This is a genomic window from Pseudomonas sp. RIT411 (genome assembly GCF_003057735.2).
Lineage (GTDB): Bacteria > Pseudomonadota > Gammaproteobacteria > Pseudomonadales > Pseudomonadaceae > Chryseomonas > Chryseomonas oryzihabitans.
Map to the genome: position 1 here is coordinate 1 of NZ_QBIZ02000019.1, position 55,227 is coordinate 55,227.

54 protein-coding genes, 1 tRNA gene, 1 pseudogene and 1 riboswitch (1 of these 57 only partly in view) are annotated in these 55,227 nt (G+C 67.3%); of the genes and pseudogenes, 31 read left to right on the plus strand and 25 right to left on the minus strand.

Annotated features, from left to right (window positions below):
- From DBY63_RS20650 to DBY63_RS20675, 6 genes are all read left to right on the plus strand, one after another.
- Nucleotides 1–715: DUF3426 domain-containing protein (locus tag DBY63_RS20650; protein WP_177411484.1), on the plus strand; the 715-nt coding region annotated here is incomplete at its 5' end.
- Nucleotides 716–870: 155 nt separating this feature from the next.
- The gene (gene dusB, locus DBY63_RS20655) at nt 871–1,863 is read left to right on the plus strand and encodes a tRNA dihydrouridine synthase DusB (protein WP_027598939.1); all 993 of its coding nucleotides are present in this window, start codon (nt 871–873) and stop codon (nt 1,861–1,863) included.
- Entirely contained in the window at nt 1,860–2,177 is a 318-nt protein-coding gene (gene fis, locus DBY63_RS20660; protein WP_026083845.1) for a DNA-binding transcriptional regulator Fis, read from the plus strand. Before dusB ends, fis begins: the two co-directional genes overlap by 4 nt.
- 66 nt (nt 2,178–2,243) lie before the next feature.
- Complete coding sequence (purH, locus tag DBY63_RS20665; protein ID WP_027598940.1) at nt 2,244–3,836, plus strand: bifunctional phosphoribosylaminoimidazolecarboxamide formyltransferase/IMP cyclohydrolase; 1,593 nt, start codon at nt 2,244–2,246, stop codon at nt 3,834–3,836.
- Between the two features lie 90 nt (nt 3,837–3,926).
- Nucleotides 3,927–5,210, plus strand: a complete 1,284-nt coding sequence (gene purD, locus DBY63_RS20670) for a phosphoribosylamine--glycine ligase (RefSeq protein ID WP_108582776.1) — start codon at nt 3,927–3,929, stop codon at nt 5,208–5,210.
- Nucleotides 5,211–5,304: 94 nt separating this feature from the next.
- The gene (locus tag DBY63_RS20675) at nt 5,305–8,079 is read left to right on the plus strand and encodes a response regulator (protein WP_027602883.1); all 2,775 of its coding nucleotides are present in this window, start codon (nt 5,305–5,307) and stop codon (nt 8,077–8,079) included.
- Here DBY63_RS20675 and DBY63_RS20680 read toward each other — a convergent pair.
- Nucleotides 8,063–8,458 carry a hotdog domain-containing protein gene (locus tag DBY63_RS20680; RefSeq protein ID WP_007161577.1) on the minus strand — a complete coding sequence of 132 codons (396 nt, stop codon included), beginning with the start codon at nt 8,456–8,458 and terminating at the stop codon, nt 8,063–8,065. The two genes, DBY63_RS20675 and DBY63_RS20680, sit on opposite strands and share 17 nt — an antisense overlap.
- A 151-nt stretch (nt 8,459–8,609) precedes the next feature.
- A riboswitch (S-adenosyl-L-homocysteine riboswitch) is annotated at nt 8,610–8,752 on the plus strand.
- 22 nt (nt 8,753–8,774) lie between these two features.
- Here DBY63_RS20680 and ahcY point away from each other — a divergent pair.
- The 3 genes from ahcY (at nt 8,775) to DBY63_RS20695 (ending at nt 13,136) form a co-directional block, all read left to right on the plus strand.
- The gene (ahcY, locus tag DBY63_RS20685) at nt 8,775–10,181 is read left to right on the plus strand and encodes an adenosylhomocysteinase (protein WP_007161576.1); all 1,407 of its coding nucleotides are present in this window, start codon (nt 8,775–8,777) and stop codon (nt 10,179–10,181) included.
- Nucleotides 10,181–11,065, plus strand: coding sequence for a methylenetetrahydrofolate reductase [NAD(P)H] (gene metF, locus DBY63_RS20690; RefSeq protein ID WP_235389914.1), 885 nt, complete (start codon nt 10,181–10,183; stop codon nt 11,063–11,065). The genes ahcY and metF overlap by 1 nt, the downstream gene beginning before the upstream one ends.
- Nucleotides 11,066–11,249: 184 nt before the next feature.
- Nucleotides 11,250–13,136, plus strand: a complete 1,887-nt coding sequence (locus DBY63_RS20695; protein WP_177411485.1) for a DEAD/DEAH box helicase — start codon at nt 11,250–11,252, stop codon at nt 13,134–13,136.
- An 83-nt stretch (nt 13,137–13,219) separates the two neighbouring features.
- Here DBY63_RS20695 and DBY63_RS20700 read toward each other — a convergent pair whose 3' ends face one another.
- The 3 genes from DBY63_RS20700 to DBY63_RS20710 all read right to left on the minus strand — a co-directional run bounded on the left by DBY63_RS20700 (nt 13,220) and on the right by DBY63_RS20710 (nt 14,645).
- Nucleotides 13,220–13,507, minus strand: a complete 288-nt coding sequence (locus DBY63_RS20700) for a PA4642 family protein (RefSeq protein ID WP_007161573.1) — start codon at nt 13,505–13,507, stop codon at nt 13,220–13,222.
- 116 nt (nt 13,508–13,623) lie between these two features.
- Nucleotides 13,624–14,094: a WbuC family cupin fold metalloprotein gene (locus tag DBY63_RS20705; RefSeq protein ID WP_042136589.1), complete on the minus strand. Its 471-nt coding sequence runs from the start codon at nt 14,092–14,094 to the stop codon at nt 13,624–13,626.
- Nucleotides 14,091–14,645 carry a hypoxanthine-guanine phosphoribosyltransferase gene (locus DBY63_RS20710; protein ID WP_027602880.1) on the minus strand — a complete coding sequence of 185 codons (555 nt, stop codon included), beginning with the start codon at nt 14,643–14,645 and terminating at the stop codon, nt 14,091–14,093. Before DBY63_RS20710 ends, DBY63_RS20705 begins: the two co-directional genes overlap by 4 nt.
- Nucleotides 14,646–14,900: 255 nt before the next feature.
- Here DBY63_RS20710 and upp point away from each other — a divergent pair, with 255 nt between their 5' ends.
- Nucleotides 14,901–15,539 carry a uracil phosphoribosyltransferase gene (upp, locus tag DBY63_RS20715; RefSeq protein ID WP_027598946.1) on the plus strand — a complete coding sequence of 213 codons (639 nt, stop codon included), beginning with the start codon at nt 14,901–14,903 and terminating at the stop codon, nt 15,537–15,539.
- Nucleotides 15,536–16,807, plus strand: coding sequence for a uracil-xanthine permease family protein (locus tag DBY63_RS20720; RefSeq protein ID WP_027598947.1), 1,272 nt, complete (start codon nt 15,536–15,538; stop codon nt 16,805–16,807). The genes upp and DBY63_RS20720 overlap by 4 nt, the downstream gene beginning before the upstream one ends.
- Before the next feature lie 22 nt (nt 16,808–16,829).
- Here DBY63_RS20720 and DBY63_RS20725 read toward each other — a convergent pair whose 3' ends face one another.
- Nucleotides 16,830–17,885: a ferrochelatase gene (locus DBY63_RS20725; protein ID WP_027598948.1), complete on the minus strand. Its 1,056-nt coding sequence runs from the start codon at nt 17,883–17,885 to the stop codon at nt 16,830–16,832.
- The gene (locus DBY63_RS20730; protein WP_108582777.1) at nt 17,882–18,790 is read right to left on the minus strand and encodes a TIGR01777 family oxidoreductase; all 909 of its coding nucleotides are present in this window, start codon (nt 18,788–18,790) and stop codon (nt 17,882–17,884) included. Before DBY63_RS20730 ends, DBY63_RS20725 begins: the two co-directional genes overlap by 4 nt.
- A 65-nt stretch (nt 18,791–18,855) precedes the next feature.
- Here DBY63_RS20730 and DBY63_RS20735 point away from each other — a divergent pair, with 65 nt between their 5' ends.
- The 4 genes from DBY63_RS20735 to DBY63_RS20750 all read left to right on the plus strand — a co-directional run bounded on the left by DBY63_RS20735 (nt 18,856) and on the right by DBY63_RS20750 (nt 23,402).
- The gene (locus tag DBY63_RS20735) at nt 18,856–19,953 is read left to right on the plus strand and encodes an NAD(P)/FAD-dependent oxidoreductase (RefSeq protein ID WP_077173138.1); all 1,098 of its coding nucleotides are present in this window, start codon (nt 18,856–18,858) and stop codon (nt 19,951–19,953) included.
- A gap of 125 nt (nt 19,954–20,078) precedes the next feature.
- Nucleotides 20,079–21,050: a DUF523 and DUF1722 domain-containing protein gene (locus DBY63_RS20740; protein WP_027602876.1), complete on the plus strand. Its 972-nt coding sequence runs from the start codon at nt 20,079–20,081 to the stop codon at nt 21,048–21,050.
- Nucleotides 21,051–21,060: 10 nt separating this feature from the next.
- Complete coding sequence (locus DBY63_RS20745; protein ID WP_027602875.1) at nt 21,061–21,984, plus strand: MerR family transcriptional regulator; 924 nt, start codon at nt 21,061–21,063, stop codon at nt 21,982–21,984.
- Nucleotides 21,981–23,402, plus strand: coding sequence for a deoxyribodipyrimidine photo-lyase (locus tag DBY63_RS20750; protein ID WP_108582778.1), 1,422 nt, complete (start codon nt 21,981–21,983; stop codon nt 23,400–23,402). Before DBY63_RS20745 ends, DBY63_RS20750 begins: the two co-directional genes overlap by 4 nt.
- A gap of 28 nt (nt 23,403–23,430) precedes the next feature.
- Here DBY63_RS20750 and DBY63_RS20755 read toward each other — a convergent pair whose 3' ends face one another.
- From DBY63_RS20755 to hemA, 6 genes are all read right to left on the minus strand, one after another.
- Complete coding sequence (locus DBY63_RS20755; protein WP_027598954.1) at nt 23,431–23,955, minus strand: acyloxyacyl hydrolase; 525 nt, start codon at nt 23,953–23,955, stop codon at nt 23,431–23,433.
- Nucleotides 23,956–24,107: 152 nt separating this feature from the next.
- A complete protein-coding gene (gene murI / locus DBY63_RS20760; RefSeq protein WP_108582779.1) occupies nt 24,108–24,899 on the minus strand; it encodes a glutamate racemase in 792 nt (263 codons plus the stop codon).
- Nucleotides 24,892–25,647 (minus strand): molybdopterin-synthase adenylyltransferase MoeB, encoded by a 756-nt coding sequence (locus DBY63_RS20765; RefSeq protein WP_042136577.1) that lies wholly within the window; start codon nt 25,645–25,647, stop codon nt 24,892–24,894. The genes murI and DBY63_RS20765 overlap by 8 nt, the downstream gene beginning before the upstream one ends.
- The gene (gene prmC, locus DBY63_RS20770; RefSeq protein ID WP_027602870.1) at nt 25,641–26,471 is read right to left on the minus strand and encodes a peptide chain release factor N(5)-glutamine methyltransferase; all 831 of its coding nucleotides are present in this window, start codon (nt 26,469–26,471) and stop codon (nt 25,641–25,643) included. Before prmC ends, DBY63_RS20765 begins: the two co-directional genes overlap by 7 nt.
- Before the next feature lie 3 nt (nt 26,472–26,474).
- Nucleotides 26,475–27,557 (minus strand): peptide chain release factor 1, encoded by a 1,083-nt coding sequence (gene prfA, locus DBY63_RS20775; RefSeq protein WP_007161558.1) that lies wholly within the window; start codon nt 27,555–27,557, stop codon nt 26,475–26,477.
- A complete protein-coding gene (hemA, locus tag DBY63_RS20780; protein ID WP_108582780.1) occupies nt 27,554–28,822 on the minus strand; it encodes a glutamyl-tRNA reductase in 1,269 nt (422 codons plus the stop codon). Before hemA ends, prfA begins: the two co-directional genes overlap by 4 nt.
- Nucleotides 28,823–29,067: 245 nt before the next feature.
- Between hemA and DBY63_RS20785 the strand changes: the two genes are divergently transcribed.
- The 9 genes from DBY63_RS20785 (at nt 29,068) to DBY63_RS20825 (ending at nt 36,923) form a co-directional block, all read left to right on the plus strand.
- On the plus strand, nt 29,068–30,792 hold the full coding sequence (locus DBY63_RS20785) for a tetratricopeptide repeat protein (protein WP_027602869.1): 1,725 nt from the start codon (nt 29,068–29,070) through the stop codon (nt 30,790–30,792).
- Nucleotides 30,789–31,409: a lipoprotein insertase outer membrane protein LolB gene (gene lolB, locus DBY63_RS20790; RefSeq protein WP_037007293.1), complete on the plus strand. Its 621-nt coding sequence runs from the start codon at nt 30,789–30,791 to the stop codon at nt 31,407–31,409. Before DBY63_RS20785 ends, lolB begins: the two co-directional genes overlap by 4 nt.
- On the plus strand, nt 31,406–32,266 hold the full coding sequence (gene ispE, locus DBY63_RS20795) for a 4-(cytidine 5'-diphospho)-2-C-methyl-D-erythritol kinase (RefSeq protein WP_108582781.1): 861 nt from the start codon (nt 31,406–31,408) through the stop codon (nt 32,264–32,266). The genes lolB and ispE overlap by 4 nt, the downstream gene beginning before the upstream one ends.
- A gap of 25 nt (nt 32,267–32,291) precedes the next feature.
- Nucleotides 32,292–32,366: transfer RNA gene (locus DBY63_RS20800), tRNA-Gln, on the plus strand.
- A 41-nt stretch (nt 32,367–32,407) separates the two neighbouring features.
- Nucleotides 32,408–33,349, plus strand: a complete 942-nt coding sequence (locus tag DBY63_RS20805) for a ribose-phosphate pyrophosphokinase (protein ID WP_007161553.1) — start codon at nt 32,408–32,410, stop codon at nt 33,347–33,349.
- 122 nt (nt 33,350–33,471) lie between these two features.
- The gene (locus DBY63_RS20810) at nt 33,472–34,095 is read left to right on the plus strand and encodes a 50S ribosomal protein L25/general stress protein Ctc (RefSeq protein WP_027602867.1); all 624 of its coding nucleotides are present in this window, start codon (nt 33,472–33,474) and stop codon (nt 34,093–34,095) included.
- A gap of 34 nt (nt 34,096–34,129) precedes the next feature.
- The gene (gene pth, locus DBY63_RS20815) at nt 34,130–34,714 is read left to right on the plus strand and encodes an aminoacyl-tRNA hydrolase (protein ID WP_042136568.1); all 585 of its coding nucleotides are present in this window, start codon (nt 34,130–34,132) and stop codon (nt 34,712–34,714) included.
- Between the two features lie 37 nt (nt 34,715–34,751).
- On the plus strand, nt 34,752–35,852 hold the full coding sequence (ychF, locus tag DBY63_RS20820) for a redox-regulated ATPase YchF (RefSeq protein ID WP_007161550.1): 1,101 nt from the start codon (nt 34,752–34,754) through the stop codon (nt 35,850–35,852).
- Between the two features lie 159 nt (nt 35,853–36,011).
- Nucleotides 36,012–36,923, plus strand: a complete 912-nt coding sequence (locus tag DBY63_RS20825) for a LysR family transcriptional regulator (RefSeq protein WP_044343174.1) — start codon at nt 36,012–36,014, stop codon at nt 36,921–36,923.
- On the opposite strand, the gene DBY63_RS20830 is transcribed toward DBY63_RS20825, so the two are convergent.
- On the minus strand, nt 36,896–37,255 hold the full coding sequence (locus tag DBY63_RS20830; protein WP_044343175.1) for a hypothetical protein: 360 nt from the start codon (nt 37,253–37,255) through the stop codon (nt 36,896–36,898). The genes DBY63_RS20825 and DBY63_RS20830 overlap by 28 nt on opposite strands.
- 106 nt (nt 37,256–37,361) lie before the next feature.
- On the minus strand, nt 37,362–38,549 hold the full coding sequence (locus tag DBY63_RS20835) for an MFS transporter (protein WP_108582782.1): 1,188 nt from the start codon (nt 38,547–38,549) through the stop codon (nt 37,362–37,364).
- 103 nt (nt 38,550–38,652) lie between these two features.
- On the opposite strand from DBY63_RS20835, the gene DBY63_RS20840 reads away from it, so the two are divergent.
- Together DBY63_RS20840 and DBY63_RS20845 are read left to right on the plus strand one after the other, a co-directional pair.
- The gene (locus DBY63_RS20840; RefSeq protein WP_108582783.1) at nt 38,653–39,528 is read left to right on the plus strand and encodes a LysR substrate-binding domain-containing protein; all 876 of its coding nucleotides are present in this window, start codon (nt 38,653–38,655) and stop codon (nt 39,526–39,528) included.
- A 95-nt stretch (nt 39,529–39,623) separates the two neighbouring features.
- Nucleotides 39,624–39,974 carry a VOC family protein gene (locus tag DBY63_RS20845; protein ID WP_108582784.1) on the plus strand — a complete coding sequence of 117 codons (351 nt, stop codon included), beginning with the start codon at nt 39,624–39,626 and terminating at the stop codon, nt 39,972–39,974.
- 590 nt (nt 39,975–40,564) lie between these two features.
- Here DBY63_RS20845 and DBY63_RS20850 read toward each other — a convergent pair.
- The 8 genes from DBY63_RS20850 to DBY63_RS20885 all read right to left on the minus strand — a co-directional run bounded on the left by DBY63_RS20850 (nt 40,565) and on the right by DBY63_RS20885 (nt 48,034).
- Nucleotides 40,565–40,933, minus strand: coding sequence for a hypothetical protein (locus DBY63_RS20850; protein WP_074584048.1), 369 nt, complete (start codon nt 40,931–40,933; stop codon nt 40,565–40,567).
- Nucleotides 40,934–41,037: 104 nt separating this feature from the next.
- A complete protein-coding gene (locus tag DBY63_RS20855) occupies nt 41,038–41,946 on the minus strand; it encodes a LysR family transcriptional regulator (protein ID WP_027599161.1) in 909 nt (302 codons plus the stop codon).
- Nucleotides 41,947–42,000: 54 nt separating this feature from the next.
- Entirely contained in the window at nt 42,001–42,624 is a 624-nt protein-coding gene (gene ycaC / locus DBY63_RS20860) for an isochorismate family cysteine hydrolase YcaC (protein WP_042136560.1), read from the minus strand.
- 42 nt (nt 42,625–42,666) lie between these two features.
- Nucleotides 42,667–44,262, minus strand: a complete 1,596-nt coding sequence (locus DBY63_RS20865; RefSeq protein ID WP_037007292.1) for an MFS transporter — start codon at nt 44,260–44,262, stop codon at nt 42,667–42,669.
- An 11-nt stretch (nt 44,263–44,273) separates the two neighbouring features.
- Entirely contained in the window at nt 44,274–46,115 is a 1,842-nt protein-coding gene (locus tag DBY63_RS20870) for an amidohydrolase (RefSeq protein WP_108582785.1), read from the minus strand.
- 52 nt (nt 46,116–46,167) lie between these two features.
- Nucleotides 46,168–46,986: an alpha/beta hydrolase gene (locus DBY63_RS20875; protein WP_108582786.1), complete on the minus strand. Its 819-nt coding sequence runs from the start codon at nt 46,984–46,986 to the stop codon at nt 46,168–46,170.
- Nucleotides 46,983–47,612, minus strand: a complete 630-nt coding sequence (locus DBY63_RS20880) for an antibiotic biosynthesis monooxygenase (protein ID WP_108582787.1) — start codon at nt 47,610–47,612, stop codon at nt 46,983–46,985. Before DBY63_RS20880 ends, DBY63_RS20875 begins: the two co-directional genes overlap by 4 nt.
- On the minus strand, nt 47,609–48,034 hold the full coding sequence (locus DBY63_RS20885) for a DoxX family protein (RefSeq protein WP_027599156.1): 426 nt from the start codon (nt 48,032–48,034) through the stop codon (nt 47,609–47,611). The genes DBY63_RS20880 and DBY63_RS20885 overlap by 4 nt, the downstream gene beginning before the upstream one ends.
- A gap of 296 nt (nt 48,035–48,330) precedes the next feature.
- Here DBY63_RS20885 and DBY63_RS20890 point away from each other — a divergent pair, with 296 nt between their 5' ends.
- Complete coding sequence (locus DBY63_RS20890; RefSeq protein WP_042136548.1) at nt 48,331–48,741, plus strand: DoxX family protein; 411 nt, start codon at nt 48,331–48,333, stop codon at nt 48,739–48,741.
- A gap of 37 nt (nt 48,742–48,778) precedes the next feature.
- Here the strand turns inward: DBY63_RS20890 and DBY63_RS20895 are convergent, their stop codons facing one another.
- Entirely contained in the window at nt 48,779–49,699 is a 921-nt protein-coding gene (locus DBY63_RS20895; protein ID WP_108582788.1) for a LysR family transcriptional regulator, read from the minus strand.
- 97 nt (nt 49,700–49,796) lie between these two features.
- On the opposite strand from DBY63_RS20895, the gene DBY63_RS20900 reads away from it, so the two are divergent.
- The 4 genes from DBY63_RS20900 (at nt 49,797) to DBY63_RS20915 (ending at nt 53,228) form a co-directional block, all read left to right on the plus strand.
- Nucleotides 49,797–51,023: an MFS transporter gene (locus tag DBY63_RS20900; RefSeq protein ID WP_108582789.1), complete on the plus strand. Its 1,227-nt coding sequence runs from the start codon at nt 49,797–49,799 to the stop codon at nt 51,021–51,023.
- Nucleotides 51,024–51,182: 159 nt separating this feature from the next.
- A complete protein-coding gene (locus DBY63_RS20905) occupies nt 51,183–51,905 on the plus strand; it encodes a pirin family protein (RefSeq protein ID WP_027599152.1) in 723 nt (240 codons plus the stop codon).
- A gap of 179 nt (nt 51,906–52,084) precedes the next feature.
- The gene (locus DBY63_RS20910) at nt 52,085–52,672 is read left to right on the plus strand and encodes a VTT domain-containing protein (protein WP_007161531.1); all 588 of its coding nucleotides are present in this window, start codon (nt 52,085–52,087) and stop codon (nt 52,670–52,672) included.
- A gap of 115 nt (nt 52,673–52,787) precedes the next feature.
- On the plus strand, nt 52,788–53,228 hold the full coding sequence (locus DBY63_RS20915; RefSeq protein WP_044342902.1) for an AraC family transcriptional regulator: 441 nt from the start codon (nt 52,788–52,790) through the stop codon (nt 53,226–53,228).
- A gap of 621 nt (nt 53,229–53,849) precedes the next feature.
- On the opposite strand, the pseudogene DBY63_RS25385 reads toward DBY63_RS20915, so the two are convergent.
- Together DBY63_RS25385 and DBY63_RS20925 are read right to left on the minus strand one after the other, a co-directional pair.
- A pseudogene (locus DBY63_RS25385) lies at nt 53,850–54,635 on the minus strand (winged helix-turn-helix domain-containing protein); the annotation flags it as partial.
- 86 nt (nt 54,636–54,721) lie between these two features.
- A protein-coding gene (locus tag DBY63_RS20925; protein WP_177411486.1) for a GlxA family transcriptional regulator crosses the window boundary here: on the minus strand, nt 54,722–55,227 show its 3' portion. 448 nt of this gene lie beyond the right edge of the window; 506 of the gene's 954 nt are visible here — the last part of the coding sequence; its start codon lies beyond the right edge, outside the window; it ends in the stop codon at nt 54,722–54,724.

The following is a 55,227-nucleotide window of genomic DNA, read 5'->3' on the forward strand; positions in this document are numbered from 1 at the left end:
ACTCGGGCGGGTCGAAGCCGACGACGACGAACGCGCCGAGCCCGGCCTGGGTCGGCTCGACGACTGGCAGGAGCCCGTTGCCGAACCCCTCAGCGCCGCACGCGACGGCGACGACGAGCCGCTGCCGGCCAAGGCCACGACCGCCCTGCGCAGCGAACCGGAATGGCAGGACGATCCCCTGCTGGACCTGCACGACGATCCGCTGCAGCTGGACAGCCAACCAAGGCGCCCGCACTGGGGTCGCCGCCTGCTGTGGATCCTGCTCTGCCTGCTGGCGCTGCTCGGCCTGGCCGGCCAGTACGTCTATTACCACTTCGACGAACTGGCGCGGCAGGACAGCTATCGCCCGCTGTTCGTCCAGGCCTGCGCCAGCCTGGGCTGCAAGGTGCCGTCCAAGGTCGATGTCCAGCAGATCCGCAGCAGCAACCTGGTGGTGCGCAGCCATCCGCAGTTTTCCGGAGCCCTGCGCGTCGATGCCATTCTCTACAACCGGGCGCCCTTCTCGCAGCCCTTTCCGCTGCTGGAATTGCGCTTCGCCGACCTCAACGGCCAGTTGCTCGCCAGCCGCCGTTTCAAGCCCGGCGAGTACCTGAACGGCGAGCTCAAGGGCCAGGACGAGATGCCGCCGCAGACGCCGATCCACATCGCCCTGGACATTCTCGACCCCGGTCCGCGCGCGGTGAACTACAGCCTGAGCTTCTTCTCGCCGGAGTAGCGCCAGGGCGAATTGCTCATAAACTAGCCAACTCGCGCTTTATCCGGAGGCGGCGAGCGGGTATCATTCCCAACCCTTTTCAAGCACAGCAGCCCCTGTCCGCGGCCGGTTTCCGGCGCAGGCGGAACAGGCGCCTATTCGCCAGGGAAAAAGATATGTCGATGGTACGCATCGGCCCTTATACCTTGCCCAATCCGCTGATTCTCGCGCCCATGGCCGGGGTCACCGACCTGCCCTTCCGGCGCCTGTGCCTGGCACTCGGCGCCGGCATGGCCGTGTCGGAAATGGTGACCAGTGACGTGCGGCTCTATGACAGCCGCAAGTCGCGGCTGCGCCTGATCCACGCCAGCGAGCAGGAACCGCGCTCGGTGCAGATCGCCGGCGGCGATCCGGCAATGCTGGCCGAAGCAGCCCAGCGCAATGTCGAACTGGGTGCCCAGATCATCGACATCAACATGGGCTGCCCGGCGAAAAAGGTCTGCAACAAGGCCGCCGGCTCCGCGCTGATGAAGGACGAGGTCCTGGTGGCCGAGATCCTCGCCGCCGTGGTGGCCGCGGTAGACGTTCCGGTGACCCTGAAGATCCGCACCGGCTGGAATCCCGAGAATCGCAACGGCCTGCGCATCGCGCAGTTGGCCGAAGCCGCCGGCATCCAGGCACTGGCCGTGCACGGCCGCACCCGTGACGACAGGTTCCTGGGCGCCGCCGAGTACGACACCATCGCCGCCATCAAGCAGGCGGTCGGCATCCCGGTGTTCGCCAATGGTGACATCGACAGCCCGGAAAAGGCCCGGCGCGTGCTCGAGCACACCGGCTGCGACGGCCTGCTGATCGGCCGCGCTGCCCAAGGCCGCCCCTGGATCTTCCGCGAGATCGCCCACTACCTGGCGACCGGCGAGCACCTGGCGGCGCCGAGCGATGCCGAGGTGGAGGCCATCCTGCTGGAGCACCTCGACGCCCTGCACGCCTTCTACGGCCCGGAAATGGGCGTGCGCATCGCCCGCAAGCACGTCGGCTGGTACCTGGCCGACCGGCCGGGCGCCGCGGAATCGCGCGCCCAGTTCAACCGACTGCAAGACACCCAAGCCCAGCACGCCAGCATTCGCGCGTTCTTCGCGCAGCCCCCGATCGGGAAGCAGGTGGCATGAATTCGATGACCGAGACTTTGACTGGAACAGCGCCCGTGAGTGACAACGGCGACCTCAAGCAGCACCTGACCGCTCCCCTGCAGGAGGGCCAGACGCTGCGCGACAGCGTGGAAAAGGCGCTGCGCAACTATTTCGCCCACCTCGATGGGCAGCCGGTGACCGACGTCTACAACATGGTGCTCTGCGAAGTGGAAGCACCCCTGCTCGAAAGCGTGATGAATTACGTCAAGGGCAACCAGACCAAGGCATCGGAGATGCTCGGGCTCAATCGCGGCACCCTGCGCAAGAAGCTCAAGCAATACGACCTGCTCTGATCCGCCTCATCGCCGGCGGCCCAGGGGGCTTGACCGGCGGTCTCTCTCCTCCTGATGGACATGACCATGACCGACCAGACCTCTCGCCTCCCCGTCCGCCGTGCGCTGATCAGCGTGTCCGACAAGACGGGCGTCGTCGACTTCGCCCGTGAACTCGCGGCCATCGGCGTGGAAATCCTGTCCACCGGCGGGACCTACAAGCTGCTGCGCGACGAAGGCATCCCCGCTGTGGAAGTCGCCGACTACACCGGCTTCCCGGAAATGATGGACGGCCGCGTCAAGACCCTGCATCCGAAGATCCACGGCGGCATCCTCGGCCGCCGCGGCATCGACCACGAGGTAATGAGCGAGCACGGCATCCGCCCGATCGACCTGGTCGCGGTCAATCTCTACCCCTTCGCCGCCACCGTGGCCAAGCCCGGCTGCAGCCTGGCCGACGCCATCGAGAACATCGACATCGGCGGTCCGACCATGGTCCGCAGCGCGGCCAAGAACCACAAGGACGTCGCCATCGTGGTCAATGCCAGCGACTACGCGTCCATCCTCGACGACCTCAAGGCCGGCGGCCTGACCTATGCCCAGCGCTTCGACCTGGCGCTCAAGGCCTTCGAGCACACCGCCGCCTACGACGGCATGATCGCCAACTACCTGGGCAGTATCGACCAGCAGGCCGAGACCCTGTCCACCGAAGGCCGCGCCGCCTTCCCGCGTACCTTCAGCGCCCAGTTCATCAAGGCGCAGGACATGAGATACGGCGAGAACCCGCACCAGCAGGCGGCCTTCTATGTCGAGCACGCCAGCGAGGCCTGCGTGGCCACCGCCACCCAGCTGCAGGGCAAGGAACTGTCCTTCAACAACGTCGCCGACACCGACGCCGCCCTGGAAACCGTCAAGAGCTACGAGGAGCCGGCCTGCGTCATCGTCAAGCACGCCAACCCCTGCGGCGTGGCCGTGGCCGGCGACATCCGCCAGGCCTATGAACTGGCCTATGCCACCGACAGCGAGTCGGCCTTCGGCGGCATCATCGCCTTCAACCGCGAACTGGACGCCGAGACCGCCCGCGCCATCGTCGAACGCCAGTTCGTCGAGGTGATCATCGCCCCGCGCGTCAGCGCCGAGGCCCGCGACGTCGTCGCGGCCAAGGCCAACGTCCGACTGCTGGAATGCGGCGAGTGGCCCGCCGAGCGCAAGCCCGGCCTGGACCTCAAGCGCGTCAATGGCGGTCTGCTGGTGCAGAGCCGCGATATCGCCATGATCACCGCCGCCGACCTCAAGGTGGTGACCCAGCGCGCCCCCAGCGAGCAGGAACTGCAGGACCTGATCTTCGCCTGGAAGGTGGCCAAGTTCGTCAAGTCCAACGCCATCGTCTACGCCAAGGGCCAGCAGACCGTAGGTATCGGCGCCGGCCAGATGAGTCGCGTCAACTCGGCGCGCATCGCCGCCATCAAGGCCGAGCACGCAGGCCTGGCCGTGGCCGGCGCGGTCATGGCCTCGGACGCCTTCTTCCCCTTCCGTGACGGCATCGACAACGCCGCGGCCAACGGCATCACCGCGGTGATCCAGCCGGGCGGCTCCATGCGCGACGCCGAGGTCATCGCCGCCGCCGACGAAGCCGGCATCGCCATGGTCTTTACCGGCATGCGCCACTTCCGCCACTAAGGACCCGTCACGGCGAGGCCGCACGCGCCTCGCCGTCGCTCCAATTCAAAGTGCGGACGCCACCCTGCGGCCGCCCGAGAGGAACACTGCATGAACGTACTCATCATCGGCAGCGGCGGTCGCGAACACGCCCTGGCCTGGAAGGTCGCCCAGGACACCCGGGTCACCAAGGTCTATGTGGCCCCGGGCAACGCCGGCACCGCCACTGAAGCCAAGTGCGAGAACGTCGCCCTCGACGTCCTGGCCCTGGAACAACTGGCCGACTTCGCCGCCGCCAACGTCGAGCTGACCATCGTCGGCCCCGAGGCGCCGCTGGTGGCTGGGGTGGTCGACCTGTTCCGCAGCCGCGGCCTGCCCTGCTTCGGCCCCACCGCCGGTGCGGCCCAGCTGGAAGGCTCCAAGGCCTTCACCAAGGATTTCCTGGCGCGCCACCAGATCCCCACCGCCGCCTACGCCAACTTCACCGAGGTGGAGCCGGCCCTGGCCTATCTGCGCGAGCAGGGTGCGCCCATCGTGATCAAGGCCGACGGCCTGGCCGCCGGCAAGGGCGTGATCGTCGCCATGACTCTTGCCGAAGCCGAGGACGCCGTGCGTGACATGCTTTCCGGCAATGCCTTCGGCGACGCCGGGGCGCGGGTGGTGATCGAGGAATTCCTCGACGGCGAGGAAGCCAGCTTCATCGTCATGGTCGATGGCAAGAACGTCCTGCCGATGGCCACCAGCCAGGATCACAAGCGCGTCGGCGACGGCGACAGCGGTCCCAACACCGGCGGCATGGGCGCCTATTCCCCCGCGCCGGTGGTGACCCCCGAGGTCCACGAGCGGGTCATGCGCGAGATCATCGAGCCCACCGTGGCCGGCATGGCCAGCGAAGGCAATGTCTACACCGGCTTCCTCTATGCCGGCCTGATGATCGACCAGAGCGGTGCGCCCAAGGTCATCGAATTCAACTGCCGATTCGGCGATCCCGAGACCCAGCCGGTGATGCTGCGCCTGCAGTCCAGCCTGGTGCTGCTGGTGGAGGCCGCCCTGGCCGAGGCCCTCGACAAGATCGAAGCCTGCTGGGATCCGCGCCCGAGCCTGGGCATCGTCCTGGCCGCCGGCGGCTATCCGGGCGACTACGCCAAGGGTGACGCCATCGCCGGTCTCGAAGCCGCCGCGGCGCTGCCGGGCAAGGTGTTCCACGCCGGCACCAGCCTGCGCGATGGTCAGGTCGTCACGGCCGGCGGTCGGGTGCTGTGCGCCACGGCCCTGGGCGAAACGGTCTCCGCCGCCCAGCAGAACGCCTATGCGCTGGCCCAGGAAATCGCCTGGAAGGGCTGCTTCTACCGCAGTGACATCGGCTACCGCGCCATCGCCCGCGAGCGACAGTGAAGCTCGCCTAAGGGATCAGCCTGTTACACTGTTACGTCAACAGACGTGACGGGCTGATCTATACTCGACGTCCGCATTTGCGAAGGGAACTCTCGTGCACCGGCTCTGGATCGCCATAGGCTTTGTGGTCAGCTGGCTGCTGTTGCTGCTGGTGGCCAATTCCGTGCAGGCCGAGAATTCGCCGGATGCGGGCTGGGCGCAATACGAGGACGCCACCGGCGAATTCTCGCTCGACGACGTCCGTGACCGGCTGTCCGCCTTCAAGCCGCTGACCACCGCCCGCGCCCACCGCCCCGCCGGCCCCGGGGCGCTCTGGCTGCACACCCGCATCCAGCCCGACACCCAGCAGCGCCTGCTGCGCATCATTTCGCCCAATGTCGGCTATCTGGACTTCTTCGCCTATCGCGACGACCAGTTGCTCAGCGAGATCCGCGATGGCCTGTCGCGGCCGCTGCTCAATCCGCAGCAACTCAGTCGCGACTTCGTCTTTCCGATTCCGCAGAGCGACCAGCCGCTCGACCTCTTCCTGAGATTCGAATCGCCCCAGCCGATGCGGATCGCCCTGACCCTGAGCAGCAGTGCCGAAGCAGAGGTCACCCATCGGCTGGTGATGTTCGGCGTGCTGCTCGGCTGCCTGGCCATGCTGGCGCTGTACAACGGCGCCCAGCTGCTCTATCACCGCAGTCGCGCCACCAGCGCCCTCACCCTGCTGCTGGTGATGCTGGTCTGCGTGGCCCTGAACATTTTCGGGCTGAGCAAGTTCTTCCTGGGCGGCTTCAAGGGCCAGACGCCGCTGCTGACCGATCTGTCGGTGCTGGCCTGCAGCGCCGCCGGGCTGAATTTCGTGGGGGCCTTCTTTGGCTGGCGGCGACTGCCGCTGTGGATCCGCCGCACGCTCAGGGGCCTGCTGGCGCTGGTCGCCCTGGCCGCCGTGGTACGCATCGCCGCCGGCGAGTTCTATATCGGCGACTGGCTCATGGCGGTCAATGGTCTGGCGCTGTTCGCCTGCCTGAGCATCGCCCTTGAGCGCTGGCACCAGGGCGCCCGCTATGCGCGGCTGCTGGTAGTGAGCTGCGCCCTGCTGGCCCTGGCCGGGCTGATCGCCTTGCCGATCCTGGCCGGTTACGCCAATCCGCCGGTGTGGATGGGCCGCGGCCTGATCGCCAGCTGCATGTTCAGCGGCATCCTGCTCACCCTGGCCCTGGAGGAGCGCCGTCGCTATCTGCGCGAAGAGCATTTCACCCGTACCCGTGACAGAGCGGCCAACCATGCGGAGCTCAAGGGCAAGGCCGAATTCCTTTCGCGCATCAGCCACGAGATCCGCACGCCCATGAACGGCGTGCTAGGCATGACCGAGTTGCTGCAGGGCACGGCGCTGTCGGCCAAGCAGCGGGACTATGTGCAGACCATCCACAGCGCCGGTGCCGAACTGCTCAACCTGATCAACGAGATCATCGACATCACCCGTCTGGAAAGTGGCCAGATCGAACTGGAAGAGGTCACCTTCGACCTCAATGCCCTGCTCGACGACTGCCTAGACATCTTCCGGCCGCGCGCCGAGGAGCACCGGGTCGAACTGCTCAGCTTCATCCAGCCCCAGGTGCCCCGCCGTTTCATCGGCGATCCGACCCGCCTGCGCCAGATCCTGCTCAACCTGCTGGAAAACGCCTTCCAGCGCACCGAGGAAGGCGAGATCCTCCTGGTGATCTCCCTGGAAGAGGCCACCGGCCAGCCGCCACGCCTGCGCATCTCGGTGCAGGATAGCGGCACCCCGCTGGATGCGGCCCTGAGTCGCCAGCTGCTGTCCACCCACCTCGACCGCCGCGACTTCCTCGCCAGCGACACCGACAGCCTGGATTTCGGCCTGATCATCGCCCGCCAACTGGTGCTGCTGATGCAGGGCGACTTCGGCATCCAGAACAACGCCGAGGGCGGTTCCAGCTTCTGGATCAGCCTGCCTATCCCGGCCCAGGCGCTGGTGCTGTCGCGCGGCGACAGCGACTATCCGCTGCAGGACGTACGGGTGCTGGTGGTCGACGACAACGAGCTCTGCCGCAAGGTCCTGCAGCAGCAGTGCAGCGCCTGGGGCATGCAGGCGGTCACCGCCGCGTCCGGACGCGAAGCCCTGGCCCTGCTGCGCACCCAGTCGCACCTGCGGGAATACTTCGACGTGGTGCTGCTCGACCAGCAGATGCCGGGCATGACCGGCATGCAGCTGGCCGCGCGCATCAACGAAGACGAGAATCTCAACCACGACCTGCTGCTGATCATGCTCACCGGCCTGAGCAATGCGCCGAGCAAGGTCATCGCCCGCAACGCCGGCATCAAGCGGGTGCTGGCCAAGCCGGTGGCCGGCTATACCCTCAGGGCGACCCTGGCGGACGAGCTGTCGCGCCGCGGCCAGCGGGTCAGCGAACCCGAGCCCGAAGAACAGCCCAGCGGCATCCCCAGCGATTTCCGCGTGCTGGTGGCCGAGGACAACAGCATCTCGGTCAAGGTGATCCGCGGCATGCTGAAGAAGCTCGGCGTCGAACCCGACACCGTGAGCAACGGCCTGGAAGCCTTCGAAAAGCTCCAGCAGAACACCTACGACCTGATCCTGATGGATTGCGAGATGCCCCTGCTGGACGGCTTCGGCGCCACCCGCCGGCTACGCGCCTGGGAACAGCAGAATCATAGGTCGCGCACCCCGGTGGTGGCCCTCACCGCCCATATCCTCGCTGAGCACAAGGATCGCGCCCAGGAGGCCGGCATGGACGGCCACATGGGCAAGCCGATCGAACTCTCGCAGCTGCGCGAACTGCTGCTCTACTGGGCCGAGCGACGGCGGCTGGACGTGACCCGCGCGGGCCTCAAGGCGACTCCTTGAACCTGTCCTTGACGTAGGTGATCTCGGTCTTGCCGTGCGGCACCGGATTGCCTTCCTCGTCGAGATTGACGAAGACGATCTTGTCGATGGTGAGGATGCTCTTGCGGGTGATCTTGTTGCGCACCTCGCATCTGAGGGTGATGGAGGTACGCCCGAACTCGGTGGCGGTGATGCCCAGTTCGATGATGTCGCCCTGGCGCGAGGCGCTGATGAAGTTGATCTCGGAGATGTACTTGGTCACCACCTTGGGATTTTCCAGCTGCACGATGGCGTAGATCGCCGCCTCCTCGTCGATCCACTTGAGCAGACTGCCGCCGAACAGGGTGCCATTGGCGTTGAGGTCTTCGGGTTTCACCCACTTGCGGGTATGGAAGTTCATCAGGGCTCCTTGAATTCCCGGGGTCTTGAGACATCAGATCAGGGTGCGCGCGGTAGATTCCGGTCGACATGAGGCAGAGCGCCACCCTTTGGGTTTATCGCGATCCTCGTTATACTGCCCGCGCATCGCGGCCACCAGGCCGCCCCGCCTTCCGTTCGAGGGGCGCTGCAGCACGCTGCGTTATCCCATCCTAGCCGACCCGCCGCTGGCGCGGGACCCTCGGCGGGCATGACGCCAGACGTTGTCAGGCTCGAGCGGAGCGTTATCAGAACGCATCAACGGCGCCCATTCGCACCTAACGAATGGAGACTCTTCAATGAGCGCTGTCCTCACGCCTGCCGCTTTCAACGATTTCAAGGTCGCCGACATCTCCCTGGCCGACTGGGGTCGTCGCGAAGTCATCATCGCCGAATCGGAAATGCCCGCCCTCATGGGCCTGAGACGCAAGTACGCCGGCGAGCAACCCCTGGCTGGCGCCAAGATCCTCGGCTGCATCCACATGACCATCCAGACCGCCGTGCTCATCGAGACCCTGGTGGCCCTGGGCGCCGAAGTGCGCTGGTCGAGCTGCAACATCTTCTCCACCCAGGACCAGGCCGCGGCCGCCATCGCCGCCGCCGGCATCCCGGTGTTCGCCTGGAAGGGCGAGACCGAAGCCGAATACGAGTGGTGCATCGAGCAGACCATCCTCAAGGATGGCCAGCCCTGGGACGCCAACATGGTGCTGGACGACGGCGGTGACCTGACCCAGATCCTGCACGACAAGTATCCGCAGGTGCTGGAGCGCGTGCACGGCATCACCGAAGAGACCACCACCGGCGTGCATCGCCTGCTGGACATGCTCAAGGACGGCACCCTCAAGGTCCCGGCGATCAACGTCAACGATTCGGTCACCAAGAGCAAGAACGACAACAAGTACGGCTGCCGCCACAGCCTCAACGACGCCATCAAGCGCGCCACCGACCACCTGCTGTCCGGCAAGCAGGCGCTGGTGATCGGCTACGGCGACGTGGGCAAGGGCTCGGCCGCCTCGCTGCGTCAGGAAGGCATGATCGTCAAGGTCTCGGAAGTCGATCCGATCTGCGCCATGCAGGCCTGCATGGACGGCTACGAGCTGGTCTCGCCCTATGTCGACGGCCTCAACGACGGCACCGAAGCCTCCGTGGATCGCGCCCTGCTGGGCAAGATCGACCTGATCGTCACCACCACCGGCAACGTAAACGTCTGTGACGCCAACATGCTCAAGGCCCTGAAGAAGCGCGCCTTGGTGTGCAACATCGGTCACTTCGACAACGAGATCGACACCGCCTTCATGCGCCAGCACTGGGGCTGGGAAGAGGTGAAGCCGCAGGTGCACAAGATCCACCGCACCGGCCTGACCGTCGATCCGGCCAACGACGACTACCTGATCCTGCTGGCCGAGGGCCGCCTGGTGAACCTGGGCAACGCCACCGGTCACCCCAGCCGCATCATGGACGGCTCCTTCGCCAACCAGGTGCTGGCGCAGATCCACCTGTACCAGGAGAAGTTCGCCGACCTGCCGGTCGCCGAGAAGACCGCCAACGTCACCGTCATGGTCCTGCCCAAGAAGCTCGACGAAGAAGTGGCGCTGGAAATGGTGAAGGGCTTCGGTGGCGTGGTGACCCGCCTGACCGAGGCTCAGGCCAAGTACATCGGCGTGACCCAGGAAGGCCCCTTCAAGCCCGACAGCTACCGCTACTGATGGCCAGCCCCGCCCGTAAGGGCGGGGCCGCTCACGAGAGAGACGCCGTGAAACCCAGTCTGAGTTTCGAATTCTTTCCCTGCAAGACCGAAGCGGGCCACGAGAAGCTGATCGCCACCGCGCGGCAGCTGGCGAGTCATGGGCCGGAGTTCTTTTCCTGCACCTACGGCGCCGGCGGCTCCACCCGCGACGGCACCTATCGTACCGTGCGCCAGCTCAACGACGAGGTCGGCGTGCCCACCGCGCCGCACCTGTCCTGCGTCGGCGACAGCAAGGCCAAGTTGCGCGAGCTGCTGCAGCAGTACCGGGAAGCCGGCATCAACCGCATCGTCGCCCTGCGCGGCGACCTGCCGTCCGGCATGGGCCTGTCCGGTGGTGGCGAATTGCGTTATGCCAGCGATCTGGTCGCCTTCATCCGCGAGGAAACCGGCGATCACTTCCATATCGAGGTCGCCGCCTATCCGGAAACCCATCCGCAGGCGCGCAGCTTTACGGACGACGTGCGCAATTTCGTGTACAAGATGCAGGCCGGTGCTGACCGCGCGGTCACCCAGTACTTCTTCAACGCCGACTGCTACTTCCATTTTGTGGAACGTGTCCGCAAACTGGGAGTCGAAGCCCCAGTGATCCCTGGCATCATGCCGATCACCAACTACAGCAAGTTGGCGCGCTTCTCCGATGCCTGTGGCGCTGAACTGCCACGCTGGCTGCGGAAGCAACTGGAAGCCTACGGTGACGACACCCAGAGCATCCAGGCCTTTGGCGAAGAAGTCATGACCGCCCTCTGCGAGCGACTGCTCGAAGGCGGGGCACCCGGTGTGCACTTCTATACCCTGAACCAAGCGGAGCCGTGTATCGCCATCTGGCGAAACCTCGGTTTTTGAAGTCGGCCACGCGAACTGGCGGCGACTTCACCCAATCGTGATTACCGCTACCGGTCATCGCCCGACTCTTCATCCAGCGCAGGATGACGAGGGCGGGCGAGACGTCCGAAACCTTTTGGACGTCAACCGGAAGCGCAACCGCGCCCCCACGTCGGCGGGACGCCGACAGAGACAGGAACCCCGCATGTCCTTCATTTCCCTCGGTCTCTCCGAGGCCCTTGCCCGCGCCGTGGAAGACGCTGGCTACACGAATCCCACTCCTGTTCAGCAACGCGCCATTCCGGCCGTCCTGCAGGGTCGCGATCTGATGGTGGCTGCCCAGACCGGCACCGGCAAGACCGGTGGCTTCGCGCTACCGGTGCTCGAGCGCCTGTTTCCCAATGGTCATCCCGATGGCCGCCAGCACGTGGCCAAGCAGCCGCGCGTACTGGTCCTGACGCCGACCCGCGAACTGGCGGCCCAGGTCCACGATAGCTTCAAGGTCTATGCCCGTGACCTGCCCATGCGCAGCGCCTGCGTCTTCGGTGGCGTCGGCCTCAAGCCGCAGGTCACCGCCCTGGCCAAGGGCGTCGACGTGCTCGTCGCCTGCCCGGGTCGTCTGCTGGACCTCGCCGGTCAGCAGAGCGTCGATCTGTCCGCCGTCGAGATCCTGGTGCTGGACGAAGCCGACCGCATGCTCGACATGGGCTTCATCCACGACGTGAAGAAGGTCCTGGCCCGTCTGCCGGCCCGCCGCCAGAACCTGCTGTTCTCGGCCACCTTCTCCAAGGACATCACCGACCTCGCCGGCAAGTTGCTGCAGGATCCCGAGCGGATCGAGGTCACCCCGCCGAACACCACCGTCGAGCGCATCGAGCAGCGGCTATTCCGCATCCCCGCCAACCAGAAGCGCGCCCTGCTCGCCCACCTGATCACCCTGGGTGCCTGGGAACAGGTGCTGGTGTTCACCCGCACCAAGCACGGCGCCAACCGCCTGGCCGAGTACCTGAACAAGCACGGCCTGCCGGCCGCGCCGATCCATGGCAACAAGAGCCAGAACGCCCGCACCAAGGCCCTGGCCGACTTCAAGAGCAACGAGGTCCGCGTCCTCGTCGCCACCGACATCGCCGCCCGCGGCCTGGACATCGACCAGTTGCCCCACGTGGTCAACTTCGAGCTGCCCAATGTCGAGGAAGACTATGTCCACCGCATCGGCCGTACCGGTCGGGCCGGGCGTAGCGGCGAAGCCATCTCCCTGGTTTCGCCCGACGAAGAGAAGCTGCTCAAGGCCATCGAGCGCCTGACCAAGCAGAGCATCCCCGATGGCGACATGCAGGGCTTCGATCCGCAGTCCGTGCCGCCGGAGCAGCCGGAAGTGCGCGCCCCGCGCGAGCCGCGTGGCAAGCCGCAGCAGAATCGCCAGAAGAAGGCCGACAAGCCGGCGCGCAGCGAAGGCAAAGGCCAGAATCAGGGCCAGAACCAGGGCAAGGCCTCCAGCGGCGAGCAGTCCGGTGCCCAGCCCCAGGGCGAGCGCAAGGGCCGTACCCGCAATCGTCGCGACCGCCGTGATCGCGACGACGCCGGTCAGTCCAACGCGCAACCCGGCCAGGCCGCGGCCCAGCAGCCGCGCAATCGTGATCCGGAAGAATTCCTGGACGACGATTACGACAACTTCGGCAACAGCGTCGACTACGTCAGCCCCTACCAGGGCAAGGGTCGCAACGGCCAGCGCCGTGGCAACGGCGGCAACGGTGCCCGTCCGGCAGCCGCGAGCAGCAATGGTCAGCAGCCCCGTCAGGGTCAAGGCCAGGGTCAGGGCGCTGCCCGTGCCCAGCGTGGCCAGCAACAGCAGCAGCCCGGCAAGCGCCGTGGCCAGAATGGCCAGCCCCGCGCCGCCCGCCCCTACGAGGCCGCACCCAGCGAGCCGCGTGCCTATGCCCAGGAAGAGCGGGCATCGAGCAAGCCGCAACCGAAGATCGTGCACAAGCCGTCGCGTGCCGACCGCCTGCCTACCCTGGAGCAGCTGGAAGACCTGCCGAGCCGGCCGCGCAGCGAGAAGCCCGCGCTGCTGACCCGCAACCGCGAAGCCTGATGAAGTGCGGGCCGCTCAGGCGGCCCGAACTCCAGGCAAAAAGAAACCCCGCCTTGGCGGGGTTTCTTTTTGCCTGCGGCAGATCAGGCGTGCGCGGCGCGCAGGGCGTCGATATAGGGCTCGGCCTGACGATGGCTGCGGATCAGCTCGATGAAGTCTTCACCCTGATCGTTACGGGCATCCAGATCATAGCCGGCCTCGACGAAGAAGCCGACGAAGCGCTCGAAATCGTCCGGACGCAGACCGCGATAGGCCTTGACCAGCTTGTGCAGAGACGCGGGGGTATCGTCCGCCGGCTCGACCGCGAGAAACAGCTTGATCTGCTCGTCGCTGATCTCTTCACCGATGACCTGCTTTTTATCCTTGCGCATCCTTTGGCTACCTGTGCTGGGGGATTCTTTGGAGAAAAGAGGGCCGATTCTAACCCCGCCCCTCGCCTGCCCGCCAGTGACAAAGCCAGGGCAATACCGCGACCCCGATCAAAAGTTCAATCGAATTGAGCGCGCATCCAGCGGCGATAGCGCTCGGCATCGGCGGCGCCTTCCAGCGGTGCCCAGCCTGGTCGCTCACCCTCGCCCAGAGGCACGAAGGGCCCGGCCTTGCATTCGAAGAACAGGCAGTCGCCCTCCAGGGCAACCAGCGCATGGTAGTGCCCGGGGGCGAGATCGACGCCCGGGCAACCGGCGCGCTGGGACAACTCGCGGCGCAGCAGCACCTGCCCTTCTTCGCTGAAGGTCAACAGCCCGAGTCGGCCCTGCAGCACCAGCAGACTCTCGGACTTGTGCGGATCCAGGTGGCGATGGGGCGGGATGTAGCTGTCCTCGCACATGCCCACCACCAGGCGGTGGCAGGGCTCGTCCATGGCGTGCAGGTTGTGATGGGCACGGCGGCGCGGACTGGCCGCCGCCTGCCGGAGCAGGTCGGCGAACAGCGCCTGATCGAACAGCCGGGCGGTCACAGTCCCTTCACGGCGTAGATGCCGGGGGCATTGCGCCAGTAGCCCTTGTAGTCCATGCCGTAGCCGAAGATGTAGCGATCGATGCAGGGCAGGCCGACATAGGTGGCTTGCAGGCCCTTGACCTTGCGGTCGTGGGTCTTGTCGATCAGCACCGCGGTATGGACCTCGCGGGCGCCGGCATGGCGGCAGAAGTCGATGATGGCCTTGAGGGTGTGGCCCTCGTCGAAGATGTCGTCGACGATCAGGACGTCGCGATCGATGAAGGACACCTCGGGCTTGGCCTTCCAGAACAGCTCGCCGCCAGTGGTCTCGTTGCGATAGCGGGTGGCGTGCAGATAGGACATTTCCAGCGGGAAATTCAGCCGGGTGGCCAGCTTGCCGGTCAGGATCAGGCCGCCATTCATGACGCAGAAGACCACTGGATTGCGCTCGGCGAGATCGGCGGTGATGGCCGCAGCGATCCGGTCGATGGCCGCTTCGACCTGGGCTTCGTCATACAGGCAATCGGCTTCCTGCATGACCTGGCGGATGTGGGCGAGATCGGCGGACATGGGGCTTCTCCGGGGGACGGGGCGCCTGCGGGGTGGTTGGCGCGGATAAAAGGCGGCAAAGGTACAGACACCGCGGACCGATCTCAAGCGCCGCCAGGCGGCTACTATTGTCGCAGGGTACTGCCCACCTCGAGCCGGATGCTTTAATGTACCGCGGTTTTTTTGTGCGCCTGCCCTTCCTGCGGCAGGCCTTCGGGCCGCCGGTCGTACCGAAACCGCCCTCGATCCGCTGCCCTACCGTCTCTGGAGAATCCCATGCCCGTCCACGAAATCCGCCACCCGCTCATCCGTCACAAGCTCGGTCTGATGCGGCGCGCCGACATCAGCACCAAAAACTTCCGTGAACTGGCCCAGGAAGTCGGTGCCCTGCTGACCTACGAGGCGACCAAGGACCTACCGGTGGAAGAGGTGGACATCGAGGGCTGGTGCGGTACCGTCAAGGTGGAAAAGATCTCCGGCAAGAAGGTCACCGTGGTGCCCATCCTGCGCGCCGGCATCGGCATGCTCGACGGCGTGCTCAGCCTGATCCCCAGCGCCCGGGTCAGCGTGGTGGGCCTCGCCCGCAACGAATCCACCCTGCAGGCCCACACCTACTTGGAAAAGCTGGTGGGTGAACTGGACCAGCGCCTGGCCATGATCATCGATCCCATGCTGGCCACCGGCGGCTCCCTGATCGCCACCATCGATCTGCTGAAGAAGGCCGGGGCCAAGGAAATCCGCGCCCTGGTGCTGGTCGCGGCGCCCGAGGGCATCGCCGCGGTCGAGCAAGCCCATCCGGACGTGCGCCTCTACACCGCCTCCATCGACGAGCGCCTCAACGAGCATGGCTACATCCTGCCGGGCCTGGGCGATGCCGGTGACAAGATCTTCGGCACCAAGCAGAAGGACGCCTGAGCGTGACCGCGCGGGAACCGCTCTGGCGGGAGATCCTGGTCGGCGCCCAGATGCTCTTCGTGGCCTTTGGCGCCCTGGTGCTGATGCCGCTGATCACCGGCATGGACCCCAATGTGGCCCTCTTCACCGCAGGCTTCGGCACCCTGCTGTTCCATCTGGTCACCGGCCGTCAGGTCCCGGTGTTCCTGGCGTCGAGCTTTGCCTTCATCGCCCCGATCATCGCCGCCAAGGCCGAATTCGGCCTGCCGGCGGTGCTGGGCGGCGTGGTGGCGGCCGGCTTCGTCTACACCTTCCTGGGGCTGGCGGTGAAGCTGCGTGGCGTGGGCTTCATCGACCGCCTGCTGCCGCCGGTGGTGATCGCCCCGGTGATCATCTCCATCGGCCTGGGCCTGTCGCCGGTGGCGGCCAACATGGCCATGGGCAAGGCCGGTGACGGCAGCGCCCAGCTGGTGCCCTATGCCACGGCGATGATGATCTCCATGCCGGCGCTGGTCACCACCCTGCTGGTGGCCATCTACGGCAAGGGCATGTTCCGCCTGGTGCCGATCCTCGCCGGGGTCTTCGTCGGCTACGCGCTGGCCTTCGTCTTCGGCATCGTCCATACCGAGGGCATCGGCGCTGCGCCCTGGCTGGCGATCCCGGCCTTCGTCGCACCGGAATTCCACTGGGGCGCCATCCTGTTCATGGTCCCGGTGGCCCTGGCGCCGGCCATCGAGCATGTCGGCGGGGTGATAGCGGTGGGCGGGGTGACCGGGAAGAACTACCTCAAGCAACCCGGTCTGCACCGCACCCTGCTGGGTGACGGCCTGGCCACCTCCTCCGCCGGCCTGTTCGGCGGACCGCCCAACACCACCTACGCCGAGGTGACCGGCGCGGTGATGCTGACCAAGAACCACAATCCGCGGGTCATGCTGTGGGCGGCGGGCTTCGCCATGGTGCTGGCTTTCGTCGGCAAGTTCGGCGCGGCACTGCAGACCATCCCGGTGCCGGTCATGGGCGGCATCCTCTGCCTGCTGTTCGGCTCCATCGCAGTGGTGGGGCTGAACATCCTGATCCGCCATCAGGTGGATCTGTCCGAGGCGCGCAACCTGGTGATCGTCTCGGTGACCCTGGTGTTCGGCATCGGTGGCATCGTCTTCGGCAACGGCGAGATCGGCCTCAAGGGCATCTCCCTCTGCGGCCTGATCGCCATCGGCCTCAACCTGGTCCTGCCCGGGCACAACGCCTGGAAGAAGGACGCCGAGCCGCCTGAGCGTCCGCTGCTCTGACGGCACCCCTCCAGATGCCGGCCTAGGCCGGCATCTTGGGTTGCTCGATGGGCTGCGGCGGCAGCTCCGCCACCTCTTCGCACAGTTCCACCAGCGCCTGCGCCCAGGCCGGGTTGTCGTTGACGCAGGGGATCAGCACCAGCTCCCGGCCACCGGCTTCGATGAACTGCTCGCGCCCGCGATCGCCGATCTCTTCCAGTGTCTCGATGCAGTCGGCGACAAAGGCCGGGCACATCACCAGCAGGCGCTTCACGCCGGCCTTGGCCAGCTCGTCCAGCCGCGCCTCGGTGTAGGGCTCGATCCACTTGTCCTTGCCCAGCCGTGACTGGAAGGACACCGACCACTTGCCATCGGGAATGCCCAGGCGCCGGGCCACCAGCTCGGCGGTGCGCTGGCACTGGCTGCGATAGCAGACGGCCAGGGCCTTGGCGCTGACCTTGCTGCTGTCGGGCGCGCGCAGGTCATGGCTGCGATCCTTGACCAGCTTGCGGATGTGCCGCTCGGGCAAGCCGTGGAAGGACAGCAACAGGTGATCGTAGGGCTCCTCCAGATAGGGCTCGACGCTGGCCGCCAGCGCCGCCTGGTATTCCGGGCGGTCGTAGAAGGGCGGCAGGATCTTCAGCGTCAGCGGCAGCTGGTGGGCCTCGATCACCCGCCGTGCCTCGACGATGGCGGTGGTGGTGGTGCTGTCGGCGAACTGCGGATAGAGCGGCGCATAGGTCACTTCGCGGATGCCCTGGCTGGCGAGGCGCTTGAGCACCGATTCCACCGAGGGCTCGCCGTATCTCATGCACAACTCCACCGGACCGTGGCGCCAGAGGGGCCGCACGGCCTCCTGCAGGCGGCGGCTGAGCACGATCAGCGGCGAGCCGTCGTCCCACCAGATCGACTCATAGGCCTCGGCCGAGGCGGCGGGTCGCTTGATCAGCACCAGGGACACCAGCAGACGGCGCAGCGGCCAGGGCAGATCGACCACATAGGGGTCCATGAGGAACTGGTTCAGATAGCGCTTCACGTCGGGGACGTGGGGCGAATCGGGCGAACCCAGGTTGGCGAGCAGCAGAGCGTTGGTAGTCATCGTGAATCCTTGGCAGCGAGCAGGTCGGCCAGGGCCGCGTCCAGCTCGGGATAGCGAAAGACATACCCGGCCGCGAGCAGGCGCTCGGGTCGGGCGCGCTGACCACCCAGCAGGAGGATGGACAGCTCTCCCATCAGGCGCAGGGCGAAGGCGGGAATCAGCAATCGCGCCGGGCGCCGCAAGGCCAGCCCCAGCGCTTCTGTGAATTCCCGATTGCGCACCGGCTGGGGGGCACAGAGATTATAGGGACCCTGGGCGTCGCTTCGGTTGAGAAGAAAATCGATGGCCCCGATTTGATCCTGTAAATGAATCCAGGGCATCCATTGGCGTCCGTTGCCCAGGCGCGCGCCCAGGCCGAAGCGGAAGGGCGGCAGCAGGCGCAGCAGAAAGCCGTCGTCGGCGGCCAGTACCAGGCCGGTGCGCAGGTTGACCACGCGAATGCCCAGCTGCTCGGCCTCGTTGGCGATCTGCTCCCAGGCCAGGCACAGCTCGCCGGCGAAGTCGGGGCCGGCCAGGCTGTCGGCCTCGCTCACCGGTTTTTCGCCGCTGTCGCCATAGAAGCCGGTGGCCGAGCCGGAGAGCAGGACCGCGGGTTTCTGCGGGCGCCCGCGCAGCCACTCGATCAGGCGCTCGGTGGTGCCGATGCGGCTCTGCCAGAGTTCGGCCTTGCGACTGCGGGTCCAGGGCTTGTCGGCGATGGGCGCGCCGGCCAGGTTGACCACCGCGTCCAGATGCTCGTCGCCCAGCGCGTCCAGCTGGGCGATGCCGCGCACGCCGGGTCCGCATTCTCGCGTCACCCGCGCCGGGTCGCGGCTGAGCACGGTGAGCTGGTGCCCGGCAGCCGCCCATTGGCGGCACAGCGCGCGGCCGATCAATCCGGTGCCACCTGTCAGCAGGATATGCATGTCGTCACTTCCTTCTCGTATTGCCCTGCCGCCCGTATGCATCTGAACGAAGGGAAGAGGATTGTTTGGTATGGTCGTGGGTCGAAAGATCCAGAACGGTTGCCAGTCGTAGCCGTAGAGCCCTTGCGCGCGCAAACGTTCGACAAGGGCGAATCGTCAGACAAGCGAGGTCCATCATGACTGCCCCCATCGCCATCGTTGGCGCAGGAATAGCCGGACTTGCCGCGGCCCAGACGCTGATTCGCGCCGGGCAGCAGGTCCAGATCTTCGACAAGAGCCGCGGCAGCGGCGGCCGCATGGCCAGCAAGCGCAGCGAAGCCGGTGCCCTGGACCTGGGCGCCCAGTATTTCACCGCCCGCGACCGGCGCTTCATCGACGCCCTCAACGAATGGCGGCGAGCCGGTTGCGCGGCCGAATGGAATCCGGTGCTCTACCAGTATCGCGACGGGCGCCTGAGTCCCTCCCAGGACGAGCAGCCGCGCTGGGTCGGGGTGCCGCGCATGAGCGCCATCACCCGCCACCTGCTGGCCGATCTGCCGGTCACCTTCGACTGCCGCATCACCGAGGTCTTTCGCGGCGCCCAGCACTGGCACCTGCTGGACGCCAGCGGCGAGACCCACGGCCCCTTCGCCCAGGTCGTCATCGCCATGCCGGCGCCCCAGGCCACCGCCCTGCTCTCCAGCGTGCCCAAGCTGGCGGCCACCGTGGCCGGCGTCAGCATGGAACCGACCTGGTCGGTGGCCCTGGCCTTCGCCACGCCCCTGCAGACCCCGGTGGAAGGCTGCTTCGTGCAGGGCAGCGAACTGGACTGGCTGGCGCGCAATCGCTGCAAGCCCGGGCGCGACACCACCCTGGACACCTGGGTGCTGCACGCCACCAGCGCCTGGAGCAAGGCGCACATCGATGCCTCCAAGGACGCGGTGATCGAACGTCTGCACGGCGCCTTCGCCGAGCTGATCGGCTGTCCGCTGCCGGCGCCGGCCTTTACCCTGGCCCATCGCTGGCTTTATGCACGCCCCGCGCAACCTCACCAGTGGGGCGCCCTGGCCGACCCCGACATGGGCGTCTTCGTCTGTGGCGACTGGTGCTCCAGCGGGCGGGTGGAAGGGGCCTGGTTGAGTGGTCATGAGGCTGCGCAGCAGCTCCTGAGCAGTCTGGATTAAGCGACGAAGCGCACGCCGTCTGTAACCTGCGGCGAATCTTTTGCCGCAGCCCCCTGTCGAAAGTTGCACCAAACTTGTACAAACAGGAAAACCTTGTACAAGAAAATACACGACAGGGGATCTCCATGCTTGCCAACTCCTCCTCCAGCCTGCCCCGCCCGCGCCTGGGCATCAGTGCCTGCCTGCTGGGTGACGAAGTCCGCTATAACGGTGGACACAAGGAATCCCGGCTCTGCAGCCAGACCTTCGCCGAGCATTTCGACTTCGTCCGGGTCTGCCCGGAAATGGCCATCGGCCTCGGCACGCCCCGCGAACCCATCCGCCTGGTGGGCGACTCCCAGGCGCCGCGCGCGGTGGGCACCGTCGACCCCAGCCTGGACGTGACCGCCGCCCTGACCCGCTACGGGGAAAAGATGGCGGGCGAGCTCACCGACCTGTCCGGCTTCATCTTCATGCAGAAATCGCCTTCCTGTGGCATGGAAAGGGTCAAGGTCTATCACGCCAATGGCCAGGGCAGCGAAACCGACGGTCGCGGCCTGTTCGCCGCCGCCATCATGCGTCTACGACCGGACTTGCCGGTGGAAGAAGCCGGGCGCCTGAATGATCCGGTGCTGCGGGAAAACTTCGTCACCCGCGTCTTCGCCCACGCTCATTGGCTGCAGCTCATGCAACAAGGCCTGACGGCACGTGCCCTGCTGTCCTATCATTCGCGCTACAAGTACCAACTCATGGCCCATGATGCCCACCGGGCCCGGGCGCTTGGTCAGTTGGTCGGCAGCATCGGCCAGCGCAATCTGGACGAGCTGGGACAGGAGTATTTCAGTGGCCTGATGGCTGCACTGAAAAAGTGCGCTACCCGTGGTACTCACTGCAATGTGCTCTATCATCTATTCGGTTATCTGCGTCGGGTCCTGAGCGACAGCGAGAAGCAGGAAATGCAACAGCTCATCGAGCAGTACCACGAGGGCGTCGTTCCTCTGGTCGTGCCCCTAACGCTGCTCAAGCACCACTTCCGCCAGCATCCGGATCGTTATGTGAACGAGCAGGCCTATCTCCAACCGCACCCCGAACGCCTGAGTCTGCGAAATGCCATCTAGCGCCTCTCCCTTGCCTTCGTCGTCCAACGCCGAAGAGCAGGACTACCAGTCCGCTCTCCATGAGGGCTGGCTGCCCATCCGGGAAATCGCCCGGCGCACCGGCGTGAACGCCGTGACGTTGAGGGCCTGGGAGCGGCGCTATGGCTTGCTGGTGCCCAAGCGCACCCCCAAGGGCCATCGGCTGTACAGCGAGGCCCATGTGGTCCGGGTGCAGCAGATCCTCGCCTGGATCGCCCGCGGCGTGGCGGTCAGCCAGGTCAAGGGACTGCTCGACGAACAGCGGCCCGCCGCGGTACCTAGCGACACGCCCTGGCAGGGCATCCATCAGGAGATGATGGATGCCATCGGCCGGCTGGCCTCGCGCGCCCTGGACGAAGCCTACAATCGCGCCGCCTCGCTCTATCCCCCGCGGGTGCTGCTGGACCAGTTGCTCTGGCCGCTGCTGCGGGAACTGGAGCGCCTGAGCCAGGCCACCGACGATGGCCGCTTGCAACAGGTGTTCTTCCAGTCCTGGCTGCGCAGCAAGCTGGGCGCGCGGATCTACCACAGCCAGCACAGCTTGAGAGGCGCCCCCTTGGTGCTGCTCAATCTTGACGACACGCCGATTAACGTGTCCCTGTGGCTCTGCGCCTGGCTGATCAGCGCCGCCGAGTGCCCGGTCGAGATCGTGGAATGGGCGGTCCCCGCGGGCAATCTGGATCGCCTGGTCGAGCAGCTGGAGCCCCGCGCGCTGGTGCTCTGCCGTGACAGTCGACCCGACAGCGAGCTGCGCCGCCAGCTGCAGACCTTCGCCAACCGCCATGCCCGCCCCTGCCTGACCCTGGGCGCTCTGGGCGAATCCCTCACCGCCGACGCCGCACCGGCGCGCAGCCCGGGGGAGGCCTTCGATCGCCTGCAGAGTGCCGGCCTCCTGCGCCAGGAACGCCATGCATGAGTCAGCTCGTCTGGTTTCGTACCGACCTGCGCACCCTCGATCATCCCGCTCTCCACGCCGCCGCCGAACAGGGTCCGGTGGTGGCCGTCTTCCTGCTGAGTCCTGCCCAGTGGCAGGAACATGACGAGGCGGCGGTCAAGGTCGATTTCTGGCTGCGCAATCTCGCCGAACTGGGCAAGACGCTCGGTTCTCTCGGTATCCCCCTACTGGTGCGCAGCGCCGAGCGCTGGAAACAGGCGCCCCAGGTACTGCTTGAGCTGGCCAGGGAACTGGACCTCGAACACCTGCACTTCAATGACGAATACGGGGTCAACGAAGCCGCGCGCGACGACGCCGTGGCTGAAGCCTTCGAAGCGGCGGGGCTGATGGCCCATCGCTATCTGGACCAGACGCTGTTCGCGCCGGGTACGGTGCTGACCAAGAGCGGCGGCTATTTCAAGGTCTTCGGCCAGTTCAGGAAGACCTGCCTGGCACGCCTGGAAACCGGTCTGCCGACGCCCCTGCCCGCTCCCGGCAAGCAGAAGAAAAGTCTGGTCCAGGCGGATGACCTGCCCACCTCGGTCGCCGGCTTTGCAGCCATCTCGCCCGAGGTGCAACAGCTGTGGCCGGCCGGTGAAGAGGCCGCCCTGCAGCGTCTGCAGGCCTTTATCCAGGACGACCTGGAGGACTATCACCAGGCGCGGGACATTCCCTCCACACCCGGTACCAGCCAGTTGTCCGCCTACCTCAACGCCGGCGTGCTGACGCCCCGGCAGTGCCTGCAGGCGGCGGTCCGCGCCAATGACGGCCTGCTTAGCGGTGGCAAGCAGGGGGCGGCCACCTGGATCACCGAGTTGCTCTGGCGCGAATTCTATCGCCACGTGCTGGTCGGCTATCCCTGGGTTTCGCGGCACCAGCCGTTCAACCGGGACCTGGCCGCCCTGCCCTGGCGTGACGACCGCGAAGGCCTCGACGCCTGGCAGCAGGGGCGCACCGGGATTCCCATCATCGATGCCGCCATGCGCCAGCTCCTGCAGACCGGCTGGATGCACAATCGCATGCGCATGCTGACCGCAATGTTTCTCTGCAAGAATCTGCTGATCGACTGGCGTGAAGGTGAACGCTGGTTCATGCAGCACCTCATCGACGGCGACCTGGCCTCCAACAACGGCGGCTGGCAGTGGAGCGCCTCCACCGGTACCGATTCGGTGCCCTATTTCCGGGTGTTCAATCCCCATACCCAGGCGCTCAAGATCGATGCCCGGGGCGATTATGTGCGGACCTGGATACCGGAGCTGGCCGACCTCAAGGGCAAGGCCGTGCACACCCCCGGGGGCCGCTACCTGACGCCGCTGGTGGACCTGGGCGAGAGTCGCCAGCGCGCCCTGGCCGCCTACCGCGGCATGGCGCGCAAGACGGAAACGAAAAAGCCGGACTAGGTCCGGCTTTTTTCATAGCAGCCCTGGATCAGAGGGTATGGCTGTAGAACAGCGCATAGGACTCGATGCCATCGTTGGGCTGCTTGATGCCGGCGTTGGAATAGTGGGTCGCGCGGATGCCGACGCGCTGGGTGTCGCCGAACTTCAGGCCCAGGCCGATGCGGTCTTCGAAGTTGAAGGCCGAACCCAGGTCCTGTTCGCCGACCTTGGTGCTGGAGAAGACCGAGACGCCGATACCGGCCTCGACAAAGGGCTTCACCTGGCCCTGGCCGAATTCGTAGACGAACACCGGGGCGAAGGACAGCGAATGCTGGTCGGAAGAATGGCCGTTGTCACCTTCCCAGTAGGTGTAGCCCGCATCCCAGTAACCGGTCAGGCGGCCGGTGGAGCTCTGCCACCAGCTCTTGTCCCAGTTCCAGCCGGCACCGATGCGGTAGGTCATGCCGCTCTGGCTGGTGGCGCCGACCGCCCCGGTGATTTCCACAGCCTGTGCCGCTGCCACGCCACCCAGCGAAAGCGCGGCGGCTACTGCGAGGGAAAGCAATTTGTTCATGAGAGTGCCCTTATGGATGTTTCTAGTTTTTACGAACCGCCAGCATTGACCCCTAAGTCGTGAAGGTGTTCACAGGCTGGGACATTTTTACCTACAAGGTCGGATGCTAGTCGCTGGACAGGCATTTGGCGAGCAAAACCCGGGCAGAAAAGTCAGACGAACGCCTTTACCTCGGCACCTGCCGGCCAGAGTTGCGGCAGTACCGCCTCCAGGTCGGCGGGCTCGCCGGACGTCCAGATCCGCGTCGGGCCGGCGGGTCCACGGGCCAGGCGCGCGTCCCGCGCCAGCAGACTCTGCAGGCGTCGGGCCACGGCGGCGCCGGTGTCCACCAGGATGATTTCTGGCGGCACCAGTTCGGCCAGCAAGGGGCGCAGGAAGGGGTAGTGGGTGCACCCCAGGATCAGGGTGTCGCACTCTGCCGTCAGCAGCGGCTCGAGAAAACCCTGCAGCAGGCGCCGGGTCTCGGGGCCGTGCAGATCGCCGCGCTCGACCTGCTCCACCAGTCCCGGGCAGGGCTGGGTCACGACCTGGACGCCCAGGGCGAATCGGTCCAGCAAGGCCGCGAACTTGGCGCTCTGCAGCGTGCCCGTGGTCGCCAGCACCCCGACCCGGCCATTGCGGGTGGCGGCGGCCGCCGGCTTCACCGCCGGCTCCATGCCGACAATGGGCCAGCGGGGATAGCGTTCGCGCAGATCGGCCACCGCCGCCACGGTGGCGGTATTGCAGGCCACCACCAGGGCCTTGGCACCCTGGGCGTGCAGCCGCGCCGCAATCAGCTGGCAGCGCTCGCGGATGAAGGTGGGGGTCTTTTCCCCATAGGGGATATGGCCGCAGTCGGCGATGTAATGCAGGGTTTCCGCCGGCAACAGCTGGCGGATCTCCGCCAGCACCGACAGACCGCCGACGCCCGAGTCGAAGACCCCGACCGGCGCCTCCTCAGCCATGGCGGGCGCCGCACACCGGGCACCCCGGATCGCGCCGGACGCGCAATTCGCGGAAGCGACTGCCCGCGGCGTCCACCAGCAGCAGTCGTCCCACCAGCGGCTCGCCGAAGCCGGCCAGCAGCTTGAGCGCTTCCAGTGCCTGCAGACTGCCCACCAGCCCCACCACCGGACCAAGCACCCCGGCTTCGCTGCAACTGAGCTCGGCTTCGCTGCCCTCGCCATAGAGGCAGTGATAGCAGGGACTGTCGGCGCGACGCGGATCGAAGACGCTGAGCTGGCCTTCCAGGCGAATGGCCGCGCCACTCACCAGCGGCCGCCCGGTGGCCACGCAGGCGGCATTGACTGCCGCCCGGGTGGTGAAGTTGTCCGAGCAGTCCAGTACCAGGTCCACCGCGGCGATGCGCGCCGCCAGGCTGTCGGCGTCCAGCGCCTCGCGCAGCGGCACCAAACGTACCTCGGGATTGAGCGCCGCCAGGCGTTGCAGGGCGGAATCCACCTTGCCCTGGCCGATGCGGCTTTCGTCGTGCAGCACCTGGCGCTGCAGGTTGCTCAGGTCCACCTGGTCGAAGTCGGCCAGGTGCAATTCGCCGACGCCGGCGGCAGCCAGGTAGAGCGCCACCGGCGACCCCAGACCGCCTAGGCCGACGATGAGCACTCTGGCGTCCTTCAGTCGCAATTGTCCGGCGATATCCACCTGGGCCAGCAGTATCTGCCGGCTGTAGCGCAGCAGTTCGCCGTCGCTCAGCATGGCCAGCGGCCTCCGCTGATGCGCGCGTGACCACCCAGGTCCTGGCGACTCTCGACCTCGATGAAGCCCTGGCGCACCAGCAGTTCGCGTACCGCGGCGGCCTGCTCGAAGCCGTGTTCCAGCCACAGCCAGCCACCCGGCTGCAGGTGCGCGGGCGCCGCAGCGATCAGCTCACGGATATCGTCCAGTCCATCTGTGCCGGCTACCAGGGCGCTGCGCGGCTCGAAGCGCACATCGCCTTCGTCGAGATGGCGATCGCTGCCGGCGATATAGGGCGGATTGCTGACGATCAGCTCGAAACGCTGTCCGGCGAGGGCGGCGAACCAGTGACTCTGCTGGAAGCCGACGTTGCCCAGCCGCAGGCGCTGGGCGTTGCGTTGCGCCAGCTCCACTGCGGCCGGGATGCGATCCACGCCGCTGACCTGCCAGCGCGGTCGTTCATGGGCCAGGGCCAGGGCGATGGCGCCGGTACCGGTGCCCAGATCCAGCACCCGCACCTCGTCGGCCAGGGGCAGCGCCAGGGCGGTTTCCACCAGCACCTCGGTGTCGGGACGCGGGATCAGGGTATCGGGGCTGACCTCCAGGTCCAGCGACCAGAAGCCCTGCTGGCCGAGGATATAGGCCACCGGCTCGCCCTGCCGGCGGCGTTCGAGATCGGCCTGGAACCGTGCCAGGGCCTCGCGCGGCACCAGCTTTTCCGGCCAGGTGCGCAGGTAGCTGCGTGGCTTGTCCAGGGCGGCCGCCAGCAGCAATTCCACGTCGAGGCGGGCGCTGGGCGAATCCGGCAACTGGCTTTCGCGCACCAGGGCGCCGATGGTGGCCATGGTTCAGTCTCCCAGGGCCGCCAGTTGGTCGGCCTGGTATTCCTGCAGCAGCGGATCGATGACCTGCTGGACGTCGCCGTTGACCACCTCGCCGAGGGAATAGAGGGTCAGGTTGATGCGGTGATCGGTCACCCGGCCCTGGGGGAAGTTGTAGGTGCGGATGCGCTCGGAGCGGTCACCCGACCCCACCAGCAGCCGGCGGGTGTCGGACATTTCCTTGTGCGCCGCCGCGTCCTGCTGGTCGTTGAGCTTGGCCGACAGCCAGGCCATGGCCTTGGCGCGGTTCTTGTGCTGGGAGCGTTCCTCCTGGCACTCCACCACGATGCCGGTGGGCAGGTGGGTGATGCGCACCGCGGAGTCGGTCTTGTTGACGTGCTGACCGCCCGCCCCGGAGGAGCGATAGGTGTCGACGCGCAGATCGGCCGGATTGATCTCGATGGCCTGCTGCTCGTCAGGCTCGGGCAGCACCGCCACGGTACAGGCCGAGGTGTGGATGCGGCCCTGGGATTCGGTTTCCGGCACCCGCTGCACCCGGTGCGCGCCGGACTCGAACTTGAGCTTGGCGTAGACGTTGTCGCCCTCGACCCGGGCGATGACCTCCTTGAAGCCGCCATGCTCGCCCTCGTTTTCCGAGAGCACTTCCAGTCGCCAGCCCTGGCGTTCGGCATAGCGCGAATACATGCGGAACAGATCGCCGGCAAAGATCGCCGCCTCGTCGCCACCGGTACCGGCGCGGATTTCCAGGAAGACGTTGCGGCCGTCGTTGGGATCGCGCGGCAGCATCATGCGCTGCAACTCGTCTTCCAGTTCCTGCAGGCGCGCCTTGGCAGTGCCGACCTCTTCCTCGGCCATCTCGCGCAGATCCGGATCGCTGTCCTTGAGTAGCGCCTGGGCGCCCTCCAGGTCGGCCTGCACCTTGCGGTATTCGGTGAACGCCTGGCTGACCGGCTCGAGTTCAGCGTATTCCTTGGAATAGGCGCGGAACTGGGTCTGGTCGCTGATGACTTCGGCGTCGCCCAACAGCGCGGTCAGCTCCTCGAAGCGGTCCTGCAGACCGTCGAGCTTGTGCAACAGAGAGGTCTTCATGTCTTGTCCAAACCCTCGTCGAGGGCAAAGAGTTCCTGAGCCAGGGTCAGCGCGTCGACGCGTCCCTCGGCGGATAGTTTCTTGAGCTGCACGCTCGGTGCGTGCATCAGCTTGTTGGTGAGGCTGCGCGCCAGGGCGGCCAGGGCTTCCTGGGGATCGGCGCCATTGGCCAGCTGGCGCTGGGCGCGAGCCAGTTCGTCGTCGCGGATCTGCTCGCCCTGCTGACGAAAGGCGCGGACCACGTCCACCGCGGCGCGCTCGCGTAGCCGCTGCATGAAGTCGTCGACCCCGGCCAGCACCAGCTTCTCGGCGGCCTGGGCCGCGCCCTGGCGACTCTTGAGATTTTCCGCCACCACCTCGTGCAGGTCGTCCACCGTATAGAGGTAGACGTCTTCCAGCTCGCTCACCTCCGGCTCGATGTCGCGCGGCACGGCGATGTCGACCATGAAGATGGGCTTGTGCCGACGCTGCTTGAGCGCCCGTTCCACCGCGCCCTTGCCGAGGATGGGCAACTGGCTGGCAGTGGAACTGATGACGATGTCGCTGTTGACCAGTTCGTCGGGAATGTCGGCCAGGAGCACGGTATGGGCGCCGAATTCCTCGGCCAGGTGGCTGGCGCGCTCCAGGGTGCGGTTGGCGACGACGATGCGGCGCACGCCCTGTTCGTGCAGATGGCGGGCGACCAGGGTGATGGTCTCGCCAGCGCCGATCAGCAACGCCTGGCTGCGGCTGAGGTCGCTGAAGATCTGCTTGGCCAGGCTGACCGCGGCAAAGGCCACCGACACCGGGTTCTCGCCGATCGCCGTGTCGGTGCGCACCGCCTTGGCGGTGTTGAAGGTGGCCTGGAACAGGCGGCCTAGCAGCGGCCCCACGGTGCCGGCCTCGCGGGCCACGGCATAGGCCGACTTGAGCTGGCCAAGGATCTGCGGCTCGCCCAGCACCATGGAGTCCAGCCCGGCGGCCACCCGCATCATGTGGCGCACCGCGGCTTCGTCCTGGTGCAGATAGATGCTGGCGCGCAGGTCTTCCAGAGGCACCCGGTGGTACTGGGCGAGCCAGGCCAGCACGGCGTCCGCCAGGCTGGGCTCCAGCTCCAGGTAGAGTTCGCTGCGATTGCAGGTGGAAAGAATCGCCGCTTCGCGACTGTGGGTGGCCTGCTCCAGCTGGCGCAGGGCCTCGACCGTCTGCTCTGGAGTGAAAGCCACGCGTTCGCGCACCTCAACCGAGGCGGTCTTGTGATTGATGCCGAGCGCGAGAAAGGCCATGGACGCAAGCAGTCGAACGGATTGGGAAAGCCGAACATTGTCCTACGCGCGGGCGGTGGCGACAACCAGCAGCGACGAGACGTCGGACAATCGCCGTCATAGCCTGGGCGAATGAATCTTGCCGGGCAAAAGGCGTCAACAGCCTCGACCACCGCACTTCTCGGCCCGCCGCTCCGCATGTGCGACGCGGCCACGGCGACTCTTGTGGCATGATGGACCGACTGTAAAAAGGCCGCCCTGACCCTATGACCAGATACCTCGCGCTGCTGACGACCGCCCTGCTGCTCGCCGGCTGCCAGAACCTCGGCCGGCAGCCGACGCCCGCCGCCGCCATCCCGCCGCCCACCGCCAAGACCAGCACGCCGCAACCGGCCGGCTCCTTTCGCGAAGACACCCTCTATGACCTGCTGGTCGGCGAGCTGGCCGGTCAGCGCAACCGTTTCGACATCGCCCTGACCAACTATGTCGAGCAGGCCAAGTCGACCCAGGACCCAGGGGTCGCCGAGCGCGCCTTCCGCATCGCCGAATACCTGGGCGCCGATACCCCGGCGCTGGAAACCGCACAGATCTGGGCGCGCAACGCCCCCGACAACCTGGATGCCCAGCGCGCCGCCGCCATCATGCTGGCCCGCGCCGGGCGCTACGACGAATCCATGGCCTATATGGAGCGCGTGCTCCAGGGCCAGGGCGACACCCACTTCGATTTCCTCGCCCTGTCCGCGGCGGAAACCGACGAGACCACCCGCGCCGGGCTGCTCAAGAGCTTCGATCGACTGCTGGCCAAATATCCGCGCAACGGCCAGCTGCTGTTCGGCAAGGCGCTGCTCTTGCAGCAGGACGGCCGCGCCGACGAGGCGCTGAAACTGCTGGAGCGCAATCCGGCGGCCAAGCGCGAAGTCGCCCCGCTGCTCCTGCGCGCGCGCCTGCTGCAGAGCCAGGACCGCAGCGCCGAGGCCCTGCCGCTGCTCGAAGCCGGCATCCGCCAGCACCCGGAAGATCGCCGCCTGCGCCTGGCCCATGCCCGGCTGCTGGTGGAGCTGGATCGCCTGGACCAGGCCAAGCGCGAATTCGCCGAGCTGGTCACCCAGTTCCCGGACGACGACGACCTCAGATTCTCCCTGGCGCTGGTCTGCCTGGAAGCCCAGGCCTGGCGCGAAGCCCAGATCTATCTCAAGGAACTGCTCGAGCGCGGCAGCCATGTGGACGCCGCGCACCTCAACCTGGGGCGCAGCTACGAAGAACTCGACCAGCCCGAACAGGCGCTGGCCGAATACGCCCAGGTCGGACCGGGCACCGACTACCTGGCCGCCCAGCAGCGCCAGGCGGAAATCCTGCTGGGCAGTGGGCGCATCGCCGAGGCCCGTCAGCGCCTGGCCGACGCCCGCAAGCGCCAGAGCGAATACGCCGTGCCGCTCTATCTGCTGGAAGTCGAAGGCCTGGCCAGTGCCGACCAGACCGCCCTCGCCGACCAGACCGTGCAGCAGGCCTTGCAGCAGTATCCCAACGACCTGAATCTGCTCTATGTCCGCTCCATGCTGGCGGAAAAGCGCGGTGATCTCGGTCAGCTGGAAGCCGATCTGCGCTATATCATCGCCCACGACCCCGACAACGCCATGGCGCTCAACGCCCTCGGCTACACCCTGGCCGATCGCACTCCGCGACTGGCCGAGGCGCGCCAGCTGATCGACAAGGCGCACCAGCTGAGTCCGGACGATCCGGCGATCCTCGACAGCATGGGCTGGATCCGCTATCGCCAGGGCCAGCTGGCCGACGCCGAACGCTATCTGCGCCAGGCCTACGAACGCTTCCCCGATGCCGAGGTGGCGGCCCACCTGGGCGAGGTGCTCTGGGCCCAGGGCAAGCGCAGCGAAGCGCGCAAGGTCTGGCGCGTGGGCCTCGACGCCGACGCCGATGACGCCATCCTGCGCAGTACCCTCAAACGCCTGACTGGAAGCGAAACCCTCCGATGATCCGCCTGCGTACCCTCTTCACCCTGTTGCTGCTCGCCCTGCTGGCCGGTTGCGCCAGCACCTCTCGCCAGGAGGCCGTGGAAGGCCAGGGCAACGCCGCCCAGTGGCAGGCCCATAAAAAACGTATTGCCGCCCTCGACGGTTGGCAGATCGACGGCAAGGTCGGCATCCGCGCGCCGCGCGATTCCGGCAGCGGCACCCTGTTCTGGCTGCAGCGCCAGGACTACTACGACATCCGCCTGGCCGGCCCCCTCGGCCGTGGCGCCACCCGCCTCACCGGGCGCCCGGGCGCCGTTACCCTCGACGTCTCCGGCCAGGGCAGCTACCAGGCCGATTCCCCCGAGGCCCTGCTGGAACAGCAGCTCGGCTGGCGCCTGCCGGTGTCGCACCTGCTCTGGTGGGTGCGCGGCCTGCCGGCCCCGGACAGCCGCAGCCAGCTGACCCTGGACGCCGACAGCCACCTGGCGCGCCTGGTGCAGGACGGCTGGACCGTGGAATACACCCGCTACACTGAGCAGAACGGCTACACCCTGCCCGAGCGCCTCAAGCTCACCGGCAAGGACCTGGAAGTCATCCTGGTGGTGAAGACCTGGCAGCCGCGCGAGCTGGGCAAATGACCCCAGCGCCCGCCTTCACCCTGCCGGCGCCGGCCAAGCTCAATCTGTTCCTGCACATCCTCGGGCGCCGCGCGGACGGCTATCACGAACTGCAGACGCTGTTTCAGTTTCTCGACTGGGGCGATGACCTGGGCTTTGCCGAACGCGACGACGGCGAATTGCAGCTGCACGACGGCCTGCCGGGCGTCGCCCCCGAGCAGAATCTCATCCTGCGCGCCGCCCGGTTGCTGCAGCAGGAAAGCGGTACCCGGCAGGGCGCCGATCTCTGGCTGACCAAGCGGCTGCCCATGGGCGGCGGCATCGGCGGAGGCAGTTCGGATGCCGCCACCACCCTGCTCGGCCTGAATCACCTCTGGGGTCTGGGCGCCAGCCTCGACGACCTGGCGGCCCTGGGACTGCGCCTGGGCGCCGACGTACCGGTGTTCGTCCGCGGCCAGGCCGCCTTCGCCGAGGGCGTGGGCGAAAAGCTCACCCCGGTCGCACCGCCGGAACCTTGGTATCTCGTGGCCGTGCCGCAAGTCTCTGTAAGTACAGCAGAAATTTTTTCGGATCCGCTGTTGACACGGGACACTCCCGCCATTAAAGTTTGCGCCGTTCTCAAGTGGTCAGGTCGAAACGACTGCCAGAGTACGGTCGAAAGGCGTTACCCAGAAATTCGTAACGCTTTGATCTTGCTAAACAAATTTGTTTCAGCTAGATTAACCGGCACTGGAGGTTGCATATTTGGAAGCTTTCCAAATAAGACCGAAGCTGATACAGTAGCAAGCCAGCTACCAGCATCACTTCCAGGCTTCGTAGCCAAAGGTAGCAACACTTCCATGTTGCACCGGGCGCTAGCAAGTCTGACCAGAGAATGAGTACAGCTAGTACTCTGCAAGATACAGGGGCGTCGCCAAGCGGTAAGGCAGCAGGTTTTGATCCTGCCATGCGTTGGTTCGAATCCAGCCGCCCCTGCCATTTTCCTTCCAAGACCCACCTCAAGCCGCAGGAACTGCAGCGTGTCCAAGATGATGGTCTTCACGGGGAACGCCAACCCCGATCTGGCACGGCGCATCGTGCGCCAGCTGCACATCCCTCTCGGTGACGTCTCCGTCGGAAAATTCTCCGATGGCGAGATCAGCGTCGAAATCAACGAGAACGTTCGGGGCAAGGATGTCTTCATCATCCAGCCCACCTGCGAGCCGACCAACGACAACCTGATGGAACTGGTGGTGATGGCCGACGCCTTCCGCCGCTCCTCGGCCACTCGTATCACCGCAGTCATCCCCTATTTCGGCTATGCGCGCCAGGATCGCCGTCCGCGTTCCGCGCGCGTCGCCATCACCGCCAAGGTCGTGGCCGACATGCTGACCGTGGTGGGCATCAATCGGGTGCTCACCGTCGATCTGCACGCCGACCAGATCCAGGGTTTCTTCGATATTCCCGTGGACAACATCTACGGCTCCCCCGCCCTGGTGGATGACATCGAAGACCAGCGTTTCGAAAATCTGATGATCGTCTCCCCGGACATCGGCGGCGTGGTGCGTGCGCGTGCCGTGGCCAAGAGCCTGGGTGTGGACCTGGCGATCATCGACAAGCGTCGTCCCAAGGCCAACCAGTCGGAAGTGATGCACATCATCGGTGACATCCAGGACCGCACCTGCGTGCTGGTCGACGACATGGTCGATACCGCCGGCACCCTGTGCCACGCGGCCAAGGCCCTGAAGGAACACGGCGCCGCCAAGGTCCTGGCCTACTGCACCCACCCGGTGCTGTCGGGACGGGCCATCGAGAACATCGACAACTCCGTGCTGGACGAGCTGGTGGTGACCAACACCATTCCGCTGTCCGCCGCGGCCCAGGCCTGCAGCCGTATCCGCCAACTGGACATCGCGCCGGTGGTGGCCGAGGCGGTACGCCGGATCAGTAACGAAGAATCCATCAGCGCGATGTTCCGTTAAGGAACAGCCGCTCTGGAAGCGCCCCGGAAGGCCGTGACGGTCTACCGGGGCTTTTTAGTCGGTAGGGCCGTAGAACTGGTCGCAAGTCTCGGTCTGCCGATTCCTTATCCTGGAGATTCACAATGGTTGATTTCACTCTGAATGCCGAAGTGCGTTCCGACCTGGGGAAAGGTGCGAGCCGCCGCCTGCGTCGTAATGCCGGTAACGTTCCCGCCGTGATCTACGGTGGCGACAAGGCTCCGACCTCCATCACCCTGGTCGGCAAAGACCTGGCCAAGATGCTGGAAAGCGAAGCCGCTTTCGCCAGCGTCATCACCCTGAAGGTCGGTGGCAGCAACGAAAGCGTCCTGGTCAAGGCCCTGCAGCGTCATCCCTCCAAGGGCTACGTCATGCACGCTGACTTCCTGCGCGTCATCGCCGGCCAGAAGCTGACCGCCCACGTCCCCCTGCACTTCATGAACCAGGAAACCTCCGTGGGCGTGAAGCAACAGGGTGGCGAGATCCTGCACACCATCAACGAAGTCGAAGTTTCCTGCCTGCCGAAAGACCTGCCGGAATTCATCGAAGTCGACATGGCCAAGGTCGAGCTGGACCAGATCGTTCACCTGAGCGACCTGAACGTCCCGGCTGGCGTCGAGCTGGTGTCCCTGGCCCACGGCAGCGATCTGCCGGTTGCCAGCATCCACATGCCGCGCATCCGTGAAGAAGCTGCTGACGGCGCTGCCGAAGAAGGCGCTGCCGAGTAAGTTCTCGCACGCCTGAAAGAGAAGGGCTCCTGACATGACTGCCGTCCAACTGATCGTCGGCCTGGGTAATCCGGGCCCCGAATACGACCAGACCCGGCACAATGCAGGGGCCCTTTTCGTTGAGCGGCTGGCAGCCGCCCAGGGCGCGAGCCTGGCTGTCGACCGCAAGTATCACGGCCTCGTGGGGCGCTTTCGCCACGCGGGCAACGATGTTCGTCTGCTCATCCCCACCACCTACATGAACCGCAGCGGCCAGGCCGTGGCGGCGCTCGCCGGCTTTTTCCGCATCCCGCCGGCGGCCATCCTGGTGGCCCATGACGAACTTGACCTGCCACCCGGCACCGCGCGCCTCAAGACCGGCGGCGGCCACGGTGGGCACAACGGGCTGCGCGACATCATCGCCCAGCTCGGCAATCAGAACGGCTTCCAGCGCCTGCGCCTGGGCATCGGCCATCCGGGCCATGCCAGCCTGGTTTCCAACTTCGTGCTGGGCCGCGCACCGCGCAGCGAGCAGGACCTGCTCGACACCAGCATCGAGGCCGCCCTGGAGGTGGTACCGGCGCTGCTGGACGGCGAGCTGACCCGCGCCATGCAACGCCTGCACAGCCGCAAGGCCTGACCTACCCTCTTCCTTTTCTTCCGCGAGGACACACACCATGGGATTCAATTGCGGCATCGTCGGCCTGCCCAACGTCGGCAAGTCCACCCTGTTCAATGCCCTGACCCAATCCGGTATCGCGGCGGAAAACTTCCCCTTCTGCACCATCGAGCCCAACAGCGGCATCGTGCCCATGCCCGATGCGCGACTGAACGCCCTGGCGGAGATCGTCAAACCCGAGCGGGTGATCCCCACCACCATGGAGTTCGTCGACATCGCCGGCCTGGTGGCGGGTGCCTCCAAGGGTGAAGGCCTGGGCAACAAGTTTCTCGCCAACATCCGCGAGACCGATGCCATCGCCCACGTGGTGCGCTGCTTCGAAGACGAGAACGTCATCCACGTGGCCAACTCGGTGGACCCCAAGCGGGACATCGAGGTGATCGACCTGGAGCTGATCTTCGCCGACCTCGACAGCTGCGAAAAGCAGCTGCAGCGCGTGACCCGCAACGCCAAGGGCGGTGACAAGGAAGCCCTGGCGCAAAAGGCCCTGCTGGAACAGCTGATTCCCCACTTCGAGGCCGGCAAGCCCGCCCGCAGCCTGATGAAGGGCCTGGACGAAGAGCAGAAGCGCCTGGTGCGCAGCTTCCACCTGCTGACCAGCAAGCCGGTGATGTACATCGCCAACGTCGCCGAAGACGGCTTCGAGAACAACCCGCACCTGGACGTGGTCCGTGCCATCGCCGAAGAAGAAGGCGCCGTGGTGGTGCCGGTATGCAACAAGATCGAAGCGGAAATCGCCGAGCTGGACGACGACGAGGAAAAGCAGATGTTCCTTGAGTCCATGGGCATGGAAGAGCCGGGCCTGAACCGGGTGATCCGCGCCGGCTACGAACTGCTCAACCTGCAGACCTACTTCACCGCCGGGGTGAAGGAAGTCCGCGCCTGGACCGTCCGCGTCGGCGCCACCGCGCCCCAGTCGGCCGCCGCCATCCACACCGACTTCGAAAAGGGCTTCATCCGCGCCGAAGTGGTGGCCTATGACGACTTCATCGCCTTCAAGGGCGAGAACGGCGCCAAGGAAGCCGGCAAGTGGCGCCTGGAAGGCAAGGACTACATCGTCAAGGACGGTGATGTCATGCATTTCCGCTTCAACGTCTAAGCGACGGCCAAGGCCAGAGCCCCCTCCCCACCGCAAGGTGGCGAGGGGGTTTTCTTTGCGCGCTCGCCAGCGGCCTGGCTGACACTGGACGCCTGGCGATTTGGCACAATGACGGCGATTCAACCGTCGTCAAACGTCTCCCGCTGCCTGGATGCCGCAATGAATTTCGAAGACCTGCGCCTGTTCGTCACCACCCTGAACGAGGGCAGCTTCACCGCCGCCGCCGACAAGCTGGGGCTGTCCAAGCAATTCGTCAGCCGGCGGACCATGGCACTGGAGGAAAGTCTGGGGGTGCGGCTGCTCAATCGCACCACGCGACGCCTGCAGGCGACCGAACTGGGGATGCTGCTCTATGAGCGGGCGGTCAAGATCCTCGAAGACGTCAACGACACCGAGGAATTGCTCTCCAGCCGGCGGACGGTGCCCCAGGGGGTGCTGCGGGTCAGTGCGCCCATGACCTTTGGCACCCTGCACCTGAGTCCCTTGCTGCCGGATTTTCTCTCGGCCTATCCGCAGATCCGCCTGGAGCTGGATCTCAATGACCGGGCGGTGGACCTGCTGGCGGAGGGCTATGACATGTCGATCCGTATTGGCACCCTGGCCGATTCCAGCCTGATCGCCAAGCGGCTGACCGAGATGCAACTGGTGACCTGTGCCAGTCCGGATTATCTACGGAAGGCGCCGCCGCTGCTGCAGCCGGAGGATCTGGCCGAGCACAGCTGTCTGCTCTATGGCCATGGTCGCCAGGTGGAATGGCGCTTCCAGCGTGGGGGCAAACCGCTGGTGCTGCCCATGCAGGGTCAGCTCCGGGCCAACAACGGAGAGGTGGTGCGGGATGCGGCCATTGCCGGTCAAGGCATCGCGGTGCTGCCGACCTTCATCATCGGCGCGGCGCTGGCCTCAGGGGCGCTGGTGCAGGTGCTGGAAGACTTCGCCCTGCCCAGCGCGGCGGTCTATGCGGTCTATCCCCAGCATCGTCAGTCGGCGCGCATCGTCCAGCTGTTCTCGGACTATCTGCGCGACCGGCTGACGGTTCAGCCGACTCACGCCACGGCGCCGCGGGCCGGTTGACGCTGGGGCCACTGCTGCAGGGTCCGCTCGGCGCCGTCGGCGGCCAGGCGTTGGCCGTCCAGGCGCTGTTGCTGGCGCTGGATCGAGGGTTGCAGACTGCGCTCGGCACCGTTCTCGGCCAGGGCACGGCGCGGGTCGAGACGCTGTTGCTGGCGCTGGATCGAGGGTTGCAGGCTGCGATCGGCACCGTTTTCGGCCAGAGTACGATCCTGCTGCTGGTGCTTTTCGATCAGCGAACCCAGGGGGCGCAGGGCGCTTTCCTCGGCCTGGGCGGATTGGGCGATGGCGGCGGTGAGCAGGGTGGCGGCGAAGAGGGCGGTGAGGGCTTTCATGGCGAGTACCTGTGTCGGGTGGGTGTGGACTCATTGTCGCCAGCCCACCCCGCGCCTAGAAATCGTCCCTCGGGATAGCGATCATCGACCGCGCTGATGATGGCGTTCAGGCCCGCGCCTGACGCTGCCGCATGAGGAACAGGCCCCAGACCGCCAGCGCCGTGGCCGCCAGCAGGCACCCGGCCAGACTCACGCCGGTCCAGCCGAAGTGTTCGTAGAGTCGCGCCGACAGCAACGAACCCAGGGAGCCGCCGAGGAAGTAGCCGGTCATGTAGCCGGCGTTGAGGCGGCTGCGCGCTTCCGGGCGCAGCCGATAGACCACGTTCTGGTTGCTCACGTGGCTGAGCTGCACGGCGAGATCCAGCACCAGGATGCCGACCAGCAGCGCCGCCAGCGACTGCTGGGCGAAGGCCAGGGGTAGCCAGGCCAGGGTCAGGGAGGCCAGGCCGATGCTGGTGGCGAGACTGCCCTTGCCCTGGTCGGCCATGCGTCCGGCCAGGTTGGCGGCCAGGGCGCCCACGGCGCCGGCGAGACCGAACAGGCCGATGGTGCCGTCGCTGAAGCCATAGGGTTCGGCGGCAAGCAGAAAGGCCAGCGGCGTCCAGAACACCGCGAAGACGGCGAAGCCCAGGCACCCCAGCAGGGTGCGCAGCCGGTGCAGGGGCTCGTCGCGCAAGAGCTCGAACACCGACCCCAGCAGCCGTGGATAGCTCAGGCCCGCCGACTGCTGATAGCGCGGCAGGGCCAGGCGCAGGGCCAGGGCGGTGGCCAGCATCAGACCGGCCGCCACGGCATAGACGGTGCGCCAGTCGCCCAGGGACGAGAGCGCTCCGGCCACGGTGCGGGCCAGCAGGATGCCGAGGATGAGGCCGCTCATCACCGTGCCCACCGCCCTGCCCCGCTGCTCCGGCGCGGCCAGGGTCGCGGCGAAGGGCACCAGCACCTGGGCCACCACCGAGAAGAGTCCGGTCATGGCGGTGCCCAGCAGCAGCCAGGTCAGACTGGTGGCGGTGGCGCTCAGGGTCAGGCCAGCGGCGGCGATCACGCTCATGGTGACGATCAGCCGACGGCGCTCCAGCAGATCACCCAGGGGCACCAGCAGCAGGAGTCCGGCGGCGTAGCTGAGCTGGGCGGTGGTGACGATGCTGCCGGCCTGGGTGTAGCTGAGCTCGAAGCGCTGGGCGATGGTGTGCAGCAGCGGCTGGTTGTAGTAGTTGCTGGCCACGGCGATGCCGGTGGCGACGGCCATGAGCAGGGTCAGCCAGCGGCTGAGAGGAGGCGTGGGGTTCGACATCCGCGGGGGTCCGGCAAGGAGGAGGCTAGTCAGTATCGGACAACGGCGGCTATCGGTTAAATGAATCGTTAAGATGGCCTTGATCTCATTTCAAGATAGCGCCATGAATCTCAAGCAGCTGGAATTCGCCGTCGCCCTGGCCGAGGAGCGCCACTTCACCCGCGCCGCCGAGCGCTGCCATGTGGTGCAGTCGGCGCTCAGTCACCAGATCGCCCGACTGGAAGCCGAGCTGGGCGCCACCCTGTTCGAGCGCCTGCCGCGTCAGGTGCGCATTACCCCTGCCGGCGAGGCCTTGCTGGTGCATGCGCGCCAGGCGCTGGCGGCGGTGGAGCGCTTGCAGCAGGACGTGGCCGCCGCGGTCGGCGCCATTCGCGGCACCCTGACGCTGGGCCTGATCTCCTCGGTGCCGCGCCTGGATATCGTCGACTTGCTGGCCACCTTCCATGCCCGTCATCCCCAGGTGGACATCCGCCTGCGCCAGGACAAGAGCGAGACGCTGCTGGCGGCGGTGCGCGAGCGGCAACTGGATTTCGCGCTGATCGGGCTGTCGCGCCAGGTGGCCCTGGCGGCGGTGGACAGCCGCCTGCTGCTCAGCGAGGAACTGGTGGCGGTGCTGCCCGCCGCGCACGGCCTGGCGGGGCGAGAAAGGCTGTCGCTGCACGAGCTGGTGGATCTGCCGCTGGTGGACCTGCCCGCGGGCAGCGGCGCCCGGAGGCAGACCGACGAAGCCTTCGCCGCCCTGGGCCTGCCCCATCGGGTGCGTTTCGAGACGGGCAACATGCAGTTGCTGGAGCGCTTCGTGCGCCGCGGCCTGGCGATCGGCCTGGTGCCCCAGAGTATCGCCAGCACCTTTGCCGGCCTGGCCCGGGTGCCGGTCAGCGATGCGCCCCAGCGTAACGTCCACGCCATCTGGTCGCCCCTGCCGACGCCGGCGACCCGGGAATTTCTCAAGGTACTGGAAGAGGCGCTGGCGGATTAGCTGTCGCGCATCGGTCGGCCGCCGCGAGACGCGAGTGACAGCCTGGCAGCGGCCCTTGCTAAGCTGTCAGGCCCGTACCGCCGGAGATTTCAGCCATGCAGATCACGCGCATCGTACCGAACATCGCCACCGCGCAATTGGCCGCCGCCAAGGTCTTCTACGGTGAGCTGCTGGGGCTGACGCTGGCGATGGACCATGGCTGGATCCTGACCTTCGTCGGCGCCGGCCAGACCACTCCCCAGGTCAGCTTCGCGATGGAAGGTGGCTCGGGCACGCCGATGCCGGAGTTGTCGCTGGAAGTCGATGACCTGGACGAGGTCTTGCGTCGATTGGAGGGCGCGGGCTACGTGCCGGAGTACGGTCCGGTGATGGAGCCCTGGGGCGTGAGACGCTTCTTTGTCCGCGATCCTGGTGGGAGGCTGTTGAATTTCCTGGAGCATGTTTGAGGAATGACCGCCGGGCGCTCGCCGGGTGGTCCGCCGGTACGGCCGCGGCTAAAAGCCCGCGCAGAAACGTAGCCTGGAAAACGGCGCGGCCTTTTCAAAGGGGTGACGTTGTTGCGCGGGGAGCGCCCTCACCCCAACCCTCTCCCGGAGGGAGAGGGGGCTAGCCGTGCAGGCGTTCAGCTCTATCTGAACCGTAGCCTGGAAAACGGCGCAGCCTTTTCAAAGGGGTGACGTCGTCGTGCGGGGCGTGCCCTCACCCCAGCCCTCTCCCGGAGGGAGAGGGGGTTATTCGAGCAGGCGTGCAGCTCCATCGGAAACGTAGCCTGGAAAACGGCGCAGCTTTTTCAAAGGGGTGACGCCGTTGTGCAGGGCGTGCCCTCACCCCAGCCCTCTCCCGGAGGGAGAGGGGGTTATTCGAGCAGGCGTGCAGCTCCATCGGAAACGTAGCCTGGAAAACGGCGCAGCCTTTTCCAAGGGTGACGTTGTTGGGCGGGGAGCGCCCTCACCCCAACCCTCTCCCGGAGAAAGAGGGGGCTAGCCGAGCCGGTGTTCAGCCGCGGCAGAACGCTAGACAGCCTGCAGAGCTACCCTCAGCCCTCGCTGACCGGCAGCCGGCGCACGAAGTTGCCCACCCGCCAGGCCAGCTGTTCGCCCTGGCACTGCACCAGCAGGTTGCGCACCGGGTAGGACTGGCCGGCGACGCTGGCTTCGGCCTGGGCTTCGCTGGCGCCGTCCAGGTGGTTGCGGGCGAGAACCTGATAGCTGCCGGTGGGGCAGCGCGCCGCCGCTTCGCCCGCGCAGCCGGACCAGCTGCCGAAGACCCCGTTGCACTGCACCAGGTAGGCCGTGCTGCCATCCCTGAGGTAGGCGTTGTGGGAGCTGGCGCAGCCGGCCAGCAGGGCGAGGAAGCCGGCGCAGGCCAGCAGGCGGAGGGTATTGCGAAGGGCGGCGAGGTTCATGGGAGTGGCTCCAAACAATATGGAGCCATCCTAAGAAGCCAACCCCCTCCCCCATAAATCGTACCGGCGGATAGCGCTTATCGACGACGCTGATGGCCGCGGCGCTAGGGGTTCTCGCCCATGAATCTGATGATCTCGCCGCGCAGCCAGCGCTCGCCCGGATCCTGGTCCTGGGCCGCGCGCCAGACCAGCGACAGCTTGGCCGGGACGATGGGAAACGGCGGTTCCTCGATGCGCAAGCTGCCACTGGCGGCCAGCGCCCGGGCGGCGTAGTCGGGCACCGTGGCGAGCAATTCGCTACCGGCCAGCAGGGCGCCGAGGCCGTTGAAGTGGGGGACGCCCAGGGCCACCTTGCGACTGCGGCCGAGGCGCGCCAGGTCGTCGTCGATGTTGCCGCAGAGATCGCCGGACATGGACACCAGCACATGGGGCCGGGCGCAGTAGTCATCCAGCGTCAGGGGCGCGGGATCGCGGTCGGCGCGGACCACCAGGGCGCGGATGTGCCTCAGGGTGCGGCACTTGGCGTTGGCCGGCAGCTGGGTGGTGTAGCTGATGCCCAGGGACACCTCGCCACTGGCCAGCAGCCCGGGCAGGAGCAGGAAGTTGGCGTTGCGCACCACCAGCACGCAGTGCGGCGCCACCTCGCGCAGATGGGCCAGCAGCGGCGGCAGCAGGCCGCATTCGACGTCGTCGGACATGCCCAGGCGAAACACCGCGCGACTGGCGCCGGGGTCGAAGTCGTCGACCTCGCTCAAGGCATTGGACAGGCCGTCCAGGGCCGGACGCAGCCGTTCGAGAATGGCCAGGGCGCGCGGCGTGGGCTCCATGGCGCGACCGCTGCGCACCAGCAGGGGATCGTCGAAGAACTGTCGCAGGCGCACCAGGGCGGCGCTGATGGCCGGCTGGCCAAGAAAGAGCTTTTCCGCGGTGCGGGTGAGGTTGCGCTCGTGCATCAGGCTTTCGAACACCACCAGCAGGTGCAGGTCGATGCGGCGCAGGTCGTTGCGGTTCACGGCATCCCTCCGCGAAGGCCAGGCGCCGGGAGAGGCGCCTGACCGTCGTTTACCTTACTTGGCGGCCAGCTTGGCGTAGCTGGTCATCAGGTTGCGGTAGTTGGGGATGTGGTTGGACAGCAGGGCGCCCAGGCCCTCGATGTCGTTGCGCCAGTCGCGGTGCAGTTCGCAGGCCACGCTGAACCAGTTCATCAGCTGCACGCCGGCGGCGCTCATGCGCGCCCAGGCGGCCTGCTGCACGGTCTTGTCGAAGGTGCCGGAGGCATCGGTCACCACGAAGACGTCGAAGCCTTCGGCGATGGCGGCCAGCGCCGGGAAGGCCACGCAGACGTCGGTCACCACGCCGGCGATGATCAGCTGCTTGCGGCCGGTGGCCTTGATGGCGGCGACGAAGTCTTCGTTGTCCCAGGCGTTGATCTGGCCGGGACGGGCGATGTACGGCGCCTCGGGGAACAGCTCGATCAGCTCGGGCACCAGCGGTCCGTTGGGGCCCTGCTCGAAGCTGGTGGTGAGGATGGTGGGCAGACCAAAGAACTTGGCGCTGTTGGCCAGGGCCAGGACGTTGTTCTTGAAGTCGCTGGGGGTGAAATCCTGCACCAGGGAGATCAGACCGGCCTGGTGGTCGATCAGCAGGACGACGGCATCGTTCTTGTCGAGACGGTTGTAGGGCTTGCTCATGGTGGAGTCCTCGGGGGGTGGTTGATGAGGTAACGGGCTGCGCTAGGCGCCGCCCAGGAGATGGCGGATGGCGATGGGTACGCCGGGGGTCTGGTACTGCCGCGCCGCCGCTTCCAGGCGCTGTTCGCCCTGGGTGACGCGGTGGTGGTGGCGCAGGTGTTCCAGCCAGGATTCGTCGCAGAAGAATTCCTGCCAGCGGCGCGGTTCGGCGCTGTCCTGCAGCAGCGCCCAGGAGAAGGCGCCGTTGCGCCGGCGCATGGCGCCCACCGCCTGCATGGCCTGGCGAAAGGCCGGGCCGTGCTCGGGGGCGATGTCGTATTCCAGGGTGACCATCACCGGGCCGCGCTCGCGGTCCAGGGAGTCGTCGAGGATGGGCGCCGGCCAGTGCAGCGAAGGCGCGATGTCCGCCGCCGGGGTGACCGGCAGGCGCAGGCGCCAGGTCAGCCCGATGCCAACCAGCAGCACCCCGGCCGCCGCGCTCAGCGCCACGCTCAGGGAGAAATGACTGGCCAGGGCGCCCCAGAGGAAGCCGCCCAGGGCGCTGGTGCCAAAGAACACCAGGATATAGACGGCCAGGGCACGGGCGCGCACCCAGGCGGGTACGGCGGTCTGGGCGGCCACCTGCAGGCTGGAGAGCACGGCGATCCAGGCCAGGCCGCTGGCCAGCATCACCGGCAACAGCCAGGCGAAGTCGCGGATCCAGGCCAGGCCGAGCAGGACCAGCGCATAGAGGGCACTGGCGCCGGCCACCAGCAGGTCGCTGGAGAGTCTTTCACGCAGGCGCGGCAGGAGCATGGCGCCGCCGATGGCGCCCAGGCCGACACAGCCGAGCAGGATGCCGAAATCCAGGGCGGTGCCCTGCAGGGCCTGGCGTACCAGCAGGGGCAGCAGGGCCATGCCGGCACTGGCGCCGAGGAAAAACGCGGCGGTCCGGGCCAGCACCACCTGCAGCTGGAGCGAGCTGCGGGCATAGCGGAAGCCGACCCGGACGGCGCCCAGCAGGCGCTCCGCGGGCAGCACGGCGGCTGCAGGTTGGCGTCGCCAGGTCAGGAGCGCGACGATCACGGCAAAAAAGGAGACGGCATTGAGGGCGAAGGTCAGCCAGGGACCGGCCAGGCTGACCAGCACCCCGGCCAGGGCCGGGCCGAGGGCGCGGGCCACGTTCATGCCCAGGCTGGACAGGGCGATGGCAGCGGGCAACTCGCTCTTGTCGACCAGCTCGGGGGTCAGCGCCGACCAGGCCGGCAGCATCAGCGCGGTGCCCACGCCCATGGCCAGGGTCAGGCCCAGCAGCAGCGGTACGGTCATCCAGCCGGCCAGGGTCAGACCAGCCAGGGCCAGGGCCACCGCGGCCATCCACAGCTGCACGCCGAGCAGATAGCGGCGCCGGTCGACGATGTCGGCCAGGGCGCCGGCCGGCAGCGCCAGCAGGAACATCGGCAACGCCCCCGCCACCTGCACCAGGGCCACCGCCAGGGGGCTAGCGGACAGCGAGGTCATCAGCCAGCCGGCGCCCACCTCGTGCATCCAGGTACCGATGTTGGAGGCGATGCTGGCCAGCCACAACCAGCGAAAGGTGCGCTGGCGCAGCGGCTGCCAGGGCGAGGCGGCGTTGGGAGTCACGGCGGCGGCGGTCATGGCGGCGCTCCTCAGAAGCTGAAGCAGGAGCAGCCGAAGGCGCCCCAGAAGCCACTGAAGTCGCTTACCGGCACCCGGCTCTGGCGCGCCCGCTCATGGCCGTGGCCATGCACGGCACAGGCACCGGCGCACTGGTGCACGGCGGCCTGCAGGGGCGCACCGGGTTTCCAGTGACCGGGCACCTTGACCACCGGCGACCAGTCCGGGGTGACCGGCAGGGGCGGCGGACCCAGACGATCGAATTCCTCGGCGCCATGGACGATGCGGCCACCAACCACGGTGAGCACCGACTCCAGGTGCTTGATGGCCTCTTCCTCGACCGTGAAGAAGTCCGCCGAGAGCACCGCCACGTCGGCCAGCTGGCCCACCCGCAGCTGGCCCTTCTTGCCCTGTTCCGAGGAGAACCAGGCACTGCCCTGAGTGAACAGCTGCAGCGCGGTGGCCCGTGGCAGGCCTTCCGGGTAGAGCGCGAGGCCGCCGACGGTACGGCCGCTGACCAGCCAGTACAGCGAGGTCCAGGGGTTGTAGCTGGAGACGCGGGTGGCGTCGGTTCCCGCGCCCACCGGCACGCCTTCGGCCAGCATCCGCTGGATCGGCGGGGTCTGCTCGGCGGCCTGGGCGCCATAGCGGTCGACGAAGTATTCGCCCTGGAAGGCCATGCGGTCCTGGATGGCGATGCCGCCGCCCAGCGCCTTGACCCGCTCGATGTTGCGCGGGCTGATGGTCTCGGCATGGTCGAAGAACCAGGGCAGGCCGTTGAAGGGCACGTCGCGGTTGACCCTTTCGAAGACGTCGAGCATCCGCGAGATGGATTCGTCGTAGGTGGCGTGCAGGCGGAACGGCCAGCGCTGCTCCACCAGGTGGCGCACCACGGGTTCCAGATCGGCTTCCATGGTGGGCGGCAGGTCCGGGCGCGGTTCGAGGAAGTCCTCGAAGTCGGCCGCCGAGAAGGCCAGCATCTCGCCGGCGCCGTTGTGGCGGAGGAAGTCGGTGCCCTGGTGCAGGGTGACGCTGCTGGTCCAGTTCTTGAAGTCGGTCAGCTCTTCCTTGGGTCGCTGGGTGAAGAGGTTGTAGGCGATGCGCACGGTGAGCTGGTCGGCGTCGGCCAGTTCCTGGATCACCTGATAGTCGTCCGGGTAGTTCTGGAAGCCGCCGCCGGCGTCGATGGCGCTGGTCAGCCCCAGGCGATTGAGTTCGCGCATGAACTGGCGGGTGGAATTGACCTGGTATTCCAGCGGCAGCTTGGGTCCCTTGGCCAGGGTGGCGTAGAGGATCATGGCGTTGGGCCGGGCGATGAGCATGCCGGTGGGCTCGCCGCGGGCATCACGCTGGATCTCGCCGCCTGGCGGATTGGGCGTGTCCCTGGTGTAGCCCACGACCCGCAGGGCGGCGCGATTGAGCAGCGCCCGGTCGTAGAGGTGGAGAATGAACACCGGGGTGTCCGGCGCCGCCTGGTTGAGTTCGTCCAGGGTCGGCAGGCGGCGCTCGGCGAACTGGAATTCGTTCCAGCCGCCCACAACCCGCACCCACTGGGGCGCCGGGGTGCGCTCGGCCTGGTCCTTGAGCATGCGCAGGGCATCCGCCAGCGAGGGCACGCCCTCCCAGCGCAGCTCCAGGTTGTAGTTGAGGCCGCCACGGATCAGGTGCAGGTGGGAATCATTGAGGCCGGGGATGGCGCGGCGCCCGCGCAGGTCGACCACCTGGGTGGCCGGGCCGCGATAGGCCATGACGTCGCTGTCGCTGCCCACGGCGATAAAGACGCCGTCCCTGATGGCGACCGCGGTCGCTTCGGGGCGCTCGGGATCGACGGTGTGGAGCTTGCCGTTGTGCAGGATCAGATCGGCGTATTGCATGTGGCCTCCGGGACCAGGGTCAGAAGCCCGGGCGCAGGGCGCCCGGGAAGGTTCAGCGGGCGACGAAGGCCAGCAGGTCGCGATTCAGCTGCTCGGCGTGGGTCACCGCGAAGCCGTGGGGCGCGCCGGCGTACACCTTGAGTTCGGCGCCGCGGATCAGCTGGGCGGCGAGCTTGCCGGTGGTTTCGAAGGGCACCACCTGGTCGGCGTCGCCGTGGATCACCAGGGTGGGTACGTCGACCTTGGCCATGTCCGGGCGGAAGTCGGTTTCCGAGAAGGCGGTGACGCAGTCCAGGGTGCCCTTCAGCGACGCCAGGAGGGCGATGTTGAGAGTCTGGGTGAAGACCCCGGCGGAGACCTGCTGGCCCTGGTTGGTGCCATAGAAGACCGGGGCGAAGTCGGCGAGGAACTGGGCGCGGTCCTTGAGCAGACCACCACGGATACCGTCGAAGACGCCCTGGTCAACGCCCTGGGGGAAGTCCGGCTTCTGCCCGAACAGCGGGGTGACGGCGCCGAGCAGCGCCAGCTTGGCGACCCGCGCCGAACCGTGGCGCGCCAGGTAGCGGCTGACGTCGCCACCGCCCATGGAGAAGCCCACCAGGGTGACGTCGCGCAGGTCCAGGTGCTCGATCAGCTCCTTGATGTCGTCGGCGAAGGTGTCGTAGTCGTAGCCGTTCCACGGCTGGCCGGAACGCCCGAAACCGCGGCGGTCGAAGGCGATGGCGCGATAGCCGTTGGCGGCCAGATGGTGCATCTGGTAGTCCCACATATCGGCGTCAAGCGGCCAGCCGTGGCTGAACAGCACGGGCTTGCCGCTGCCCCAGTCCTTGAAATAGATCTCGACGCCGTCGCGGGTGGTAAAGGTGCTCATGGTTGTTCGCCTCTAGCGGTGGGGGGAGTGGAAAAGGCGCCCGAGCGGGCGTTGAGCCAGGGCGCGCACAGGCGGCTCACCCTCGGCATGATCAGGAACACCACCAGTGGCACGATGCACAGGGTGATCAGCAGGTTGCTGGGCACCGGGCCGGCCAGCAGCGGATAGCGCGCGAACAGCGGCTGCCACAGCGGCGGGATCAGCATCGTCAGGGGCGCGATGACCAGGTAGGTGAGCACCGCCTGCTTCCAGGCCGGTGGCTGGCGCACGCCGGGGCGTGGCGGGGTGAACCAGAATTCGGCGTCGGCATGCACCTCGGGCGCATCGGCCTCGCGCAGCAGCGGCGCCACCTCGGCGATCAGCGCCTGGCGCTCCGGCGAGGCCAGCCAGGCCTGCAGTTGTTCGACGTCGGCGAAGCGCACCAGGGTGGTGAAGGCGGCGCCCTCCTCGGCCGGCGGGATGACGTCCACGCCGAGGTGACCGCAGGCCGCGCGGGCGGCGGTGACCGCGCGCTGCAGCCAGCGCTGATAGGCCTGGTGCTGGCCGGCCAGGGGCTGGTGGCGGATCACCAGGGTGACGATGCGGCCGTGGGCCTGGTGCGGGTCCTGCCCGAGCGCGGCGCTCATGACAGGGCCCTGGCGAAACCGCCCTGGGCGGCGTGACGCCTGGCCAGCCGCGCCTCCAGCGAGTAGCGACCCGGTCCGGTGAGTGCCAGGGTGCCGAACAGCACCAGCAGCAGCCAGCCGAACTGGCCCTCTTCCAGCGACCACTGCGGATGCACCACCAGCAGGGCGATCAGCAGCAGCCCCAGGATCGGCAGGCAGGCCAGGCGCGTCGCCCAGCCGAGGGCGATCAACAGCGGGCAGAGCACCTCGGCGAAGACGGCGAAACCCAGGGTCGGCCAGGCGCCCAGGTGCAGCGGGTCCTCGATCAGCCCAAGCTGCTGGCGGAAATGCAGCGCCTTGGGCAGGCCGTGCACCGCCAGGAGCAGTCCGGCGCCACCCAGGCGCAGGAACAAGAGTCCCAGATCCAGTCGCGTCTCGCGCATGGCCCATCCTCCTGATGAGAGAGTCGGCTGCGAGAAAAGCCCCGCGCCGTCGATGGGGCGGACTTTCGCCCGGACGCTGGGGAGCGGCCTTGGACGTCTGTGCTGGTTTTTGTACGCCTGTGCTGTGGCGTGCAGGTGAAAGGATTCAGGTCACAACAGCGGCCTGAACGTGCCGAACAGTCAACTCATGCGTGACGGTAAAACGCCGACCAGCTACTTAATCGATTTCAAGGTGGACAGTAATCTGCGCCCATCGCATCCAAGCCGGATGCCAGACCTTTAAAGGACAGCTGACGATGAACACCACCCAAGCCCTCACCGCCACCACCGGCCGCCTGCTGCTCGCCAGCCTCTTCCTGTTCAGTGGCGTGGGCAAACTGCTCGCCCCGGCCGCCACCAAGGGCTACATCGCCGCCATGGGCCTGCCTTTCCCGGACCTCGCCTACCTGGGCGCCCTGGTGGTGGAGCTGGGCCTCGCCAGCCTGCTGCTGATCGGCTATCGCACCCGGCCGGTGGCCCTGGCCATGGCCGCCTTCACCCTGGTCACCGCCCTGGTGTTCCACAGCCACTTCGCCGACCAGAATCAGTTGATCCACTTCCTCAAGAACGTCGCCATCGCCGGGGGCCTGCTGCAGGTGGCGGCCTTCGGCGCCGGGGCCCTGAGCCTGGATGGCCGGCGACCGCTGCGGGCGGCCCGGCTGGCCTGATCGCCCTCGCTCGTTGCGCCCGCCTGGATCCTTGGGTTCAGGCGGGCGCCGTCACATCCAGCATCCTGGCGCAGGCCTCGCGCACCAGCTCGAGGAACAGGCGCAGTCGCGCCGGATAGACCCGGGCGTAGGGATAGATGAGATAAATCGGCAGGGGCGTGGCCTGCCATTCGGGGAGCAGATGTACCAGGCGCCCCGCGGCGACGTCCTCGCGTACCATCCAGTGCGACAGCGCCGCGCAGCCCAGTCCCCGCACCGCGGCATGCCGGGCGACGAAGAGACTCTCGGTGGCCAGCCGCGCCCGCAAGGGGATCAGCCGGCTTTCGCCAGAAGAACCCAGCTGCAGGCGCAATTCGGTCTGGTAGAACTGGGTCATGGCGATCCAGGGCAGCGCCGTCAGCTCCTCGGGTGCCCTCAGCGTGCCTGCCAGGTCCGGCGCCGCCACCAGGATGCGCTGGACATCGCCCAGGCGCACCGCCACGGTGTCCGAATCCTCCACCGCCCCCACCCGAATCGCGCAGTCGACGCCATCGGCGACGAAATTCGGTGCGCGGTCACTGAGCACCCAGTCCACCTGCATGCCCGGATAGCGCCGCAGATAGGTCTCCAGGGGATCGAGCAACTGCTCCTGACCGAAGGCATGGGGCATCACCACCCGCAGCCGTCCCTCGGGCTCGGCATGGGCGCCGTGCAGGGCGGCGGCGAAGGCCTGCCAGTCGCCGAGCAGTTGCTGGGCCTGGCGATAGCAGCGCTGGCCATCCTCGGTCAGGCGCAGGGCATGGGTCGAACGCTGCACCAGACGCACCTGCAGCGCCGCTTCCAGTGCCTGCAGCCGTCGGCTGACGGTGGGCTGGGTGGTGCCGAGCTGACGCGCGGCCGCCGACAGACTGCCGGCCTCGACGATGCGGATGAAGGTCTCCAGCAGGTCGAGACGGTCGTGAGAAAAGGTACTGTTCATACGGCCTACGTATACCCCCTGTACCTGGCGTTCGGCTACAGGTCGCGACAGCTCTGGTCGAGAATGCGCTCATCGTCTTCCCACCGGATGAACCGCCATGAACGACATTCCACTCCCGCATAGCCAGACCTCAGCGCACCGTACCGGCCTGTCCCCTGCCCTGCTCGGCCTGCTGGCCACCGGCGCCGGCCTCAGCGTGGCCAACCTCTATTACAGCCAACCCCTGCTGGGCACCCTGGCCAGTGCCCTGCCCGCGCCCGCTGCCGACGTCGGGCTGATCCCCACCCTCACCCAGCTCGGCTATGCCCTGGGTCTGCTGCTGCTCGCACCCCTGGGTGATCGCTTCGACCGCCGTCGCATCATCCTGGCCAAATTGGCCGTACTGCTGCTGGCGCTGCTGGGCGCCAGCCTGGCGCCGGGCCTGCACGGGCTGCTGCTGGCCAGCCTGGTGACCGGGCTGGCCGCCACCGTGGCCCAGGACCTGGTGCCCGCCGCCGCGACCCTGGCGCCGCCGGCCGAGCGCGGACGCATCGTCGGCACGGTGATGACCGGCCTGCTGCTGGGCATCCTGCTATCCCGGGTGGTCAGCGGCCTGGTGGGCGAGTGGCTTGGCTGGCGGGCGGTCTATCTGTTCGCCGCCCTGAGCATCGCCGCCATCGGCGTGGCGGTCTGGCGCGGCCTGCCCGCCTTCGCCGCCACCACCCAACTCAGCTATCCGGCCCTGCTCGGCTCCCTGGGCGCGCTCTGGCGCCGCCATGCCGCCCTGCGCCGGGCGACCCTGGCGCAAGGCCTGCTGTCGGTCGGCTTCAGCGCCTTCTGGTCGACCCTCGCCCTCTATCTGCACGCCGGGCCCTTCCAGCTGGGCAGCGCCGCCGCCGGCGCCTTCGGCCTGGCCGGTGCCGCCGGTGCCCTGGCCGCGCCCTGGGCCGGCCGCCTGGCGGATCGCCATGGCTCGGAGTGGGTAACGCGGCTGGGCATCGGCCTGGCGGCCCTGGCCTTCGCCAGCCTGCTCCTGCTGCCCTGGCTACCGGGCGTGACCGGTCTGGTGCTGCTGGCGCTGGCGACGGTGGTCTTCGACCTGGGCGTCCAGGCCACCCTGATCGCCCACCAGGCCCAGGTCTACGGCCTGGAGCCCGAGGCGCGCAGCCGACTCAACGCGGTGCTCTTCACCGGCATGTTCATCGGCATGGCCAGCGGTGCCGCCCTGGGCAGCCTGCTGCTGGCCCGGCTGGGCTGGAGTGGCGTCGCCGGCCTGGCGCTGGCCACCGCCCTGCTGGCCCTGGCGGTACGGCTCTGGCCTGGCCGTCCGCGCCCGGTTCGGTGATCGCGGACCAGGATCTGACGCCACCCAGCTCGAGGCATCGTCAACCAGGATAGGACGACCATTCTCCTCCCAGCCCGTTAATCAAACCGCAGCGCCACAGTAGGATGACTTCCATGGCGTCGGTACAGACCGCGCCCCCTTCAGACAAGGAGCCTCATCATGCTGGCCATTCGTAAAGCTTCCGATCGCGGCGCCGCCAACCACGGCTGGCTCAAGTCCTTCCACACCTTTTCCTTCGCCAGCTACCGCAATCCGGCGGAACAGGGCTTTTCCGACCTGCTGGTGATCAACGACGACACCGTGACCGGGGGCCAGGGCTTCGGCGAGCACCCGCATCGCGACATGGAGATCTTCTCCTACGTGCTCGAAGGCGCCCTGGAGCACCAGGACAGCCTGGGCACCGGCTCGGTGATCCGCCCCGGTGACGTCCAGCTGATGAGCGCCGGCAGCGGCGTCAGCCACAGCGAGTACAACCACTCCGCAAGCGAGCGGGTGCACTTCCTGCAGATCTGGATCGTGCCCAACGTGCGCCGCGCCGAACCGCGCTACCAGCAGCAGCACTTCAGCACCGCGGCCAAGCGTGGTCGCCTGGCCCTGATCATCTCGCCGGACGGCGCCGAGGGTTCGCTGGAAGTGCGCCAGGACGCCCGCGTCTACGCCGGGCTGTTCGACGGCAGCGAGAGCGCCCGCCTGCAACTGGCCCCCGAGCGCCATGCCTATGTGCACGTCGCCCGCGGCAGCCTGGAGCTGAACGGCGTCCTGCTGCAGGCCGGTGACGGCGCAAGGCTGCGCGGCGAACGCGAGCTGCAGCTGGCCCACGGCACCGACGCCGAGGTGCTGGTGTTCGATCTGCGGCCCAACGAACTGCCGCAAATGCCCTGACTACGATTTGCTGCGCGTCGGCCACACTGCGTTGAAAAGACCTTCGGAATGCTCATTTACCACTCGTAAACTCCGCTTCCTCAGGTCTTTTCGCCTTGTTTGGCTCTAGCTCGCGAAATCGTATGCCCCGCTTGCGCTAGGAGGCCGCTCACTCGGCCTCCCCTTGCCGAGAACGCGCCATGAGCACCCAAGCCCTGACCTCCCTGGTGGCCGGTAACGCCACCCTCTGGCTGACGCTGAACGTCTTTGGCGAACAGCTGGGCCTGCCGGTACCGGCCTATCCCTCGCTGGTGGTGATGGGCGCGGCGGCCGATGAGGCCGAATTGCTCCTGGCGCTTCTGGCTACCGTGGCGGTCACCGGGGTGGCCGATCTGCTCTGGTACTGGGCCGGTCGGCGGCATGGTGCCTGGCTGCTGCGCCATCTGCCGGGGCATGTCCCGGCCGCCACCCGCTTGCCCGGCCTGCTACTGGTGGCCAAGTTCATTCCCGGCGCCGCGGCCCTCGCCACCCTCAGCGCCGGGGCCAGTGCCATGCCCCTGCGGCGCTTCCTGGCCTACGACCTGGGCGGCGCCACCCTGTGGATCGGCTCCGGCCTGGCCCTGGGTCGGCTGTTCGAGGCGCACATCCTGGCCCTGCTCGACGGACTCCAGGCCTATGGCCCGGCGCCCCTGCTGCTCGCCGGTCTGCTCGGCCTCGCCCTGCTGGGCTGGCACCTGCTGGCCCGCCGGCACGCTCGGCCAAGTCCGTCGCGACAGTATTGCGCCTAGACGGTTGCCGTCTTAACGCTAATTAACGATAGCCAACTCGCACGTCAGACAACTGCACGGAATCATTCTCATCCAGGCGGTCGCGCCACGCGGCTGGTTTGATAGGGAGAGCGCCATGTCCATGACCGTCGATAGCACCCTGGCTCTATCCAGTACCCGACTGGTCGGTTTGGCAGCCTGGCAGGAACGGCTGGCCAAGGAAGTCCTGCTGCAGCATCTGGAGCGCGGCATCAGCGTCAGCCAGGTCGCCTCCGTCTGCGGCCTGTCGCGCAGTCACTTCACCCGCCAGTTCAAGCTCAGCGCCGGACTCGCCCCCCTGGAATGGTTGCGCCAGCAACGCATCGACCGTGCCCGGCACCTGCTCGCCGAGCACCGACTACCCCTGGCGGCGATCGCCCTGGAGTGCGGCTTCTTCGATCAGGCGCATCTGAGCCGGGTGTTCACCCGCGCCGTCGGGGTCCCGCCGCTGGCCTGGCAACAGCAGGCCCTGGAGCGGCGGTTGCTGACGGAACTGGCGCAGGTGCAGCCGCAGCATGGCCAGCAGGCGGTAGCCTAGGGCCGCCCCGCTGCCTTCCACCAGGATCAGCGACTTGTCCACCAGTTGCCCCAGCAGGGGAATGAACAAGGCCTCCTCCAGCCCGCGCTGCGCCGCCAGGCGCAGGGCCTGCTGACGACTGAAGCGCTCGCCGGCCTCGGCCAGGGTCGCCAGCACGGCGAATTCCGACTCGCTCAGGCTGTGCAGACTCCAGTCGAGCATGGCGCCAAGGCTGCGCTGGCGTTGCGCCGCCGTGCGCCGTCCGGCCACGCTCAGGTAATAGCCGCCGTCGAGTTGCGCCAGTACCCCCGCCAGGCCCAGCGCCGCCACCTGCTCGGCCAGGATCTCCAGCGCGAGGGGCACGCCTTCGCTGCGGCGGCAGATCTCGCCCACCAGCTGCACGTCGGCCGGCCGCAGCTGCAGCCCCGGCAGGCGCGCCCGGGCACGTCGGACGAACAGGCGAAAGGCCGGCTCGCGCATGGCGTCGCGCAGTTGCCGCGCGGGTGGTTGCGCGACCGGCAGCGGCGCCAGGCGCAACACGGCCTCGCCTTCCACCCGCAGGGCTTCGCGACTGGTGACCAGTACCCTGAGTTGCGGACAGCCCTGCAGCAGGTTTTCCACCAGCCAGGCCGCGGGTTCGACCAGGCGCTCGGCGTTGTCCAGCACCAGCAGCAGGCGCCGCGTGGCCAGCGCCTCCTGCAGCGCCGGCAGGCCACTACCGCTGGCCAGGCCCAGGTCACTGGCGAGACGGTCCACCAGCGCCATCATGTGGCCCAGCGCCGCAAGATCGAGACTCTGGATCCCGTCGGCGAAGTCTTCCAGCGTGGGCAGCAGGTGCTGGACCAGCAGCGACTTGCCGACACCGCCGGTGCCCACCACCGACACCAGGCGACGTTGCGCGAGCAGGCGACGCAATTCGACCAGGCTGGTGTCGCGCCCTTCCAGGGGCGTCAGGGGCAGCGGCGTCTCGGCCAGCGGCGTGAGGTCCGCTTCGTTCAGGCGCTCCACCGCCAGGGCGAAGCCGTAGCCGCGCTGCCGGGCGCTGAGAATGGGATCCCGATCGCTGTAGGGCCGCAGCACCCGGCGCAGGGCAGAGATGTGCACCCGCAGATTGATGTCCTCGACGACGGCGCCGGGCCAGACCCGGGCCATCAGGGTTTGCTTGCCGACCAGCTCGCCGGGGTGCTCCAGCAGCACCCGCAGGATATCCAGTGCGCGCCCACTCAGGGGCAGCGGCCGCTCGCCATCCAGCAGCAGGCGCCGGCGCGCATCCAGGACCAGGCCGCAGAAGCGGAAGGCACTGGCGTCTTCCAGGGACTTGGGCTCTTGCATGACCATGTCGCGCCCCCTCGCTGCGGGTCCTGCGGGCACCTGGCTCCGCAGCCCCCTCACCGGTAGGCGCCTCTCCTTGCCGATAGGTATGACCATTCTGGCCGCTGCCCAGGCAAGGCGTATGACGATCTACGGCCAGAAGCTGCCATCGATGGGCGTGATACCGCCATCCGCAGCTGCGTTCAGCTGAACTGGTAGCGGTACTGCGCCGGGGTCAGCCCCAGATGGCTCTGGAAGGCGGCGCGCATGCAGCGATCGCTGGCGAAGCCGCTGCGAAAGGCCACGGTCTTCAGCGGCAGCTCGGAGGTCTCCAGCAATTCGCGCGCATGATCGATGCGCGCCCTGAGCACGAACTCCAGGGGCGTCATGCCGGTGTCGCGCTTGAACACCCGGGCGAAGTTGCGGGTGCCCATGGTGGCGAGTTCGGCGAGCCGGCTGATCGAATAGGCCTGGTCGATGTTCGCTACGACATGCTGCTGCACCCGGGTGATGGCGGTGGTCGCCTCCGGCTCGTCGAACAGCGGACTGAACTGGGCCTGCTTGCCCTGCCGCTGGGTCACCACCACCAGCACCTTGGCCACCTCCCGGGCGATGGCCTTGCCGTGGTCTTCGGCCACCAGCGCCAGCGCCAGGTCGATGCCGGCGGTGACTCCGGCCGAGGTGAGCAGCGGGCCGTCGCTCAGGTAGA

Coding starts and splice junctions, on each gene's coding strand:
- dusB (WP_027598939.1), top strand. CDS start 871: ATGTCGATGGTACGCATCGGCCCTTATACCTTGCCCAATCCGCTGATT.
- fis (WP_026083845.1), top strand. CDS start 1,860: ATGAATTCGATGACCGAGACTTTGACTGGAACAGCGCCCGTGAGTGAC.
- purH (WP_027598940.1), top strand. CDS start 2,244: ATGACCGACCAGACCTCTCGCCTCCCCGTCCGCCGTGCGCTGATCAGC.
- purD (WP_108582776.1), top strand. CDS start 3,927: ATGAACGTACTCATCATCGGCAGCGGCGGTCGCGAACACGCCCTGGCC.
- DBY63_RS20680 (WP_007161577.1), bottom strand. CDS start 8,458: ATGAACTTCCATACCCGCAAGTGGGTGAAACCCGAAGACCTCAACGCC.
- ahcY (WP_007161576.1), top strand. CDS start 8,775: ATGAGCGCTGTCCTCACGCCTGCCGCTTTCAACGATTTCAAGGTCGCC.
- metF (WP_235389914.1), top strand. CDS start 10,181: ATGGCCAGCCCCGCCCGTAAGGGCGGGGCCGCTCACGAGAGAGACGCC.
- DBY63_RS20695 (WP_177411485.1), top strand. CDS start 11,250: ATGTCCTTCATTTCCCTCGGTCTCTCCGAGGCCCTTGCCCGCGCCGTG.
- DBY63_RS20700 (WP_007161573.1), bottom strand. CDS start 13,507: ATGCGCAAGGATAAAAAGCAGGTCATCGGTGAAGAGATCAGCGACGAG.
- DBY63_RS20710 (WP_027602880.1), bottom strand. CDS start 14,645: ATGTCCGCCGATCTCGCCCACATCCGCCAGGTCATGCAGGAAGCCGAT.
- upp (WP_027598946.1), top strand. CDS start 14,901: ATGCCCGTCCACGAAATCCGCCACCCGCTCATCCGTCACAAGCTCGGT.
- DBY63_RS20725 (WP_027598948.1), bottom strand. CDS start 17,885: ATGACTACCAACGCTCTGCTGCTCGCCAACCTGGGTTCGCCCGATTCG.
- DBY63_RS20730 (WP_108582777.1), bottom strand. CDS start 18,790: ATGCATATCCTGCTGACAGGTGGCACCGGATTGATCGGCCGCGCGCTG.
- DBY63_RS20740 (WP_027602876.1), top strand. CDS start 20,079: ATGCTTGCCAACTCCTCCTCCAGCCTGCCCCGCCCGCGCCTGGGCATC.
- DBY63_RS20750 (WP_108582778.1), top strand. CDS start 21,981: ATGAGTCAGCTCGTCTGGTTTCGTACCGACCTGCGCACCCTCGATCAT.
- DBY63_RS20755 (WP_027598954.1), bottom strand. CDS start 23,955: ATGAACAAATTGCTTTCCCTCGCAGTAGCCGCCGCGCTTTCGCTGGGT.
- murI (WP_108582779.1), bottom strand. CDS start 24,899: ATGGCTGAGGAGGCGCCGGTCGGGGTCTTCGACTCGGGCGTCGGCGGT.
- DBY63_RS20765 (WP_042136577.1), bottom strand. CDS start 25,647: ATGCTGAGCGACGGCGAACTGCTGCGCTACAGCCGGCAGATACTGCTG.
- prmC (WP_027602870.1), bottom strand. CDS start 26,471: ATGGCCACCATCGGCGCCCTGGTGCGCGAAAGCCAGTTGCCGGATTCG.
- prfA (WP_007161558.1), bottom strand. CDS start 27,557: ATGAAGACCTCTCTGTTGCACAAGCTCGACGGTCTGCAGGACCGCTTC.
- hemA (WP_108582780.1), bottom strand. CDS start 28,822: ATGGCCTTTCTCGCGCTCGGCATCAATCACAAGACCGCCTCGGTTGAG.
- DBY63_RS20785 (WP_027602869.1), top strand. CDS start 29,068: ATGACCAGATACCTCGCGCTGCTGACGACCGCCCTGCTGCTCGCCGGC.
- lolB (WP_037007293.1), top strand. CDS start 30,789: ATGATCCGCCTGCGTACCCTCTTCACCCTGTTGCTGCTCGCCCTGCTG.
- ispE (WP_108582781.1), top strand. CDS start 31,406: ATGACCCCAGCGCCCGCCTTCACCCTGCCGGCGCCGGCCAAGCTCAAT.
- DBY63_RS20810 (WP_027602867.1), top strand. CDS start 33,472: ATGGTTGATTTCACTCTGAATGCCGAAGTGCGTTCCGACCTGGGGAAA.
- pth (WP_042136568.1), top strand. CDS start 34,130: ATGACTGCCGTCCAACTGATCGTCGGCCTGGGTAATCCGGGCCCCGAA.
- ychF (WP_007161550.1), top strand. CDS start 34,752: ATGGGATTCAATTGCGGCATCGTCGGCCTGCCCAACGTCGGCAAGTCC.
- DBY63_RS20825 (WP_044343174.1), top strand. CDS start 36,012: ATGAATTTCGAAGACCTGCGCCTGTTCGTCACCACCCTGAACGAGGGC.
- DBY63_RS20830 (WP_044343175.1), bottom strand. CDS start 37,255: ATGAAAGCCCTCACCGCCCTCTTCGCCGCCACCCTGCTCACCGCCGCC.
- DBY63_RS20835 (WP_108582782.1), bottom strand. CDS start 38,549: ATGTCGAACCCCACGCCTCCTCTCAGCCGCTGGCTGACCCTGCTCATG.
- DBY63_RS20840 (WP_108582783.1), top strand. CDS start 38,653: ATGAATCTCAAGCAGCTGGAATTCGCCGTCGCCCTGGCCGAGGAGCGC.
- DBY63_RS20845 (WP_108582784.1), top strand. CDS start 39,624: ATGCAGATCACGCGCATCGTACCGAACATCGCCACCGCGCAATTGGCC.
- DBY63_RS20850 (WP_074584048.1), bottom strand. CDS start 40,933: ATGAACCTCGCCGCCCTTCGCAATACCCTCCGCCTGCTGGCCTGCGCC.
- ycaC (WP_042136560.1), bottom strand. CDS start 42,624: ATGAGCAAGCCCTACAACCGTCTCGACAAGAACGATGCCGTCGTCCTG.
- DBY63_RS20865 (WP_037007292.1), bottom strand. CDS start 44,262: ATGACCGCCGCCGCCGTGACTCCCAACGCCGCCTCGCCCTGGCAGCCG.
- DBY63_RS20870 (WP_108582785.1), bottom strand. CDS start 46,115: ATGCAATACGCCGATCTGATCCTGCACAACGGCAAGCTCCACACCGTC.
- DBY63_RS20875 (WP_108582786.1), bottom strand. CDS start 46,986: ATGAGCACCTTTACCACCCGCGACGGCGTCGAGATCTATTTCAAGGAC.
- DBY63_RS20880 (WP_108582787.1), bottom strand. CDS start 47,612: ATGAGCGCCGCGCTCGGGCAGGACCCGCACCAGGCCCACGGCCGCATC.
- DBY63_RS20885 (WP_027599156.1), bottom strand. CDS start 48,034: ATGCGCGAGACGCGACTGGATCTGGGACTCTTGTTCCTGCGCCTGGGT.
- DBY63_RS20890 (WP_042136548.1), top strand. CDS start 48,331: ATGAACACCACCCAAGCCCTCACCGCCACCACCGGCCGCCTGCTGCTC.
- DBY63_RS20895 (WP_108582788.1), bottom strand. CDS start 49,699: ATGAACAGTACCTTTTCTCACGACCGTCTCGACCTGCTGGAGACCTTC.
- DBY63_RS20900 (WP_108582789.1), top strand. CDS start 49,797: ATGAACGACATTCCACTCCCGCATAGCCAGACCTCAGCGCACCGTACC.
- DBY63_RS20905 (WP_027599152.1), top strand. CDS start 51,183: ATGCTGGCCATTCGTAAAGCTTCCGATCGCGGCGCCGCCAACCACGGC.
- DBY63_RS20910 (WP_007161531.1), top strand. CDS start 52,085: ATGAGCACCCAAGCCCTGACCTCCCTGGTGGCCGGTAACGCCACCCTC.
- DBY63_RS20915 (WP_044342902.1), top strand. CDS start 52,788: ATGTCCATGACCGTCGATAGCACCCTGGCTCTATCCAGTACCCGACTG.